This is a genomic window from Clostridium sp. D5 (genome assembly GCF_000190355.1).
Lineage (GTDB): Bacteria > Bacillota > Clostridia > Lachnospirales > Lachnospiraceae > Faecalicatena > Faecalicatena fissicatena_A.
This window is the reverse complement of record NZ_GL870815.1, coordinates 130,444-188,114: the sequence shown is the minus strand read 5'-3', so window position 1 is coordinate 188,114 and position 57,671 is coordinate 130,444. Positions and strand designations below refer to the sequence as shown.

The following is a 57,671-nucleotide window of genomic DNA, read 5'->3' as shown; positions in this document are numbered from 1 at the left end:
TGTTTTGATACCCGCATCAAAATATCCGCTTACGCATTTCCCATTACTGTCTGTGGCCTGCATCTCCATAAGCAGGTTCGTGCATGCTTTGTCCCTGTAAATACCATATACTGCACCTGCTAATGGATTCTTTGTATCTGCGTCCTTCTTCACTAAAGCAATTCGGGCCATACTGATCCAGTTAACTGTCAGGCTGACGGGAAGCGCCGACTCGGATTCAAATACCCCCACCGCCTGATCGACGTCACCCGTGGAGACAACCAGTGTCCGCCAGGTTTCTCCAATTGAGCCATATAAATCCCCTGTTGAATATTTGCCTGACTGGGAAACCGCAGCCTCGAGATAAAAGGTGTCTCCACCTTTGACCGTAAATTTTCCTGCTGTAACACTTTTATTCTCTGTTGTATTTACACCTGTTATCCCGGTTGGCAGATTCATTGTAATATGATTTCTGTAATCTCCGTTCAGAACGATGTCCGGCGTTCTCTGCTTCTCCCCGCTTTTGACAGCCGTCACACTGTTGGCCGAGAAGGACAGTTCCCCTTTGGGAGGTTCCTCCATCCCCAACAGTCTATCAATATAGCCGATGACGCCTGCCGCAACAAGATTCTCATATGGACAGCCTGCAAAACCTTCTGTTCCTGCATAAGCATAGCTTGCTGCAATGTGTGTAAAGACATATTTCTGTTCATCACTGAAATCCGGCATATAGGTTCCCGTGATATCACCGGCACCGCCATAGCCGTAATACAATACTTTTTGCAGATCTTTATTTGAATCCAGTACTTCTCCTACATAATCACCTGTCGGCGGAGTCGGTTTCTGTGATTCAATACAGTATGCCAGTTTTCCGTTCACGTAAAACCAATTCGTGGAATAGTATCCGATGTTTTCAGGATAATAGATTACATCCCCAACTTCCAGGTAGACGTCTCCTTGCAAATTGATGGAGTTCACAGTAGAAAATAATAAGGTCTCTCCTGTTTGAAGCTCTCTCTGTATTTCTTTCTGTTCTTCATCTGTAATAGATTCCCCTGCAGCCTTTATTTTCAGTTCTGGTGTTTCTGTTGATGCAGGCTGCCCATCCGCATTATCCGCCTCAGTATTGGATCTACTCTTATTTGGCCCATTCTCCTGCGTATGCGCCAATCCTTCGGTATCCGTCAATATCACATTTCTCTGAATTGTATAACTGTCACTCTGATCCTTCGGAACCACCAGATACGTAACAATATAGGTTCCTGGCATCTGTGCGTCCGTTGACTCACCATTATTGTCTTTTGCAGACAGCAATGATACTCTCTCTCTTCCCGGATTATAGGATATCCCCTCAACGGATGTCTGTATTGAGAATTCCTTATCTGAAATATCTTTCGTGATATCAACTGCAGTCACGCTCTGCGGCTTCTCTGTTTCTTGTTGATCTTCTTGCGTCTGTGACACTATATCCTCTGTTTTCTCATCTGCATAGACAGTCGCAGAACTAAGTGACGATGCAATACTCAATGTCAGTGCCAGAACTACTGCCAACAGCCTGCTCCATATTTTTCTTTTCTGTTTCATCTTTTTTCCTCCTAGTTATCCCGTCTGCCATAATAAATACAGACATAAAAAAAGCTCCGCCGTAGCAGAGACCTGATTGTGGGACGAATTCTTCAATTTTTTTGTGGCTAGCCACATTCCTATAATTTCTTTTTCGGCTGGTAACTGCTGGTAATCAGAAGGGGTGAGGTATGGAGAGGGGGAACAAGAAATTTTTTTCCGATTAATGGACTGTCCCACTTTCCCCTTGGTGTACCGCCGTACTTTTATGCTACTTTGTCCTTACCAACTTGTAACTTTATCTTTCCATATCTTTGTTTCGCTGCCTTTTTTGGTACAGCTCCAATGCAGATATTATCGTATCCTCCATTTTCTTTTTCGGCGTCCCTTTCGGAAAATATTTACTGATACGATTCTGTGGAATCTTGAACTGCTCCACTTGATTTGGTTTTTCCTCCTGCAGAATGGATGCAATCACCTCCGCTTGTAATTTTCCCTCCTTTGAAAATGACTTCATTTTGATGGCTTGTGCTAATGATGGCGTGCAGTCTTCACATCTCATGGAATCCAGAAGAGATTCCTGCTCCGGCTTAGTAAGGTAGGAAATTTCTACTGCTGGACGGAAGGCTATTTTATTGTTATCTACCATGTCTAGGATCTCTGGTAGAAGTTTAGTAAGGCGAATGTAGCGATAAACTGTATCTTTCTTCTCTCCGAACTCATCCCCAATAACATTAGCAGATATCTGCCCCTGTAACTTATTCTCCATTGGCGACGAAGTTAAATCGGTTCTTTTCCCCTGTCGCTTCATAGCATCTAATTTCATTTTATAAGCAAAAGCCTTTTCTGACGGCAATATGTGTTCCCTTTGGAGATTACTATCCACCATAATCAGAATGGCTTCATCATCTGTCAAGCTTCGGACAATGCATGGAATTTCTTTCTTTTCAGCCAAAATGCTCCCATGCTTTCGCCGATGTCCGGCAACCATCTCATAACGTCCATCCTCTTTGGGCCTGACTAAAGCTGGAACAAGCACACCATATTCCTTTATGCTGGTACTTAAATCAATCATCTCTGAATCATCCAATACTTTAAATGGATGGTTTGGGAAGTCATCAATTAAATCAACAGAAATGTTCATTACCTTTTCAAGGCTCTGCTCTTCCCGATTTTCCTGTGTTGTAAACAGTTCATCGACTGAGGGAAGGTTCAGACTGATGCCTTTGCTTTTCGCCATCTTTTAGCACCTCCTTCGTGAACGCTTCATATGCCTTTGCCACAGAGCTATCTTTGTCACATGCGTAAATACTCTTTCCTTCTGCAGATGTCTCCGCAGCTGCAATTCCTTTCGGAATTTCTGTCTTGAACACTTTAACAGCGGAGCCATATTGTTCGCGCAATGTTGTGGAAACAGATTTTGCAAGGTTTGTCCTTCCTTCTACTAATGTAATTAAGATTCCCTCCATTTTTAACTGAGGATTCAGCTGTCTTTTTACTTTTCCAATAGTCTTGATCAACTGTGTCATCCCTTTCGCCGGAAGATAATGCGCCTGAACCGGAATTATAACTGAATCCGCTGCTGATAATGCATTTATGGTAATCATACCAAGGCTCGGCATACAATCCAAAAGGATATAGTCATAATTCTGCTTTACCTGCTGCAAGTAGTTTCTAAGAACATATTCCCTGCTCATCGCCGTTACCAGAGACATTTCCATTGCAGATAATTCAATATTAGCAGGTATTAAATCTATTCCCTCCTCATGATGAAGGATTCCTTCCTGCGGTTTTATCGGAATGTCTTCTATGATCTTTTCCATAATTGTTGATAATGTTATGGGCAGGTCATCAATATCTTTAACTCCAAGCGATGTGGTTAAATCCCCTTGCGGATCGGTATCTACCACCAATACCTTCTTTCCCTGATTGGCTAGCCCAATTCCTAAATTTACTGTTGTACATGTTTTTCCTGTACCTCCTTTTTGATTCGCTATCGCAATTATTTTGCCATCGGGCATGATACTTTTACCTCCCTGTATTCAATTGGCCTGTGCGGAGACGTGTAAATGCTCCGGGAATAGCAGACTTTTTTCGGCTGGTTAACCCTAAAAACGTAGACTGTATTTAATCCATAAATTCTCCTCCCTCCATAATTTAAACCGTCCAAAAGGACGGCTATGTACAGAACGCAAAAAAGCCGCTTGTTCTATTTTTAAGAACAAACGGCTTAAATTGACTACCCTATTTTTTCTATATAACCGCGATAACGTTGTCGTTAACGAGTATTATTTTCAATAACCCATTTTTGAACTATAACTCTTATTATAATGCCGTAATCGTGGTTTTTGTTAATGTTTTATTCTTTATTTCTGTCTGGATAGCCGTATACAAATCCACATCAATTTCTGGTGCTTCTATCGATACTATTAATGAGTATCTAATGAATGAATTATATTTTTTCAAGTTCGTCCTTGATTTCCACCATCCGCTTTTAGGATAAACAATTATCAAATTGCTTTCCGATAATTGACTGGCTGTCCCTTCCCAAATATCAGAATGTATCGAACCGACATTTCGATTATTTACCCCTAATGTCCAACGTGAACTATCATTTTTCACTTCACCTTTTTCGTTTTCATCTTCACGCATTTCTTTACTAATACGTTTTATGAAATTTTCTCTGTCTTCAATTGGGTTATTAACATCAAAGGATAAACCACAAGAAGGATATCTATACTTATCTTTCCATCCAATCTCACCAGGTCCCGGCTCTATATAATATGATAAAGTGACTCGCATTTTCACATTTGCATTTTCACAATCTAAAAGCAGTTCTTTCGGCCACGGTAAAGTATGTATGTGCATTTCATTGCAAGTTACACTGCCACTTTCCTTTTTAACAAATGGCTGTAATTCATCTTCCACAATCAAATTAACACTATTTTCCGCGCTCCACATTGCTTTATCTATATTGGGAACCCCATAGCCGCAAATTCTAAGTAACCTTCTATAATCATTTTTCGAAAACTTAGCACTGCTACTGATACTTCTTTTCATTTCTTTAGTCCAATCAGCAGAATGTATCATTAAAGCACGTACAGTTTCAGGCCATAAATCTGGATATTTGCTCCAAATCTCAGCTGCCATCCAAGATGCTTGTGCTACCGCAGAACTAGTCATTGAAATAATATCAAATGGCCTTCTCATTAAATGCTGATTACTTGTCGTAAGCAGAGAAAGATCCTCTGCCTCTGTATAAAAATCATCAGTTTTACTATATGCAACATTGCCACCTTCAAAAAGTATTTCCGGCTTAATCGGCCATTTTTTATGGTTCCAGGTTAAAGACGACGAAGTATACGGGGAAATATCACCACATTCCGCTAATGGTTCGAATCCCTTATATAATGGATTATCTATCTGGTCTAATTCCGTATAAGCCCCTACGGTAATAGCATTCCAAGCTTGTCCAGGATCTTCGACAGAATGATTTTCTACAGCATCCTTATAGTTTCCCGTCTCTTTTAACTCCTCAAGAGTTGTATTTCCAGCCGAAACAAGCATCAGCTTTTTAGCCTTTTCCACCGCTTCCTCTTCCGCTTCTGAAATAATAGCATCTAATGCCCCTGACCAAGAGGAAGGTCTGCCATCCTTATCAATATTTGTATTTGCTGTTATCGCCATACATATCACACGATTTGTATCGGGGTTTTCTATTTCTGCTAAGCTAATTGCCTCTGCTGTCAATTCTCCATATAATTCTTCTGGATTATCGTCTGGTCTATCCATCATTTTAACGGATTCCAAAAAATGATAAGCCTCAAATACATTCATTGATTCCAGTTTGTCTTCTAACGTAAAAAATGCGGCTATACCAGCCATATTCGTACCATGTCCATCTTTATCTTCAGGACCTTTTGACAAATCTATTGTCTGTCTATCAGTATCTTTTAATAATTTTTCTAATAAAGGATGCCCATTGTTAACGCCTGTATCTAACAGACATACCGAGGTATCAGTCATATTTTTTGTGCTAATTCTTTTTGCTAAATCATCACTCCATGCCCTTTGATCTGCGCCCTTCATCTCAATAAAAAAGGATGTAAGTACAGACATTTTTCTATATTCCGCAATTCTTGAACTATATCCCAATAACTCGGTCAATTGTCTTCCATTTGCATTAACTCCTACTACGATTCTTTCTGGAAACAATATATGCTGTGTTTTCGTCTTTATGTCCAAACTTTTGCACAGGCTAAAAAACTCGTTCTTAACTTTTGATACATCTTCCTTTAATTCATAGCGCAGCCACACTTCACACCATATATTTTTATCCTCTTGCGGAATTGCTTCTTTATTACCAATCCAGAAAGCTTCTAACATAGCTGCTTGTATGCTCTCCACTGTACCGATAACATCTGTGCCCGACTCTTTTCCAACATATTTTTCAATTTTCTTTATAAAAAAATCGTGCTTTTTATTAGGAATAAAGATAGTTGCCGATATAACATTATCACTATCAGTTTGTATATTTGCCAACCTGATTCCTTGACTTGTATTTTCTAAACTTCTAGTCAATAAATCATAGCCAGCTTTTCCCTTAACCTGCAAGTAAACACCTTCTCTTGCAGATGCAGAAACAGCCAATTTGTCCTTGCATGACTTCTCCGCTTCTTTCCATGCAAGATCAAATTGGCTTTCGATCCATTTTCCATGCTGAATTCTATTGCTTCTTGGAGGATAATTCGTTTTTCCACTGCCTCCAGTGACAGGTCTATATTTTAAACCTTCCCCTGCCTCATTAATATAAATATTCTTTAAATTTCTACCCATTTAGTATATTATGCCTCCTTGAATCTATAAAGGCCTTTCCTATCCTGTATATATGATAAAATCATTGCCTTGCTTATATTTTCGTCATTGATTAGTGAATATTTAATTGCCTCTTCACAGGCTCTTACGATATCTGCATGGTTCAATCCTTTTGCACTTTCATAAACCTGATTATCAAAAACCTCATTTAGTGCCAAGCCATCCAAATGGTTTTCCAATATACATTGTATTTGGCCTAAATCCGGCAGCTTGTATTCAAGTACATCATCAAACCTTCTAAACAATGCCTTATCTAATAATTTGGGATTGTTGGTTGCAGCAAGAATAATACTATATGAATCATCATTTTCCAGATACTGCAAAAATGAGTTTAAAATTCTTCGCATCTCCCCAACATCATTATCCAAGGAACGGTCAGAACCTATAGCATCAAATTCATCAAAAAGGTATATCCCTTGTATTTCCTGTATGCAATCAAATACCTGCCTTAATTTAACGCTAGTTTCACCCATATATTTTGTTACCAGCTTATCTATTTGGATAACATATAGCGGCAAGCCCAATTCGTCAGCTAACACTGAGGCTGTCATGGTTTTCCCGGTTCCTGGTTCACCTACTATTAAAATCTTACTACGATTCTTCAAACCATTCTTCCTTAGAAGCTCTCTCTTGCGATATTCTGTAATGATTCGCTGCACCTTGATCTCTAATTCCTCTGACAAAACCAAATCATGAAAGCTATATTCAGCGATTCTCTGTTCTAACATGTCGTATTTTGTATTAAACTTAACAAGTTTTTTCTGAGCTTTATATTTGGGATTCTGAACGATCTCTTTAATTTCACGCGCACTTGCAGTATGGCCTATTTTCGCCTCATGAGCCGCTATCTGAAGCGCTATAGACTTAAACTTTTCATCGTTATCTTCAAAATGCATTCTCATTAATGCCTTTACTTGCTCAATGGTAGCCATACTTTCACCTTCTTTCTACTAGCTTTATATTATCATAGTTTATTCAATCCTGCACCAAATATTGTAATAATTAGCACTAACTCAATCATTATTTTTATGGCCTAACCCTTCTAAAATTATTGCTATGTATTCGTAGCACCACCTTGCGTGCACTCATTAAAAGCTAAAATACAGATACCAAAAAAGCTACGGTGTAACCGTAGCTTGCCATAACAAAACTCATCCAAATATAATTTGTCGTAAATCTGTCGTAAATTACCTTTTCCAAGCGCGGAACCCCTTATGTTTACTGGCTTCCCAGACTTTGGATTACCTTTCGACCCCGAAGAATTCATTCTATTCTATAGGTTATTATAACCCATTATATGTGGTTATGCAAGCAGTTTTTTGGTCAATATTACCAAAAATCTCACGTAAATTATTATAACTCGTTATAAGTAATCTTCGAAATGTCGTAAATTTGTCGTAAACTCTGTCGTATAAGCTGTAAAACACCCGCTGATTAATCTTAAGGCTTTTCTGGGAGATGCTGCTTTTGACTGCACTGAGATTTACAAATAACTTTTGCAGGATGCACCTTTTAAAAAAGCCTTCACCCCCTTTAATGAGCGGCTCTCTACGGAAGATTCACACTGTCCTTTCAATAAATATGGTATCCCCTGCTGTCCCAAAGATCCTTCTCTTTCTATAAAACGGGAAGGTAGCAAATCACATCTGCGCTGCGGAGATTCCACATACAAAATCAGGGGGAACGTTGAAAAAGCAATCAACCATTTCAAGGACAGCTTTTGTGTGGCAGGGCGCATAACACAGAATGAAAAGACACTCCATGCGGATTTACTGCTTGCGGGCATATCCTAACTTGTAACCGTCATGGTTGCAGATAAACTTCATAAACACCAATATATCCGCAGTTTAAAACCTCTTATAGCATAGAGTTTCCGTAAAAAGGGAATCTCAAATTCCTGTTATAAGTGTGCCCTTTTTTTCACATAGCTTTTCATACGGACTGTGCGGTAAATGCACAATCCTGTACGGAACAGCTGCTTCATTGACTACTTTGTTTTCTTCTGTTTAAGTATGAATCATAATTACAGATATTGAGCAAAAAATGTTTCCATAGCTTCAATTGCTGCGTTCTCATCTGATCCGGCGGCTTCCAGCATCACCGTATCACCGCCCGTCACGCCCATTGACATAACCGCCATTATTTTCGTTGCATCTACTTTTACTTCGCCCTTTACCAATGTAATCACACTTTCAAATTTCTTCGCTTCTTTTACCAGCATACCTGCTGGTCTCGCATGAATTCCCAATGGGTCTTTGATCTGGTAATTAAATTTTTTCATACATTAACTCCATTACCTATAATATCATCCATTACTTTTTTTGCGTTCATCGCGCCAAAATCCTGCGGTGCGATAACCATGGTCAGTTTATTCCCCGCCTTAGCTGCAACATCGTCTTTGGCAAACCGGATTTGAGGTCCCAGTAAAAATACCTCCGCTGATTCAATGTAATCATCAAGCTCAACCAATGGCACAGCATTTACACTGCCCTCAATCCCCCTTCTTTTCAGCTCATCTTCCAAACGCAGTCTCATAATTCCGGTACTCATTCCCGCATTACATATTAACAAAATATTCATTTTGTACTTCTCCTTTTATTTATATCTACATACTTTCCTCTTTCAATTTTTGCTTCTCATATACTTTAAAGAATGGTAAGTATATCAATATATCAATAACAATCAGCACAAGTATTAAGAGCAGTGCTTTGACATCCATTGTATCAATTAACGCTGCAATTGGTGCAAACATATTCCAGCTTGCATATGCAAATGTCCGCGCTACTAATCCCGAACTCATCGCCAAATATGTCAGAACTCCATTTAACGGCATTACGATTATAAACGGTATCATCATGATCGGATTGTACATCAGTGGCAGACCGAAAATCAAAGGCTCATTTATATTGAATATGGCAGGAATTACTGAAATTCTGCCTATGGTCCTGATTTGTTTTGATTTACTCGAAGCTGCCAAAAAGGCTAATCCAAGTGTCGCACCGCTTCCCCCGATTGCCATAAAATTCCACCAGAATGGTGTTGTTACAATACGCGGCAGCGCTACTGCTGCCGTTCCTGCTGCAAATGCGGCAGCATTGATACCAAGGTTATTGTAAAAGAATGGGTCGAGTGCACTTGTAATTACCGAGTCATGAATACCAAACCACCAGAAAAGCATTACGACTACGGACAAGATAATAACGCCCCAGATATTGTCTACGGCTAATACGAGGGGACTCATCAGCATTGCCATAAATGCCGGGAACGCACCGCCCGTTAATGCTATCATGATATTACTAACGATAGAAATTCCCAGCAAAACTATCATAATAGGAATTAAATTGCCGATCGAATCTGCAAGTGCAGGAGGTACTCCGCCGCCCTCCAGATTGATACGGCCAATTTTTTTCTCTGATAAAAACCGATATGTCTCAAACGTCACAATGGATACCAAAATGGCCGCAAACAAACCTGTCGCATCGAAATTTACAAAGGACAGGTTCCCTTCTTTATCCAAACCTGTCGATATAACAAATGATGCAGTTGTTATAATAACAGGTACAAATGTATTCATTTTATAATGCTTTGCCAGGAAAAATCCAATCCCCATTGCCACATATAATGCCATAAACGGCATTGTTACCGCAAATAATAGATTCAGAACGGGTCCCGTAAAGTCTGCCAGCGCTTGCCACCCCTTCATAATGGAACACAAAATTCCCGGCTCCATTGTTGTGTAATCCATTGGCGGAGATGTAATTACAAGGGAAAAACTACCAATCGTAAACAACGGCACCATTGCTAAAAAAACATTTTGAATAACTTGTAAATATTTTTGCCGTGACAATTTATTCGCTGCCGGAGCAACTTTCCTTTCGATTAAGTGATTAAGTTTATCCATTTTCCTTATTCCTCTCTTGTTCTATAAAATTTTTATACCAATAATAGCTTTTTTTAGGTATTCGTTTATTATCATTATCAAAATCCACATAAACAAGGCCGTATCGCTTATTGTAACCATTAATCCAACTGTACAGATCCATCGTTGACCATACAAAATATCCTCTTACATCACACCCCTCTTCCATAGCCTTTAAAATCCATTCTATGTAGCTTTTCAAAAAATCTATCCTGTAAGTATCCTGTACCTCACCATTTTCTAAATTATCATAATACCCTAAGCCATTTTCTGTAATAATCACTGGCGTATTGGGATAAATCTTCCTTAACTCAAGCAATAAATTATAGACAGCTTTTGGGTAAAGCTCACATCCCCAAGCGTTTTTCTCGGTATCGGGGTCTTCATCCAGGACGAACCAATTCTTAATAATTGTTTCGTTTTTCGTCACCCCATCACCTGTATTATTCGCCGTCATAGATGTTTCTCCACCCTGATAGGGCTTCACTAATGTCCGGTCATACGCATTAATACCCAGATAATCTACTTTGCCCGCCATGAAAACTTCTTCATCCTCCGCTAAGATGTAAGAAGTATCGAATCCATCTGCTTTTAACTTGTCAATTAAATCCTGCGGATAAATTCCTGTGACACTCACTTCGTTTACGGAACGGTTATAAAACAAATCTGCCCAATATTTTGCCTTTTGATATTCTTCATTGTCCACTAATGTCTCAATCGAATAGCTGTCACTAACAATTCCGATCGCCCCATTTAGCTTCATTAATTTATAGACCTTCACCGCACTTGCGCTTGCTATAAGAAGATGGTACATTGCCCGCCACCTCCGCTCAAGATTCTGTACATTCGGCGGATAATTCCCTCTGCCATAACAGCAAATCGTATCATAGCCCGGCTCATTAATCGTTGCCCACAGGTTCACTTTACCTCCAAATTCTTCAAAGCATATCTTTGCATATTCCGTATAAGCCTCAACCGTATCACGATTTTCCCATCCCCCATTCTCGTATAACGGCTGCGGTAAATCATAATGGTATAAAGTAACCACCGGCTCCACATGATACCGTTTGCAGGTATCCAGAATACGGTGATAGAAATCAATCCCCTCTTGACTCTTTTTCCCCCTTCCCTCGGGTATAATCCTGGTCCATGCAATGGAAAAGCGGTAAGCATTTTGGTTCCCTTCTGACAGCATTCTTATATCTTCTTCATAACGGTGGTAATGATCGCTCGAAATATCTGCTGTTACCGGATTTACATTGTTTTTCTCGCTATGGCAAAAAGTGTCCCAATTCGACAAGCCTTTTTGGCCCTCTTTCCATCCGCCCTCGCATTGGTAAGCGGCTGTAGCACTCCCCCATAAAAAGTTATTCATTTTCTCTTTACCTTGCCTTTCTTTAATAAATATTTCTTAAATATAGCTTTTCATAAACGGCACTTTCCTGAAATAGCGCAAATCACCTTTTCAAATCAGCTTTTTCGTTATATAACGAAATAAATTCTTTGGCAACTCTTTCATACATTAGCGTTGTCATTAGGTGGTCTTGTGCGTGAACCATAATAATACTATACTCCAGCTTCTTTCCGGTTGCTTCCGCTGTCAGAAGGGAGGTCTGTGCCCTGTGTGCATTCACCATTTGCTCATCCCCTTTTTTCATCAATTCCTCCGCTTCTTCAGCTTTTCCCTCTTTTGCTCTATCTACAGCCTGGAAAAAGTAGGAAAATGCATCCCCAGCATAACTAATGATTTCAAATGATATCGCCTGCATTTCTTCTTGATTCATAAGCTTTGTCCTCCTTTTGAAATTCAGTCTACTTTATTTCTAATTTCTTTACAAATCTACGTTTGCGGTGTACCACGCAAAACCATTCATTGTTTTTTCCGAAACCTTACCCTATAATATTTCTATAATAATCTTATGCTTCATGTAAAAACCAAACGTGCGGTTTATTGTTTTTAACTGATTGCGTATTTCATCCTATATTGTAGTAGAAGGGAGAAAGTTATGGATCGTTTTAGTGATCGAAAAAGAAGAATCATAATGGAAATTGCGAATGCGAATCCATCTATTACCGGTAAGTCATTAAGCCTGCTGCTCAATGTTTCTATACGCACTATTCAGACAGAGGTTGCTGAAATCAACCAGCAATTATTTTTGATTCATTCCTCGAATAAAGGCTATTCTATAGATACAGAGAATTACGCTCTATGCAGCCAGCATATACAGCCGACTCAAAGCTATGAACATTTGATACTGCGCAAATTAATATCCTCTAACAAGCCATGCCAAATAGATGACTTAGCAGACACTTTTTATCTCAGCACAAGCAGTCTGGAAAAAATATTAAATTCGTTCCAGCCTCTTCTCACCTCACATGATCTGCATATTTCGAGGAAAAAAATGCATATCCATATTGAGGGCAATGAACTAAGCAAACGAAGACTAATCAACCATCTTATATTTGAAGAGACAACTCCTACTTTTGCTAATTTTAACAATCTTAGCCTCTACTTTCCTAATATAAATACCGGAAGAATGAAGTCTATTATCATAAACTCGATCAGTAAATTCAACTACAGCGTGGATAATGCTTATTTATCGAATATTATAATCAATATTTCTATCGCTTTATATCGTATGAAGGATGAGTATTACGTAAACGAAATCACTTATCATGATACTGCCAGTTTAAGTGTTGAATTTCAGATTGCGCAGGAGATTTGCGAACAATATGCGGAACACTGGCATATAGCGCCGACAAATGCCGACCTGGCCCACATCGCAACACTTTTATCCGGTCAGATCAAACCACTGTCTGAAATATCGGATACTGCATTTGCTTCTGAAGTCATGACTTCAGAATTTCTCAATAAAATCAGCGATATTCTGCTGAGTAGTTTTACTTACTATATGTTAGACATTGATTATTCCGATTCCTTATATGCATTTGCACTACATGCCAATAATATGATAATACGGCTCAGAAACATGCAGACTGTAACAAACGGCATTCTTGAAAACATTAAGCGCAACTGTCCTTTCATTCATGATGTCTCTGTACATATTGCGAAACAAATAGGGGACACATATCACCTTTATATACCAGATTCGGAGATAGGATATATCAGCGTTCATATAGGTTATTTAATTGAAAGTGCCACAACAAAAAGCAGCAAAATAAAGGTTACGCTGCTATGCCACGAATATCATCATATTATGGCAAGAACAAAAGATAAGCTTATGAATCAATTTTCAGAATTGGTTGATATTTCAATCGCAAATTTTGAACAAGAACAAGCCATCACATCCATGGATGCCGATCTGTTCATTACAACTGCCCCGATGACTATTGCCGGAGCAAAAACGATATGTATCTCACCGTTTTACACAAATAAGGACTACATAGAAATTGACAGAGCCATACATGCTTGTTTAAAGAAAAAGCAGGAAAGCAGATATAATCAACTATTGTCCTCCCTGTTTCACGAAAAACTATTTTATAGACAAGAAGATTTGAACACAAAAGAAGCGGCAATCAAATTTCTTGGACAAAAAATAATTGATTTCGGATTATGTGAAGAAGGATTTATTGACTCCGTTCTCTTACGTGAAGAATTATCGTCTACTTGTTTTTTTAACACATTTTCTATTCCCCATGCAGTAGAACTAAACGCTAAAAAAACTATGTTTTGTATTTTGATTAACAAAAAAGGAATTATATGGGATAATCAAAAAATATATATCGTATTAATGATCGCTGTAAATGCCGATGACCGTAAGCGGTTTATGGAGATTTATAACGGAATTGTACAAACACTAGAAACTCCGGAAAAGGTAAAGTTATTAATATCTGCCGACACACATGTAGATTTTATCAATTATCTAAAGCGGCATTGATCATATTCATACACTGAGTGCCAGCCGAGTCCCGGACGGAGGCTATGTCCCACGGAATTAATCATTGCTGGTACCCGTTAATGTTTTTACTCAACAGAGTCTACGCCGAATCTATCTTTACATACGGAGATACTTATACGTTCTGTGGCAAGGGGGTATTCGACATTGCCCTGGAAATGCTCTCTAAGAAATCTGCGGAGGAACTAAGGACTGGGCTGCTATAAGATTTTGTGTACCTCAGATGATTCAGATAGATAAGTTAGATGGAAAAGATTTGGTGTAAAATAATAAATGCCGCCCATTAGGATTTACAGAAGTCCTTGAGGGCGGCATTTCGCAAAAGAGATTGATTAGAACTGAAATTAAAGAAAGAAATAACAGGCGGCTGTCAGGAATATATACGTCCCAGCAAGTGGAATTTAGTCTTGTCCCCTTTAAAAACACGTCTAAAGACCGCTTTCTTAACATGCCCAGAAAGCTCTTTCTGAGCAGACAGCTTTGTTATTTCTCTTCTTGATTGTATCACTTAATTCTACTTTTAGGAATACTAAAAGTTGGTAATCGCTCTTTTTGTAAGAGTAATTGCCACTTTTCTTTTTGCCGTTTTCAAAGTGGAAATAAACTTTTCACTTCACCGACAATCTGAATTGTTCCATCATCATAGCCTTACCTGATCCCCCCCCTTTGCTGTATGATCTTTACTAACTACCACCAACAACTACAGGAACTCCCGTTTCAGCTAGCATCTGCTTTATTTCAGCCATACTTTCTTTGCTTGGCTCTTCAATATTTCTAAAATGATATGTTTTTCCAGTAGAATCCCACTTAGATTCACCAATCTGATGAAAAGGCAACAGATGTATTTCTTTTGCTCCAATCTCTGCTGCGATATGTGCGACTTCCTGCATATTTTTCCTGGTATCGTTAAATCCAGGAATAACTGGAATCCGAATTATCACAGGTCGATTAAAATCGCTGACTTTTTTAAGATTTTCAAGAATTAAACGGTTCCCTTTTCCTGTAAACCTTCTATGCATTGTGTCATCACAATGCTTCACATCATATAATACCAGATCTGTATAATCAAGTACTTTCTCAAATTCATTCCACGGCGAATATCCACAAGTTTCTATTGCAGTATGGATACCTCCATGTTTTAACTTTTGTAATAATTGGGCCGCAAACTTCCAATACACCAAAACTTCACCGCCGCTAAGCGTAACTCCGCCGCCTGTGGTGTCGTAAAAAATTCTGTCACGAATAACTTTTTCATATACTTCATCAACAGTATAGTAATGGCCTGAAATTTTTCTTGCACCAGCATAACACACATCCACGCATTGTTGTTTCAGCAAACAATTTTGCTTTTCTGTCTTTATCTGATTATCAACCACACTGATTGCTTGTGTTGGACACTCCACAACACAAGCACCACAGCCAATACAAAGTTCATCGTTAAACAATAATTCTGGCAAAGGATCATGGGTTTCCGGATTATGGCACCACTGACATCGCAGGGGACAGCCTTTAAAAAACACCAGACTTCTGATTCCCGGACCATCATGCACAGAATATCTTTGGATATCTGTAATAACAGCAATATCACCTTGCGCCATCATTTTTTTTCTATCATTCAACTCTTGTTTCATCTCCATTTTCCTTTGCCATTACATTAAATATTATGCTTCGTCTTTTTAATCAATACATCCTGCATCTCTTTAGGCAATGCAATAAAGTATGCTGAAAGACCTCCCATTCTAACCCGCAAACTTCTGTATTGATCCGGATTCACCTGTGCATCAAGTAGCACTTCTTCGTTTACACCGGTAATCGTAAGCATGATTCCACCCAAATCCAAGAATGCTTTAATCAATCCGCATAACCTCTGTAAGCCATTGTTTCCTGACGTTTCATTAGAGTTAACCTGCATATCTAAAGGACACCCTGTTGAAAATCGTTTTAGATCTGCGGCTACTACGGATTTAATTGCTGCTGTCGGCCCTTCTTTATCTGCACCAAATGCCGGTGAATAGTTACTGCCTATTGCTTCCTGAGCATGACGACCGCTTGCCGAAGCGCCTACTTTATGTCCAAACTTACTGTAGTTTTCAAATGTTCCTATTCCAATCGGCATAATTACATCTGGATACTTTTTACTTAACTCTTCCGTCTTTTCCTCAACATCACGAATCATTCGTCTTGCTATACTATCTACATATTCGTCATCATTTCCGAATTTTGGAGCACGATTAAGAAGCATTTGCCTTAGCGGCTCATTACCCGCAAAATCATTTCTCAGTGCCTCTGCTAATTCCTCAATTGAAATTTTCTGCTCTTCGTATACTAATTTCTTAATGGCAGCCAAAGAGTCAACGCAATCGGACAGACCAGTGATTAATGGTGAAAAAATTGTATACTTTGCACCGCCAGCAGTAATATCCCTGCCGTTCTCTACACATCCATCAATCATTGCAGAAATCATCGGATCCGGAGCTATCTTATAAGATGCTCCATAATATTTGATTCTATTTTCAGTTACTTGAACCAACTTATGTAACAGCTGTTTGCGGAAGCCCTGGTAAAATTCCTCAAAATTTGTATATTGAGCAAGTGGGCCATAGTCCGGCCCTTCTTTCACTCCACGAACCAAACTATCTCCTCTTTGCATCTGGTATTCTAAAAGCTGTAAGGCTTCCATGTGCGCATATGAATAATGTGATTTACCAGGAATCAAAGTTTCCCAACAACCATCATTAGAATAATCTCTGGCATCCTCTACCGGAATTCCTAACCTTACATATCCGTCTATAATAGGTTTATCATTGTATATTACTGGTTCGCCACTTCCAAACCGCAGGATATCTGCACACGCTTCATACAGCTTTTTGGGGGCCTCCGGCCCAAAACGTACTGATACGACCGGTGTAACCACCTCCAAATATCCCCAAACTTTTAAAAACAGATAAGTCAGATCATTGGTTCCGTCATTTCCATCCGGTTTTACTCCACCCAGAATAACATTTAAATCCCAATGGTTTGCTGAGACCCCATAATTATATGATTCATCATTTTCCAAGTCAATAAACATCGATATATCTTCCGGATCACTTCCAAATGAATATGTGGTTGAATCAGTATGATCTTCCCAATGTTCCGGATTCATTTGCACCCGTTCATTAAACTTTACCAGAAAACTGGTTACCAGTTCTTCAGCCATCTGTTCATCGATTATCTCATTTTCAATGTCGTTTTTATAGTATGGATACAAATACTGGTCAGAACGTCCCAGTGGAATATTTTCCATATTGCTTTGCAGGCAAAGATAGATGAACCATACACTTTGCAATGCTTCTGCAAATGTTTCTGCCGGATAATCCGGAACTTTATCACATCTCGCCGCAATATCAAGAAGTTCCTGCTTCCTTACTGGATCTGGCTCCTTTTCTGCTGCTATTTTGTTCATTTCCTTATATCTTCTCGAAAATGCACTGATTGCATCAAGTGAAATTGTCATTGCCCGATATAAATTCTGCGTCTCTGCATCCTGATTCTCTTCTTTATTACGATACTCTTCAATCCTTGCCCGAAGACCACACAACCCTTCTTTTAAAATTCTTTCGTAATTAGGCGGTTGATGCCCCCAGACTGACAAGGGTGATAAGTTTACCTTTGCCGCCTCACTAAGTTCCTCTGGTAACGCATACTCCACATATGTATGACCAAACCCGATCATTGACATTCTTGCTATACCTGTAATCAGTTCATCTTTCTTTAATTCCGCTGGCATATGTTCCAATACAAACTTACTCGCCAGTGCTTTACGAACCACTAATGGTTCTTTTTTTACTTCTTCGTTATTTAAAATGGTTAAGCCTTCACCCCACCATTCCTTTTTTGTATAAAATTCAACATCAAACAGACGTTTTTTTAGTTTCTCCATACGATTCATGATCTTCCCCCCTTTTCTAATTCTTTTGCTGCAAGTAAGACTGCGCCCTGCAGTACGATGGCCTCGCCAAGTTTGCATTGTACAATATCATAACGCCCTTCATTACTGATAAACTGACGTTCTTTTGTATGTTTGCGAATCATATCAAAAAGTGGCTTTCCAATCAATGAAACACCACCGCCAATTGCAATACGTTCCGGCTGAAATAAACACAAGATTGTTGCAAGTGCCATACTCATTCCTTTTGCAACACGGTTCAACTCCCTGATTGCAAAGTCATCATTTTCAGCAACTGCTTTTCCCAATATCTCACAATTTAATTTGCTGATATCATTATAGCACAATTGGATCATAAGGCTATCCTGCGGTACATAGTTTAAGGTTTGAAGGCGATTGTTTATCGCCCATCCTGAACACAATGCCTCCAGCCTGCTGTCAGTGCCAGCTTCCTTTGCTGTCCAATCGGCAATTCGTGATTGACCGAGTTCTCCTGCTCCTACACCCTGACCATCGTATAGCTCTCCATTTATAATGAGCGAGCCACCGATACCGCTGCCAATATTTGTATAAAAGAATTGGCGAGTACCTTTACCGCTGCCGAGTACATATTCCCCCCAGCCTGCCGCACTGGAATCATTGTATATATAAGTTGGTATAGAAAAGGTGTTTTCAAACCAGTTTTTAAGGTTAAAATTATCCCAACCCGATACTTGAACGGATCTAAGCAACATGCCTGTTTTTGAATCCAGCGGACCTCCAAATCCTACACCGATCGCATCAATCTGTGTATTGTTTAATTGCTGTTCCGATATCATTACTTCTAAGTTATCTTTAAGCCAATGCAAGATCCCTGTATTACCGTCCTTAACATCCACTTTTCCACGTACTGTTTTTATGAGAGTACCATCTGCATTCCCCAAAGCAATCTGCTGCTTTGTTCCGCCGATTTCTACACCTATTACCATACAAACACCATCTTTCATTTATCATAATTTTAAAGTATGCCTCAGGCGGACTTACTATAGCCCACCGGAGGCTTTATTTTGGAAGAAAATAAATATTATTTACCAAATTTTGCTTTCGCGTCTTCTACTACCTTCGCTGCACCTTTTAATCCAAAACGGGTAGCACCTAATTCGTATGCTGCAAGCATTGGCTCTAATGTGCTCACAGCTCCAGCAGCCTTTACTTCGACCTCCGGGTCGGTATACTTACGCATCAGAATCAAATCATGATGTGTTGCACCATCTGTATAGAACTTCCCATCTTCATCTTTCTGATAACAGTATCCGGTTGAGGTCTTAACAAAACCAACCTTATACTTGCTGCAAATTTTGCATAACTTTATTTTCTGTTCATCTTTGGTAAGCATATCATTTTCAAAGATGACCTTCAAAATCGCACCATAACTTTTGCACATTGCATTGACTCTACGAATTTCTTCGTCTACATAAGCCCAATCGCCACCAATCGCCTTCCCCATATTAATTACATAATCAACTTCCGTAGCTCCGTCCTCTAAAACCTGTTCTGCCTCAGCTAGCTTAATTTCCATTGTGCTGTTACCATGCGGGAATGCAATAACCGCTGAAACAAGAATATCTGTTCCTGCCATTAATTCAGCCGCTCGTTTAACATGATAAGGTTTTACACATACTGCACCGACATTGCATTCCAGTGCTACTTGGCATTCAGCTTCAAACTCTTCATCTGTCATCGCTGGATGCAGAAGGGAATGATCAATCATCTTTGCAACTTTATAAGAGTCTAACCCTGCTATACTTACTTTTTTTACTGCTGTTTCATCAATTTCCATAAATTCTTTCATTTTGTTATATCCTTCTCCTTTTTATTCTTTAAAATCTGCTACATTGTCAAGAGTAACGACCTGGATTCCGGTATCTTCTATAGCGCCTCCGTAGCTTTTACCGCCCATTATTTCTGCCGCTGCCTTCATACCCTGATACCCCATTGCATGAGGATCCTGTGCAATAACAGCCTGAATCACTTCACTTTCTACTAATGTTAATACGGTGGATGTTGTATCAAAACCAATGCATGGGATCTTGGTCTGTGCATCTCTCGCTGCATTTCCGCATCCCACTGATGCCTGCCCGGTTACACCGAACAGTGCAACTGCACCATTATTAATCAGGTTTGTACTTAATTCTTGAGCTTTCGATGTATCTCCATCGGAATATTGCACTTCACTGGTTGTAAAATTTGATTCTTCGATCACATTGCAAAATCCATCAATACGGTTCGTACAAGATTCAACTCCGGTCTGTGCCGAAACGATACCAATCTGCCCCTCTGTGATCCCTTCTTTCTCTAATGTTTTCAGCATCTGTCTCGCTGCTTCCTGTCCTGCTGCATAATTGTCGGTTGAAAAGGTTGCTTCACTCGCAAAGGTTGCTGCTGCATCAACGTAAATAATCTTACTACCACTATCCGCAGCTGCCTGCAATGCCGAATTACAAGCGGTCGGATCATTTACTGCAATCAGAATGACATCCGACTTATTACTTGCTGCCATGCCTATTTGCTCAATCTGCTTTGCATTATCTTTCGTATCAGGGGCATACCAATTGTAGTTAATGGTATATCCTTCCCCCTCTAATTCTGCGATTGCATCTTTTGCACCTTTATCCATAGATGCCCAATATGTATCCATCTGATCCATCGTTATCAAGGTAATATTATAATTTTTATCACTCTCACTTTCTGACTTTGCAGCTTCATCACCGGATTTCTTTGCTTTACTCACCTCTGCCTGGTCGGCCGGCGCATCTTGATTTGACTCGGTTGAGCAACCTGTCAACACAAGACCCAAGACCATTGATAATGCCAACATCATTGCTAATACTTTTTTCCCTTTCATTTTGCTTCCTCCTTTTTGAATTGATGTTTTTGTTATTCCATTTATTTAAAGGTATCATTACTATGGTAAACGAAATAAGCAATGACCTCCTTTACCGAAAATAAGGTTTGTTATTTGTCTTTTTTACCACTGCTTCTAATGATATCCAGAAGCACACATATAATAACGATTGTTCCGATGATAATATTTCTTATTGCAACCGGCGCATTTACAAATGTCAATCCATTTTGCAATACTGCCCAAACACCGGCACCAGCAATAACTCCAATCAGCAAACCACTTCCACCCAGAGTTGAGATCCCTCCGATTACAGCTGCCGCAACACCATACATTTCATATGTCATGCCTGCATCCATAGCACCCATTCCCGCCGCTGCCAGAACCATCAAACCAGTCGTAAAGGCGCAAAAAGATGAAATGAGATACGCTTTTGTAACCGTTGTCAGCACATTTACACCTGATAATCTGGCCGCATCTACATTAGAACCAATTGCATAAATATGTCTTCCTGATTTCGTCTTGCTTAATATGTAATTGAAAATAATCCAAATAATAATTGTAATCCAAACACCGGTATAGAGTCCTAAAAATTTCCCATAATAGAAAATATCTCTAAAGACCTGAGCCGCCCCCTGACCGATGTCACCGGTATTATAATTACCGTTTACGATCTGGGCGATTCCCCGGCCAATCGTCATCGTTCCAAGTGTTGCAATGAACGGCGGCAATTTAAATCCTCCTACCAGTACTCCGTTTACGCCCCCGACAACCATACATATAACGAATGCTACTAGGATGGACAATATAGGGTGTACCCCATTACACATCAGCGTTGCAGAAATCATTGAACTCATACCAATGACAGAACCTATTGATAAGTCAATATTTCCGGTAATGCATACATATCCCTGACCGATACCAACCAATAAATAGGGACAAGTTTGACGTACCAAACTCATTAGGTTGTGGGATGATGCAAAGTTTGTATTCATAACCGTAAACACAATCATTAGAATAATAACACCGCCAAAAGCTGTCAGTGCCTGCCCCATTCCTTTTTGTTTCGTCCACTTTAATAAAACATTTTTTTGTTTATCCATAAACCCTCTCCTTTACATTTCTACAGTTGTATCTTCTATCTTGTCTTTAAATTTTACAGCCAAAGTCAAAACACTTTGTTCGGTCGCTTCATCTGCCGAAACCTCTCCTGTCAATCTACCTTCACACATAACTAAAATTCTATCACTGATGCCCATTACTTCCGGCATCTCTGAAGAAATAATGATCACCGCAACGCCTTGCTTCTTTAGTTGATTGATGATCTGATAGATTTCAACCTTTGCTGCAACATCGATACCTCTCGTAGGCTCATCAAAAATTACCACTCTCGCATCTTGAGCAAGCCATTTTGCTACGACAACCTTTTGCTGGTTTCCTCCTGACAGAGTACCGGCATCAACCTCGGGACCCGACATTTTAATTGTTAACAATGCCTTCCCTTTCTCAATCATCTCATTTTCAACTTTTTTATTTATCTTGCCAAGAAATCCGCCTTTACATATCGTGTCCAGATTTGGTAATGCAATATTATCTCCAATAGACAGCAAGGTGCATAGCCCATCTCTTTTCCGATCTTCCGGAACCAAGACAATTCCGGCGTTAATGGCATCTACAGGTCTTTTAATAGATACTTCCTTTCCATCTACAAAGATTTGACCGCTCTCTTTTTGATCGACTCCAAAAATCGCTCTGCTGGTTTCAGTTCTGCCAGCTCCTACCAGACCTGCAAGGCCAACCACCTCACCGGCATATGCCTCAAAACTTATATTTTGAACCATTCGGCCGGCATTTAAGTTTTTAACTTCAAAAACTTTTTTGCCTCGCGGCACAACATCACGCGGAAACTGATTGGTAATTTCACGCCCGACCATATTTGCAATTAGCTGATCCATTGAAAAGTCTTCAAACTTACCATCTGTAATAAACTTTCCATCACGCATAATGGTTACGCGATCAACAATATGTTTTAACTCTTGCAGTCTGTGACTAATGTAAACAATCGCTTTCCCCTCACTCTTCAGCCTGTTAATAATCCTAAAAAGTTCTTCCACCTCTGCGTTTGATAGAGATGAGGATGGTTCATCCATAACTAAAATATTCGCATTCAGCATCAAAGCTTTTGATATCTCCACCATCTGCTGTCTGCCCACCGGAAGTTCACTCATCGTAGTATCCGGATCAAGATTGTCAATCCCCAATTCCCCTAACTGCTGTTTTGCTCTTTTTTTCATTTCCCGATTATTAAGTCTTCCGCCAACAACAAGTTCTCTGCCTAAAAAAATATTTTCAGCTACGGTAAGATGCTGACACATATTTAATTCCTGATGAATAATTGCTACGCCAGCTTCGACAGCTTTTTTGGTATTGAAATCTTTATCTACCTCGTTTCCTAAAATGGTAAGACTTCCTTCATCCCTTTTATATACACCACTTAGGATTTTCACAAGCGTAGACTTTCCAGCACCGTTTTCACCCAAAAGAGCCATAACTTCTCCTTTGCGTAACGTTAACTGGACATCATCCAGTGCTTTAACACCTGGAAAACTTTTGCTTACATGTTGCATAGAAACAACAACTTCTTCCATATAACGCCTCCTTATCCAGCTACTTTCCAAGACACGCATGAAACTTTACTTCTTATATTTTGTCTTTTTGCTGAAATTTTCTTTCTATTCAAAACTATAACATGCTTCCCAAAAACGGTCAATATGATAGAATTCACAAAAAGCACCTCTTATTTTTGTGCAAGTTTCTTTCATATGTTTATCTCTTTTTATTGACTTTTTGTTCCACTCAGGATATCCTATCTATTATAAACAGAAAGAGGTGATTCTAATATTAACTGAAAATATTGTAAATGTGATTCCTTATATTATGTCTCAAAAGGAAAATTTAAATGAATCGCAATGTAAGATTGCTGATTACATAATATCGTCACCTGGGAAAATCATTAATCAAACTTCAAAGGAAATCGCTGATACACTTAATCTAAGTGAGGCGACAGTCGTTCGTTTTTGTCAGCGGTTAGGGTTTAAGGGATATCGGGACTTTCGTCTAAAACTGGCCAAAGATCAGGGAAATAATTCTGTTATTCATGTACCTGAAGGAATTAATAGGGATGATTCAACTATTGATGTAGTCAAAAAAGTTATGCAGATTGAATATGAAGATATAAAATTTACTTTGGATATGATAAATGAGCATATTGTTTCTGAGGCACTAGAACTAATCACTAATTGTAATAAGCTGGCTTTCTTTGGTGTTGGTAGTTCTGCTCTTGTCGCCAGTATGGCTAAAGAGCATTTTCTGCATTATGGCAAAAGTGCTTACGCTGAATTTGAAGGTCTATCACAAATAGTATTGGCGAATACTTTGGGACCAGAGGATGTGGCTTTCGCCATTTCTATATCCGGACGCTCAAAAGTTCCGCTGAATGCAATGGAAGTTGCGGTAAGATCTGGAGCCCATACCATTTGTTTAACCCAGGATCCTTCCTCACCTTTAGCTAAAATGTCTGACTGTGTACTGCAGGTATATCGAAAAGATCATTCTATTGATGATTTGGGAACTGCAACAAGAATCGTACACATCTCTATTATTGATGCTTTAGCTGTTGCATATGCATCCGGTGATTGGGACCGCATTGCCCAAATTGCTGCCTCTAACCGCAAAAATTTTAAAGACTACCTATACGGATATTAATATGTCGGAATTAAAAACCGTGAAAACTGTTATATCATAACTTTATACGTTTTTTCTAGCCATTATATTTTTATAGTATTGTTAAAATGCAACAATCCTGTCTTTGACAGTTCGTCCAAGAACAAACCGCTGTAAGCCCTTTATTTATAAGGATTACAGCGGTTTTTCTCTGTGTCATAGAGTATGGTAATTTATTCTCTACTTTTAATTTTTTTCAGAAGCGTTTTTTATTTGACTTTTCATTTTTAATTAGTAGTCCATTCGAAATCCGCAGATTTCTTCTGAAAAAAGACGGCTGATTTGGCGGATACTTTTTATCTTAGCAAGGAACATCTTTCCCGCTTATTTAAAAAGGAAACCGGGCAAAATCTTTTTTCCTAATATTATGGAATTAAAACTGACTGAAGCCAGGCATTTGCTTGACGAAACAAATTTAACTTTAAATGATATTGCTTATAAACTGGGATTCAGTAATGGGAATTATTTCAGTAAAGTGTTTAAACGTAATGTTGGGCGATCGCCTCGTGAATACCGTAATAAAAATCTTTCATAAAAAGCCCTACCTGCAGTACTATTTCACTACTGCATGAAAGACTTAGGATTTCATGCAAATTACAGAAACACAAAATCAAGTGCCCTAACCTAACTGTTTCTTTGTCATTCTTGTCTTCCTAAGTTTTGCATCAATTCTGGCAATCTCTTCATCCGTTATACCAACCGTCAAAAGCATATCCCTCAGCCGTACATTTTTCACGAAGTCTGCCAGAGGCCCTTCCATTCTTTCCGCCTCCATTCCTCTGTTATCCAATATGCCAAGATACGGTACCAACGACTCATCCAATAATTCCTGCTTTGTCTTCAGTCTGTGAATTGTGCAATCAACAGATAAGAACGGTTCCAAATCATCATTTATCTTCTTTCCAAACTCTGGTTCACCTAATTCTCCATTTCCAAAATCACCCTGAATTTCCTTGAGCCACTCAATACTATCATTCACCCAATTTGGAACACGGCTGCAAGTCCTGACATATTTAACTGCCTTCTCCCCTGTTGAAAAACCATGGGAACCAAATGCATAAACATGAGATTCGAATGTAACATTTGTTTTTGCCAGTGCCAGCTGGAACTCCAGTGTATTATCTATGGTGACAAGCATATCATCCCTCGCTGCAAATAAGAAGCAGGGACTGGTATTTTGATCTACATAATCTATAGGTGACGGAAGCTGTTTACTTTCCATCAACTTTGTCCCCCTGACTCCAACAGGAGCATAGCCTATAACTGCCGCATTGGGTCTATATTTACTCATAACAGCCGTACATGCTGCAAGATGACCCCCTGCAGAAAACCCCACTACTACAATCTTATCCGAATAAATCCCCCATTCTTCTGCATGCTCTCTTATTAACTCGACTGCCTGCTCATAGTCCTCCAGAGGATATGGCCAGATTGCATGCTCCCCTACTGAATACCGGAGTATAAATGCCTGGTATCCAGCCTTTGCATATGCTAAAGCAACTGGTTCTGCTTCGATATCAGAACACATATCATATCCGCCTCCAGGCAGCACCAGGACAGCGGGCCTGCGGTTCACCCTGATGAACTCACCACCAACACCCTGGAGAATGGCCGTTAAATTTACATTTCTTTTTTTATTTAAAACGATTCTTTTTAATTCCATATTTATAATCCTTTCCTGTGATCATCTGATCAGCAATCATTTATTTTACACATTTATCGCTCCGCATTAGATTGATTTTATCTATTATCTGCTGCAGCTTGGCATGCCCAATTCCCATATCACGAAAGCTTAAAAGTGCTCTAAGCGGGAGCTGTGCGGTCATGGCTTCCAGCATTTTGCCATTATCCTTCTCACCAGGCCGATCCCTTCCAGCGCCTGTCCGGGGCTTCTTTGCTGCCATCAGCTCTCCCAATACCTGCTGCCCCACAGGATCTTTCAGGATAATACCTATAGGTGTAGTCAGGTCAAACACCTCTGTTACTTCTTTTTCCGGGTAAACCTCCAGCTCCCCTTCCAGCAGCACCTCTTGTGCCGATTTACAGATCAGAATCCGATATTTTCCTTTTTCAACATACCAGTCATGAATGCTTTCTTCATAATATGCGAAGGCTCGTTTTGATAATGTAAATTTTACACTCCGGGACTCTCCCGGTTTTAATTCCACCTTGGAAAATTCCTTTAATTCTTTTGCAGGACGGTTAATCGTTCCAGTATCCGGCGGCGCTACAAAAAGCAGTACAACCTCTTTTCCCGGCAAACTTCCCGTATTACAGACATCTACAGTAACATCTAAAAGATCCATATCTGTAATTCTTTTTTCAGAAAGCCCGAGATTAGAATATGCAAAGTTTGTATAACTCAGCCCATGACCAAATGGAAATAGAACCGGTATGTTCTTCGTATCATAATACCGGTATCCTACATAAATGCCTTCCCTATATTCTGCCTTATCCCTTCCACGATGATAATATAAATAAGACGGATTGTCTTCCAGTTTCATTGGGAATGTTTCTGCCAGCCTGCCCGATGGATTTGTCTTTCCATATAGTAAATCACATGCTGCCCTTCCGCAGCCTTCCCCTCCCAGATACATCTCAAGAACAGCATTCACTTTATCAAGCCATGGCATTTCAATTGGGGATCCATTATGCAAAACGACTGCCACATTGGAATTTACCCTCGCCACTTCTTCTATTACACGTATCTGCTGTTCCGGCATTTTCATATGTGTCCGATCCTGTCCTTCAATTTCATAATTGTCCGGAAGCCCGGCAAAAATGACTGCCGCATCCGACTCGGAAGCGGTCTGCAAGGCCTCCTCTCTCAGCATTCCTGACTGGCCCTCATCTTCATCACAATAACCCTGGACAAACTTTACATTAGGATTCCCTCTTAATATTTCAAATGCGCTGTCTACTTTAAAAGAATTGATATGTGAACTCCCGCCGCCCTGGTAGCGGGGGGCAAATGCATACTGTCCTATAAATGCCACTGTCTGCGTATCATGTAAGGGCAGGATACCTTCATTTTTCAGTAAGACTGCACATTGGGCGGCTATTTCCCCTGCTGCCAAATGATCCTTCTCCCTGTCGAAAACAGCGTTCTTTTCTTTCCCCTCTTCAAAATCTGTAATTAACTTTAAGATGCGCCTTATGGCTTCATCTAAAATCTCTATTTCCAATTCCCCTGACTTTACCGCCTCTGTAATTCTTTTGTCATTCACACCATAGGAGGACGGCATTTCCAAATCTAACCCGGCACGCAGACCTAAGATCCTGTCACTCACACCACCCCAGTCCGTTATAACAGCACCTTCAAATCCCCACTCTTCTCTTAGAATTTCCGTCAGGAATTTTCTGCTGTCAGCCACATATTCCCCATTTATTCTGTTGTAGCTTGACATTACGGACCACGGTTTCCCTTTTTTTACTGCATTTTCGAATGCACCGAGATATATTTCACGTAATGTACGCTCATCAACTTCGGAAGAAATGGACATTCTGAATTGCTCCTGATTATTTGCCAGAAAATGTTTGATGCAGCATCCTATATGATGGGCCTGCACTCCCTGTATTTCAGCCGCAGCAAGCTCAGATGCCAAATAGGGATCCTCTGAAAAATATTCAAAATTTCTTCCGCATAACGGTGAACGTTTCATATTTACTCCCGGCCCCAGCAATATTGCAACACTTTCTGCTCTGCATTCATTCCCTAAGATGTCCCCTACATTTTGAAGCAACTCCCGGTCAAAGGATGCTCCAAGCGCGCTGCCTGTCGGAAAACAAACTGCCTCCACGCTTTCATTCACACCCAGATGGTCGCATGCCCCTTCCTGCTTCCGCAGTCCATTTGGACCGTCGGCCATCATGATTTCCCGGATTCCTAATCTCCGAATATCCTTCGTATGCCAAAAATCCTTCCCGGAACATAACGATGCTTTTTCTTCCAATGTCATCTGAGATACTATTTCTGCAATTTCTTCTGATTTCATATAAAGTACCTCCTAAAGCGCTTTACCTCTATATGGATGAATTTTCTTCTCATAATCAAGTTCCCTTCCGAACAGCCCCTTTTTATAAGCCACTGGATATATGGCATCCGGAGCCTCCCCCTTTTCTACCCATGCGGCAAGCGCAGCTAATACATCGTGCCGTTTATCCTTTGGGAAAATATCAAGCCCCAGCATCCCTATATCCTGGACTCCGGGTCCTCCGAAAACATGTGCCAGCCCCGGAACCAGAAAATATCTGAAAAAAATCCTCCATTTCCTGTACCTAGAAAATTTCCGTTCCATCCTGACAACGGCATCCACAATTCTACAAGAATATCTGATTCTTTTGTCGGCCTCAGCTTTACACGAACACAACAACGCTCCGGAACTGTCCCCAGACGTATTCCCTGTAATTCAGGAGATTTTTCTTCCAGGTACTCAATGCCTATAATTTCTCCATTTTCTATTTCAATATCACGTAATTTTTTTTCTGACTTTTCCATAAACGTTCCTCCGTGTCAGGCTCCTTTTCACCTTGAATAACTCTTTATTTTAGTAATCTTGTCAATGGCTTTGCCCAGTTCTTCTTTCGGTAAGCCTGAAAAAGCACTTTCTGACAGCTCCTGCAGGGACTGGGACAAAACCTCTTTATCCCCCTGCTCTAAAAGCCGCTTCAGCTGCATACATTCTCTGCCTGCAATCTCAACTGCCTCTTTATTCCCTTTTAACTGCTTCAGGCGGGTATTTCTATCAAACAGATATCGGTAGTCCTTTTTCGGTTTATAACGATAATCATAACAGCCGGCCGGCATTCCCTGATAGACTGCGTCACTGTCAGGCAGTACGATATCCGCAGCTGCATCAAACGGGATTTCTACATGTATGCTCACGTCACCATCGTCCCGGAATTCCCATCTTATTCTGTATCTTCCCGCTGCAGATTCATAAGAACAGTCGAGCCACTGCAGACAGCGTGTCAGCTTAGGTGCAATTTTCACTTTCTTAAACCCGGCTGATACCGGATAAATTCCCGCAGCATAACGGTATAAGAATTCTGCTATTGCCCCATATGCATAATGGTTAAGGGAGTTCATGCCGTTTCCACTGATTTTTCCATCGGGTAAAACAGAATTCCATCTTTCCCAAACCGTTGTAGCCCCCATCTTAACCTCAAATAACCATCCTGGATATTCTTCATTAAATAAGAAATCATAAGCCAGTTCTATCAAATCAGCCTCTGCCAATACATTACACATTAAAGGAGCTCCTGCAAAACCGCTTTTTATTTTATAACAATCCCTCTTTAGCCTTCTTTTTAGACTTTCTATTACACCCTCTTTTGTTCGGTAAAGCTTGAAGTGCAGCGCCAGGTAATAAGCCGTTTGTGTGTCCACAGCCAGCTTTCCCGAAGGTGTATAGTATTCATAAAAAATTGCATCCATAATCTCGTCTGCCAGTTTCTGATATTCCTTTTCATCCTCTTCATATGCCAATATCCGTGCTGTTTCCGCCACCTTTTTTACAGATCCGTAATAGTAAGCGGATGCTATGAATCCAACATCGGTCGCCCCTGTCATACTTTGTTCTGTCACTCCATCAAGTGCAAGCCAGTCTCCCAGCTGGAATCCGAAGTCCCATAAGTTCTTTCTGCCCCTTTTTTCATCCTCCAGCGTGATAAAATCTACCCAGGATTTCATGAGTGGATACTGTTCTTTTAAAAGTTCCCGGTCTCCATAATGCGTAAACAATACCGCCGGGATTATAGTTGCAGCATCTCCCCATAGAGCACAGCTTAACCCTGGCTGAAGATTCGGAAGATACATAGCAACTCTGCCTCCGTTTTTCTCCTGATCTTTCCTTAAATCCCTCAGGTATTTTTCATAAAACGCTCTTGTATCCATATGATAACTGGCAGTTCCAGAGAATACCTGCGCATCTCCCGTCCAGCCTAACCGCTCATCTCTCTGCGGACAGTCCGTTGGCATATCAACAAAATTACTTTTTAATCCCCAAACAGTGTTTTCATACAGAGCGTTTAATAGCTTGCTGGAAGACTGAAATTGTCCGGTTCTCTCCAGCTTTGAATAAAGCGCTATTCCAGTAAAATCTTCTGGATTAATCTTTCCGATTCCTTCAACCTTTACATAACGGAACCCAAAATATGTAAAATGAGGCCTCGCCAGCCGTGTTTTTCCTGCCGAACGGTATTGAAACTGTGCTTTTGCCGCCCGATAATTATCCCGGTAAAAATTGCCGTCCTGAAGTATTTCTCCAAACTCCAACTTTAATGTTTCATCCCGCTTCATACTGCCTTGATAGACCACAAACCCTGCAAAATTCTGTCCGAAATCCAGCACAGTCTCCCCTAAAGGCGTATACAATACATGCTTTGCTAAGATATTTTCCTGACCTGTTAATGGTAATGACTCCCGGTCTATCAAATGATACCCCGCTGCTGCTACGGCATTTTTCCATGGATTATCTCTCTCTTCCCAATAAAGTTCATCCACAGACTCCCCGTTATAAATATCACTCCACATAATGTCTGATCCATGATACTCCCATGTATCATCCGTCCCTATAATAATTTCTTTTCCATCCTCATATTCCACATGAATCTCTGCAATTAAATAAAATTGGCTGCCAAACACTTCTTTCAATCCGGTATAGCCAAGATGCCCCTTGAACCAACCATCTCCCAACAGCACAGAAAATGTGTTCTGTGCGGATACCAATTTGGTTATGTCATAAGTACAATATTGCACCCCGTCTCTATAATCACCGGTAAACGGGGCTAAATAATCTTCACCGATTTTTTCATGATTCAGATATGCTTCAAATACACCCAGACCACTAATATAAAGAGCAGCCTTTTTCCAGCCTTCCATCAGCTGGAATTCCTTTTTAAACTCCGGATGATAGATGTCCTCTGCCTGCATGGTAATCCACTTCCCATACCATTCTTCCTGCATTTTACCTGTTTCAAAAAATGCTGTCTCACTTGTCCCCGACTCCCCTGTATCTGTTTTAACTATTACCTTCCAGTAATATCTGGTACGGGGCATCAATTCTATATCTAATGGCTCTGCCATGCTTAACAGATTCTTTCCGTACTTCTCATAACAGATCGTGGAAAAATCTGACTTCATACTCACAATTACGTGTACATCTGCCTGATTTTTTCCAATGGCGCCTTTTACTTTCCAGGAGCATACTAATCTCGAAAAGTTTATCCCCATAGGATTTTTTCTACCATTTATCAAAATATTATAAACTTTCATACGTTACCTCCATCTCTTTTAAGATAAAATATTTACACATTTATTTCTTGCAAAATTAAAGCCATTTTTTTATAATTAAGTCATCTTTCTATTTTAATCTCAGAGGTTTTAAATACAAAGGAGGACTTATGAGAACTGTACAGGATATCCAGGAATTTTGTAATATTATCAGCAAATGCCATACCTATCCGCTTCATTATTTTCATGATCAGGAATTATTTTGGGAACACCCTCTGCCGCCTGTTGATCTGATCGGAAGGCATTTACATACGTTTTTTGATAAAACGCCCTTGTTAACATATTTTCAAACGCAGGAAAACCTTATTTACGGTCTCATACACACCCCGGAGTTCGAGCATCTGATTGTAGTCGGCCCTGTTGCCTTAACCCCAATAAACTTTAGCATCGTCCATCAGATTATGGAGCAATATCAGCTTCCGCTCGACACCAAGGACCAATTGGTGAATTATCTGGGAAGAACATCTGGCTATTCACTGCCGCATCTTCAAAATGTCCTGTCATTGATTAACTTTTATTTGAATCATGAAACGGAAGAAAATTCCCAGGCACTCATGCTTGAAAATGATCTCCTGCATAAAGAAATTCAAAAGCGTCAATTAGAATCCAACATGGAATACAATAACTTTTCATCTTATTTAGCTGCAAGTAATTATGAAAAAGAGACACTTGCCCACGTAAAGAACGGGAACGTAAAGGGTATACGGGAAAGATGCTCCACCTCCATGGATATGCATATCGGAACCCTGGCTCATTCCAGTCTGCGCCAGCTAAAAAATATTTTTATATGTACAACAACACTGGCAACCCGTGCTGCTATAGAAGGGGGACTGGATCTGAAAACTGCATATCAGTTAAGTGATCTTTATCTCCAGAAGGCTGAAAACACAAATTCCATTGACGCCATGAACGATATGTCCCATGCAATGTTTCTTGACTTTACCGAAAGAGTCCATAATGCAAAACAGAACCAGGATATTCCCTTCGATATTTTCGAATGTCTGCAATATATCCGGCAAAATACACACATGCCGCTGCGCATTGACATGCTTGCTTCCCATATGCATTTAAGTAAAAGCCAGCTGGACCGTAAGTTCCAGAAAGCGCTCGGGTTTCCTCCAAGTCGTTTTATCCTGCGCTGTAAGCTGGAAGAGGCAAAAGCGCTGCTTAGCAATACAAACCGTTCAATCGCTGAAATCAGCCTGCTTCTCTGCTTTTCCAGTCAGTCGCATTTCTGCAACGCCTTTCGGAAAGAATATCAGGTATCGCCCCGTGAATACAGAAATCAACGCCATATTTAACTGCTCTTCGTCATGATAAATAATCCGGATGAAAGTCATTCTTTCATCCGGATCTGCTGCCCTGGTAATCTAATTTTCGCTCTTTTCCGTCTTTTCCGGCTTCTCTGTCAGCCCCATTCGTTCTTTTAGTTCTGCTGCAACTTTGTCATACTTTTTATCTAAATCATAAAAACTCATTGCTGCAATTGATAATATCACCGCAATTCCAGGTATCCATATATATAAAGCTTTAATTGCGCTAATCGCCCCGGCCGGCTGTACAGCAAGGGAACCGTCAAATCCGCCCGCTTCCAGAAGGAAACCTAAAAGAATCGTACCAATACTTGCCCCCAGCTTATTGCAGAACGAATACGCTGCATTTCCCATGCCGAGCACATCCTTCCCCGACTTCCATTGTCCATATGTAATACTGTCCTGCAGCATCCCTGGAAGTACGCAGGCACAGACACCTGTTCCAATTCCCTTAAATATAGAGGACGCATACAGCCATGTCATATTTACGGAAACTGCAGGCATGAAAGCACCAACCGCTACAAAAACCAGACCGCTTATGCAGATTGTTCTTTTTTTCATCTTTACCATAAGGAACAGTGTAATAAATGCAGCCAACAGAGCACCAATACTATTGAAATTACCTAATGGTGTATAATAAAACACATCCCCCAGAACGTACTGTGCATAGTATACATTACTCATACCAAGGCTTGTCTGCATGTATAATACAAAAATCATTGTTATGACAAAAATCACCCAGTATTTATCATGAATCAAAATCTTCAGTGCTTCCAGTATCTTGACATCACTTTCACTTTTCCTCTTTCCATCGCCTTCATTTACTTCCGCCTTCGCTTTTTCTCTTTGTGACTCCGTAACACGCTCTGTGGTAAAGAAGAATCCAAATGATGCCAATACCGCGTAAACTGCAATATATATTAATATCATGGCGGTCCATCCCCTTTGGGTATAAGGATTACCGCCGCCTACTGCTGATGTAATCTGCAGAACAGTAGAATTCAGGATTATTCCTCCAATAATTCCCAAAACCATCAGGATACCGCCGTTCAGCCCCCTTGATTTCTGATCCATGCTCATGGAACCGTTCAGTGCAGCATGAGATACTCCTATCATAGTCATACATATTGTATTAACAAGGTTGTATGTTACAAAAATATAGGCAATTTTCAGACCACTCGAGATTCCTGAGGGTACCCAGAACATAAGGAACGTACAAATAATGGTCGGCAATATCATCCGAATCTGCCATGGCCTGCATTTTCCCCACTTACTGTGGGTATGGTCTACAATATATCCTGCCGCCAGATCTGAAAGACCGTCAAAAATTTTTGTCACACCCATTACTGTGGCCACTGCAGCAGCGCTCACACCGACCACATTGGTGTAATAAACCAGCAGGAAGCTGGAAACTAACATAATTATAAAATTACTGCCCATCCCTCCAAGGGCAAAGCCGGTAATTTCACTCGCTGGTACTTTTGCATCCGGACGCATATCTTTTACTTTCCTCATTTTTATATCCTCTCTTTCCGTGACTTCTGCTCATTAAGTCTCCACATTCTTCCGACTCTTTTTACTAACGGCTATTTATCATAAAAAGGCCGTAAAATCATCCTTAAGTTCCACTTCTTTTGTCAGGCATTCTTCTGAATTCCCACCAATAAATATCTCGTATTTTCCTGACTCAATCACAAACTTCATTCTCCAGTCATAGTACCCCATGGATTGATATGGTATCTCAAAAACTACGTTCTTCTCCCCGCCTGCTTTTATAGACACTTTTTTAAACGCCGCCAGCTGCTTTACCGGACGCACACGTTTTGCTGTCAAATCCCTAAAATAGCACTGTACGATTTCGTCCCCATCGCGGCTGCCGTTGTTTTTCACCATAACCGACGCACAAATCCCCTGCGGTTTCTGCTCCACCATTAACTTAGTATAGGTGTAAGATGTATAGCTAAGCCCATAGCCAAACGGATAGACCGGCTCCACGGGTGTATCAAGATATTTAGATGTGAATTTTGCTTTTCCGCCCGGCCGGCCTGTATTAATATGCGAATAGTAAACGGGACACTGCCCCGATGTATAAGGAAATGTCGTTGTCAGTTTACCCGAAGGATTCACACACCCATACAGAATATCCAGGACTGCATTGCCTGCCTCTACTCCGGGATGCCATGCTTCCAGAATACCTGACAGATTTTCTTTCAGCCACGGAATTGCCAGAGGGCGCCCATTAAACAGGACCGCCACTACCGGCTTTCCAGTACCTTTCAGAACATGCAGGAGCTTCATATGTGTATCAGACAAACTGATATCTGCACGGCTTGCCGCCTCCCCGCTCTGGTTCTTATATTCTCCGACCACGGCTAAAATTACATCGCACTCATCTGCAATCCTCAGGACTTCCGTTTCATCCACACAATCGCAGAAGACCTCCGCTGTGCCTGATTCCTTCCAATCAGGGGGATCTTTCTTAATTCCTGTACTGTAAATAAAAGTTTTATTCTGCGCCCTGCATGCATCTACAATACTAATACAGTCATTGCCATCTCCCCTGATCGCCCATGCTCCCATCATCTCACTGCGATTATCTGCAAGCGCACCCACAATTCCAAGTTTTACATCTGGCTTAAGGGGCAGTATACCATCATTTTTAAGCAATACCATGGATTTTGCAGCGCATTCTCTTGCCAATGCACGGGATTGAGGATTTAGCATTTCCTGCGCTTCCCTCTCGTCTGTAGTCTGACAGGGTTGTTCAAATAATCCCAATTCAAATTTTATCCTTAATATATTTGCAACTGCCTCATCCAGAATGGCAGAGTCAAGTTTGCCACTCTCAATCAGGTCCTCCAGACATTGACTGTAGCAGTCTGAGGCCATATCCATATCTACCCCTGCACAAATTGCCTGCCATGCCGCATCCATTCGATCCGAAGCGATTCCATGCTCCACACATTCAGCGATCGCATTGGCATCGCTGATGGTCATCCCGTCAAATCCCCACTGCTTCCGGAGCAGTTCCTTCATGAGCCATTGGCTGGCCGTACATGGAACCCCATTGATATCATTAAATGCCGGCATGACCACACGCGCACCGGCTTCAATACATGCACGAAAAGGAGGAAGATATTCCTCAAAAAGCCGCTGCGTGGACATATCCACTCTGTTATAATCTCTCCCCGCTTCAGCCGCACCATATGCCGCAAAATGTTTAATACATGCAGCCATTGAATCTTCATCAGACAGGGATTCCCCCTGAAATCCTTTTACCTTCGCCTGCCCGAATGCTGAGGTCAGGTATGCATCCTCTCCTGCTCCCTCACTGATACGTCCCCATCGGGCATCCTTTGCCACATCCACAACGGGTGCAAAGGTGATATGATTCCCACCTGCCGTTGCTTCTTTTGCAGCTGCGCGGGCCGTCTTTTCCCAAAGCGCCGGCTCCCAAGCACAACTCTCTGCCAACGGAATCGGAAATATTGTCCGATATCCATGGACGACATCATATCCAAACAACAATGGAATACCCAGTCTTGTTTCTTCCACTGCAATTTTCTGCAAATAGTTTGCTGTCTTAGCATCATTAATTCCATTGTATGAACCAATCTTTCCTGCGCGCAGATCCTCCTCATGAAAATCAATATTAGCCGAACCAGTCATCTCCTGAAACTTTTCCTTGCTGATGCGCCCGTCAAACACCATATTGACGAGTTCTTCAAAATCCATGGCAAATGCCCCTGCAATAGAGGGGCCGCACTGCCGCAGCTGCCCTGTTTTTTCTGACAGCGTCATCTGTTCCAGCAATGCCTGAATTTCATCTTCATATTTTTTAATCACAACTTTGACCTCCATATCTGCCAGCCGCCAAGTATACCCCTTTTATCAAATTAAAGTAATCCAACCACTATTCTGTTTTAAGAAATCTACTTTCCCCCCGGAGCTGCCTGCTTTCCTTCTGCAGGATTCGATGCAATCTAATCAAATCGGTTTGCAAAATCATATTTCCCACTGCCAAGTTTCCTGCACGTTCCATCCGGGAGTATCACCACCGCTCTTGTATTTACAGGAATCTCACAGTGGTAATTCCACCCATGTGCTGACCGCTCCCATTCTGAACGGATAACGCCATATATGCTTTCATATTCAGCCTGAACGCCGGTAAGGGTTCCGCCCATAGTCGGCTTCAAGATAAATTCCTGATACCCCGGATGTTCCAAACTTGCACGGATTCCCGCTACCCATCCGAACAGGAATTCACAGACCGCACCATAACTGTAATGGTTAAAGGATCCCTTATGTGTATCCATACCATCCCATGTTTCAAGAATCGTCGTACTTCCCAGCGTTACCGGATGCAGCCAGCCCGGATTATCCGTCTGTTCCAAAAGCCGGAACGCTAATTCTTTATGTCCACATTCCACAAGTACCGGGAGCAAAAACGGTGTAGACAAAAAACCAGTATTTAGTTTAAAACCATTCTTTTTTATCTCTCTGACCAGCTGCTCAACTACCTTCTGCTTTTTATCCTCCGGGCATAAGCCCATCGCAAGCGCTCTGACATATGCAGCCTGATGCCCCTGTTCAATGATACCATCCTCACCGATCAGATATTTTCCATAAGTAGTCCGGATCAGTCCCGCAATACGTGTATAATACCTAAATTCATCTTCCTTTCCAAGCACCTTTGCCATACAGGCAACATTATCTGCAGAACGGCACATGTATGCCGTGGCAACCTTTGGTTTCCCTTCTTTCATCATACGCGCAAATGCCTCTGCCAGATTTTCTCCAGTTTCTTTTTTGGGAATCGGTTCCATCCATTCTCCGTAATGCATCCTTGTGTCATAGATATAATCTGCATCCAGTACTCCATCCGTACTGTGATGGTACTGTGGCTGTCTTTCATATAATGGGTTATTTTCTTTCGCACAGCACAGCATGTAGTCTATCCATTTCCTGGCCGTCTCATATTGATTTTTAAGAATCTGGCTGTCTCCATAGCACAGATACATAATATATGGAATCCAGGCAGCGGAATCCCCCCACCCTGCACAGTCCTCACCGATGTTCCCATTTCCTTCAGGTCCGGCAAGCGCCGCCATCGGATTCTGTCTCTTCATATATACAAGTTCCAGAGGATTATGGACACTGCTGGTCGATGGGAACGTGATCCCTACTTTCCCACTGGCATACTGCTCAATTGCCTGATCCTGCATCCACTTTTCGAAGAATGGATAGACATTCATAAAATAGGAAGATGTCTGCGCATAAATCTGTGCATCTCCCGTCCATGCATTTCGTTCTCGGGTCGGACAGTCCACAGCCACTTCCATAAAGTTGCCTTTCTGACTCCACCGGCTGTTCTTCACTAACTTGTTAATCAGTATATTGGAACAAGTAAAATCCCCAGTTTCCTCCAAATCTGAATACACTGCAATGGCAGTAAAGTCTCCCGGCAGGATATTGCCATGGTAACCAGCCAACAGTACATAGCGAAAACCGAAAATTGCAAATTTAGGACAATATGATTCTTCTGTTTCTCCATTACAAATGTATTTGACTTCCTGAAACTTTTCAATCGGAATAGAGCAGTGATTGATGTTGTCCAGGGAAAAACAGCCATCCTTCATCTCTTCTCCATGTACCAGCCTTACGGTCTGCCCTGCTTTGCAGCCACGCAGTTTCATTTTTACATATCCCGCGATATTCTGTCCAAAATCCAACACCAGGTTCCCTGCCATATCAGTCAGTACCTCTGCCTCAAAAGTTTCCTTTTCTCTGACAGGCACGCTTCGGGATGCAATCAGCTCTGCATCTGTATGCTCTTCTGTCAAATGAACCTGATGCCACGCAGAATCATCAAAATCGATCCTGTTCCACCCATTCGGTTCCAGTACCGCATCATAAACATCTCCCATCAGCATGTCTGAAGCTCTCAGGCCTCCCAGACTGGTGCAAAACGATTCGTCTGTTCCAATAATTTCAACAGTACCATCTGAATAAGTAAGCTCTATTTGTCCAAAGTAATGCAGTTTATAACCAAAATTATTTTTGACAGAACCACCTGTCACACCCCGCCACCAGCCATCTCCCAGCATAGCAGACCAACAGTTCATCCCTTCCTGAAGCAAATTCAAAATATCGTAAGTCTGATACTGAATCCGATGATAATAACTGGTCAATCCCGGTTTAAAAAGGTCTTTCGTTCCCTGCACCCCATTAATCCAGAATTCATATAAACCATGCGCAGTCTGATAAATCCGGGCGGAAACCAGACCTTTTCCTGCATAAAATTCTTTTCGTAGATACGGGGAAGGTTTTCTTGTATCACGGTCAACCTCATTTTCAGGCTCTATCCATTTGGCTTTCCAGTCGGATCTTCTCAGAAGCCCCATCTCAAAATGTGCTGTTTCACTTTTCGTTTGTTCTTCGTATCCCTGGCCATCCGTAACTGTAACAGACACCTTCCAGCTAATCTTCTGCCTGCTTTCCAGTGTATTTCCTTCATAATAAACCCTCTGGCTTGCATTGCTGTTAACTTCTCCGCTGTCCCATATAACATCATTCCCAGAGCTCGCCAGAATCCTGTAACTTTTCTGCATGACATTTTTTATATCGCTTTTTATTTTCCATGAAAAACGGGGGCTGGCCGCATCAATTCCCATTGGTTCATGAAGATACTCGGTTTTTAAATCATAAATTAGAAGCATTTATGTTTCCTCTCTAATTATCCAGCAGCTCAAGACCGATACGCTCCACATTACCAAACACAGCGCTATGCAGCCAGTCCAGAACACTCTTTTGTTCCCCTTCGCTTTCTCTTATAGTGTTTTCCAGAAGCAGTGTATGCTGTGTCAGCTCCAATGACGGATCCAGTCTGGGATAAGGATGGCTGTAAATGTAAATTCCTATATCAGGAATAACCTGCTGCAGGTTTTTGCACATTTCTTCCAGATTCTTTCTGAATTTTTCACCACCTTCTTTTGTGTATGTCATTGTATCCCCATCCAAAAACTGTTGGTATTTGGCCAGCTCACCATCTCTGATAGAATTCATATACAGATACTTCATATTTTCTCCGTATTTTTGGTATAATGCTGACAGCCAGTCCAGTGTTACATTGTCGCTCTGAATACGGCAGCTGATTTCCTTCGGTGCATTCCATGTTTCAGAAATAATCTGTTTCCAGTCATATCGGAAAAGTGCGCTGTCAATGCAGCATGTAATATCTTTGCACTCTGGAAATGCCTGTATAACATCATCAGCAAGTGCAGATGCCCCGAAACCGCCTGCGCTCATACCCGCAATGAGAAGTTTGTCTGGATTCCCTACATATTTTTTTGCTGTCTCCAGTACGATACGATAATTCTGGAAGCCGTTATGGTAAAGGATTCTGTCTTCCCCATCCAGTGACTTGTAATGAAATTCTGCATTTCCAATATGGAAATCTCCAGAACTGTAATTTACCACGATGACACTCCAGTCTCTAAATGGATTCCATTCTTCCTGACTGTTAATTCCGCCCCGTGCGATCATATCTGACAGCGGTTCCACATCATCAAAGTAAAATGCCTCGTCACCAGTATTGTGAATGCTGATGGGCCTTGCTGCTGTATAGTGATTCCAAGAGGCGCCTCCCCCACAGAATACAATCAGTACATGATTCTCCGTTCCAATCCGTATACTGCCATGGTATGGTTCTCCATTTCCACAGACATATCCCGGAACCGAAACCCTGTACCATAACCCAGGTTCCGTTTTTTCAGTAAGTTCCGGCATACGGAACTGTTCTGCTGTTTTAACCAGTTTATGTATAAATGCTTCCCGCTCTATTTCAGATATGTCTTTTTCAACTGTCTCTTTCATGTACTCTCCTTATATCCTCGAATCTGTTTGATTGCTTCTCTATTCATTTTAGTAAATGTATTATTATATTTCTTACATTTATCACGCGTTTTTTGTATATTTGATTCATGTATTTATTTTTTCTCATAAAGTTTACACTCTCCAGCCTTCAGGATTGCATTATACCATTTTTTTCTTTTTCCCCAGCCAGCCAATTTTATTACTGATAAACTATAACAAAGTGGGCCAGCCCACCTCAACTCCCCATCCTCTCACTTATGAGGGGCTTGCACACCTTGGAGGCGCCGCGAAGCCGCCCTGCGGCGGTCGCATCACGACATCTACCTCTTACGCCGCAGTGTGCATCACGCCGGGAGGGCTTTTTAATTTATAGGACACATTTTCCTATGAAAAAAACGTCTGATACTAAACTGTACCAGACGCCTTATCGTCACATAAGAAAATTATATCGCTCTATTTCTTTAAATGAGGTAATTGCTCCAAAGCCCTCCTATTTTTTCACATCACTCCATGTTTTGAATACTGTATATGCATTCTCCGGCTTAGCCCCCGGTCCGAACTCACACTGTGCGATACAGCCGCCGTCCGCCCACAGTCTGTCGTATACCATCTTCACCGCATTTGCTATATCCTCTGTGCTTCCGTCCGGCAGAAGATGCTGTCTGTCGATCTCTCCCCAGAAAGTAATCTTCCCTTTGTATTTTTCCAGTTCATCAATCCCAATGCAGAAAATCTGCGAGTTAAATGCGTCCAGCCCTAATTCTATCATTTTAGGATAGATATCCCGGGTATTTCCATCCGAGTGCATAAAAGTTTTCTTTCCGTATTTTTTAGCTATTGAGATATAGTCTCTGTACATTGGACGGAAGATTTCATCCCACAGCTTTGGATTGATCAGCAGGCTGTTCTGGCTGCCCCAGTCATCCATAAAGAAAAGTGCATCTATATCTGTCTTTGCCCACTTTTCAACAAGTTCGCAATAAAAACTGTGCATTTTCTGCATAAAGCTCTTCATGTTTGCCGGTGGATCCATAAGATCCATGTAGAGTTCCTCTGTTGTACGAATGAACTGCAGCTGCTCAAAAGGTCTGGGGCAGCATCCTGAAAGTACAAATTTGTCCGTATTGCGGCAGAATTCATTGACTGCGTCCACATCAAAATCCAGCCACTCTACCGGAATGTGTACATTATCTGCATCCTCCCAGTCCTCATCCTGAATCAGCGGCTCTTTGACTTCCCCGATGATTCCTTCATGGATATTATTAAACCGGCATCCCCATTCATCCGTATACTCACCGATTTTATACGGATCGCCTTTGGCAATCGTCTTTGTATGTAAAATACAGGGGGCCGTAACAATATCATCTTCGAATTCCTTATGAATCTTGTCAACCATCGGTCCATAATTCGTTTCTGCCCAGGGCAGCAGCCACATCTGCCTCGGAACCCTTCCGTCTGTGTTTCTAAATTCCAGTGTTTTGTATACAAGCTCTCTTGATGTCATCTTTCATTCTCCTCATTATTTTTTATATACTATATTCCGCAGCTAAGGGCGTGTGTTTCGGAGTGCCCTTTTGTTTATACACACATTATATCGGCCGTAGTTCTCTCCTTCATTAAAAATAATCCACAGTACGATTTTATACATTATACTGCAGCTTTCTGCAGATCCGCCCGCAGGGCATGAGTTACGGGGTGCCCTTGGGTATACATAAACTAAACATATGATAAAAGCCGCCATCCCCGATATTTTCCGGAACTGGCGGCTTCTGCCTGATCACAATATTAAAATCCAATCAATAAATATTAGAGAAACGATGATTCCGAAAATAAGTCGGTGTGCATCCCGTGTACTTTCTGAACACAGAGGAGAAATGATTACTTGAAGAAAAGTTCAGCTGATACGCTACATCTGTGATCGTATTCCCGGGATCTTTCAAAAAGATCTTTGCAGTATCTACTTTCAGAGAAGTGATATATGCATGAGGCGTAATTCCCAGCTCCTCCTTGAACTTTGCCTTGAACCGCGATGCTGAAAGTCCGCAGTGCCCGGCTATAATTTCTATATTCAGATCCTCCATAAGATGTGTATGGATATAGTAAATAGCCTCCTGTATATCGGTGCTGTATACCTCCCTGGTCAGTTCTATATCCGTTGTGCAAATATTGTTAGTAACAAACTGAAGAAAATAACTGTAACCCTGAATCTGCTGTGAGATTTCTTCTGAACCCAGCAGCTGAAAAGCCCGCTGAAGCACCGGCAGGTCTTTCATATTTGCCTTTTTCGTCCGGTGCCGGTAATTCAGCAGCTGACGAAAAAGATATTCACTGTACGGCGGCACCAGCCCAAGAAAGTTCTGAGACGAGGACATATCAAACTGAAACCATATAAACTCACATACATCCTGTGAGCCTCCACCGCTCCCATGATTTTCATACGGATATGTCATGAAAATATCATTGCCATACAGCGTATACAGTTTTCCATCAACGATATACTGCTGCTTTCCCTTCAAAACTACAACAAATTCCATATTGCAGTGAAAATGTGTGTCCAGTTTTGCGCCGGCCGCCTGAAAATGAGCATGCCCAATCATATGCAGCGCAGGGATATTCAATTGTTCTCTTGTAAGTATTCTAAAATCATCTGTCCATACAGGGGTATCGTCAGGGATATGCAGCATTCGGGCCACCTCCGGTATTTTTATATACTTTATTCTGCAGCTTTGCTGCAGATCCGCCCGCAAGGGCATGAATTACGGTGTGCCCTTGGGTATACTTTATTCTGCAGCTTGCCGCAGACCCGCCCGCAGGGCATACATTACAGGGTGCTCTTTGGGTATAGCTTCTTCCTACTTTCTATCATACTTGTTTTATTATAATAATTCAAGATATGCGTTTTCTTCCTCTATCTAAAAAACGTTCCCGATCTACCATTAAAAGACTAACTATTCTTCCTGTTTAGAGTACTTCATATACCGCCGTTCCAAATGCCGGAAGCACCTGCTGCCCCGCCTGATATTCTCCGGTATACAAAAGCTTCATTTTCTGTTTTAAATCAACCACCGTTTCTCCAGCCCGAAAGTTCAGAACAAACAGGTACTTTCGGCCGCCTTTCCTGCGCATGATGATTTCCACATCCGCTTCTGCATTTACCAGATCAGCAAATGGTTCCGTAGTATTCGTATACTCCAGGAGCATCTTTACTATCTCTCCGGAAAATGCACTCCCCAAATGCAGTACCTTTCCTTTTCCCACATGGTTCTCTATTAAAGCTGCTTTACCTGCATAATAGCTGTTTTTATACGTGGCGAGTACCTTGCCGCCCACATTCTCCATAATATCATTAAATACCGTCATTTCCATTTCACGGTTATTCCACACCGCCAATACAGGTTCTTCAGCAGGGCTCGTAAAAGTAAACTCTTTTACATCTGAACCGGTCAGTGCCCTCAAAAGCCCCGGCTGAGGCTGCATTACACATCTTCCGTTCATATCCTTATATCCCGCTCTGCAGCCGATAATCAGAGTCCCCCCCTGTTCCACATAAGACTTCAGCAGTTCGATGCGATTCTTATTTATAATCACAGGATGAGGATAGAATAAAACCGGATATTTTTTCAGCTCATCCAGTTCACTGTCCTTTTGCAGATAAACCACATCATAGGGGGTATGTGATTTTTCTGCTGCAGTAAATATCTCATTTTCACTATATGTACTAATCCTTTCATGCCATGCATCCACTTCTGTGTCCCATACATTATCATAGTCTTTCAAAACGGCAAACACCGCTTCAAAATCCGCACCGCTTACCGGTTCCAGTGTCTGGAATTTCCGATAAAACTCTTTTACCTCCGCCAGTTTCCTGTTGTCTCTGTTATCGTAATCTAATATACCATGCCAATACATCTCGGTACCAATTATGCAGGTGCGCCACCGGAAAAAGGAAATAAAATCAGCCCCATGCGCCACGCTCTGCATCGCCCAGAGGGTCAACTGTCCCGGACGCGGAGCCGGACCCTCCATCCGTGTTGTCCATCCATTCGCCCCGGCCTGTTGCTCCATGATTCCAAAATGCGGGCAGATCGAACGTACCTCCGTCAGATGCTTCGACCAGCGTCTGTCATTCAGATCCTGCGCCTTTTGCGGCGCTCTGTCCAGCCCATAGGCAAAGCTGGGATAGGAATCATACATGTAAACATCCAGATATTCCTTCTGCATGCGATGGTTATCCACATTCCAGAACATTCCATTGGTCATCACATAATCCCGGGGCTTCTTATATTTGCGTATGATTTCTGCCTGCATACTGCAATATGAAAGTGTACTGTGGGAAATAAACCGGTAGTAGTCCAGATGCATATGCGGATTCACCGCTTTGTTCAATGTTGGCCGCGGTACGTAGATCTGGTCCCAATGTGTATAAGTCTGGTTCCAGAATACGGTTCCCCATGCATCATTTAGCGCATCCAACGTTTCGTATTTTTCCTTCAGATATACACGGAATGCTGTCGAATCCGCCTCGGAGTAGAATTCGGAAACCTCACAGTTCAGTTCATTGTCAATCTGCCATCCCACAATTGCCGGATGTTTCCCATAATGCTCCGCAATTTTCGTCACGATTTTTGCCGACAGATCCCTGTACACCGGCGAATTGTAATTGTAATGTCTTCTGCCACCATGGCAGTATAAAATCCCCTCAATGCTGCAGTTCAGCACTTCCGGATACTTTTCCGTCAGCCATGCCGGAGGGGTTGCTGTCGGTGTTCCAAAAATAACTTTCATACCTTTTTGCAGACATAAATGTAAAAACTCATCGAAAAATTCAAACGTAAATCTTCCCTCCTCCGGTTCAAATTTACTCCATGCAAACTCAGCGACGCGGATCACTGTAATCCCGGCTTCCAGCATCCGTGTTAAATCTGTCTCCCACAGCGTTTTGTCCCAATGCTCCGGGTAATAACACACACCCATTGTCATACTCTGCCATTGAAAATTCTGTTTGTTGTTCATCTTTTCGCTTCACCATTTCCTTTGCAATGTTTACCATTTTATATAAGTTTATTTTATATAAACATGAAAGGCGCTTAAAGAGAGAAATCCGAACATTTCAAAAGAAATAAGCAGGCTGACCATCCGTTGATCAGCCTGCTTGCCGCACTGCTTTATATATTATTGTTTCTTATACATGCCCATAGTAATCTCTGTGATTTACAACAGAATATGCATAATCCAGAAGCGTTCCCCAACTGTATACCGGCAGATCCAACTCTCTCTGAATCGCTCTCGCAAAGGGCTGCATGCCCGTACACTCCAGCATAATCGCGCCCATTTCCGGGTGCTTATTTTTCAGATCACGGCACATTTCCACCATCTGCTTTTCTGCTCTTGAGTAATATGCCTCAGGCACTTCCGGGCGTACCTGGGCGTTCCATAGATTATCAAACTCCGTGCAGCCGTACTCATCCTGGGCGCCGGCTATAAAATAATTGCTGTCCGGATCTACTCCCACATTTTTCAAATGAACCGGCGTCAGAAACTTACCCATAGCAGCCACAATACCAACGCTCTTCTTTACCCCAATCGTCTGCTGTATGATCGGTACCTGCAGCAGGCTCGACATGAACACAGGAACATCTACATATCCGGCCACATCCTGTTGGAAATACGCAAAATATCCGCATTCCGCCGCAATTGCGCGGCATCCCATCTTTTCCAGCCGTTTTGCAGCATCCAGGATCGGCTGTCTGCATTGTGTTTTATCTTCCTCCCAAACCAGTTTATAAATATCTATATCTTTTACGATGTCATACTGAATGGGATAGGGAAACGCACTCGCATTCCTGACATCTCCCGGGAATCCCGGATAAACCTCATCCAATATCATGATCCCCAGCCCCATACCATAGCAGCTGTGATTTTTTCTTGCCCTGATTAATTCAATATTTGCGTCATGCGGTAAATAATACATTCTCTCTCCTCCTATACATGCAGATATTTTTCAAGCAATTTTGCCCTGTCAGCCGACAGATCCGGCTCTGTGTAGTCCCTGATGCGCTTTTCAATCAATTCGCTGGCATAGCTCATCAGATCCGGGCTCCCCTGGGACTCCCATGTTGCATAATACCCCCGCAGAGATACGTCAGGCATAAACAGTTCTTCTTTCATACACTCAAATGTCTGCTCGCATTCCAGGAATGTTCCGCCGTGCCCAACTTCCCGAATATCGTCAATTCCCCAATATTCCTCATCGTCCAGAGGGATATCCTTTTGCATGTGCAAAACTGACTGAATCATCTGCTCATCCAGTATGAACTTTTCATAGCCCAGAATATTAAAGGAATCCAGAATTCCGCATGCGTGAATCACATAGTCCACTCCGGCGGCAAGTGTCGCACACATAACGAGAGTAGATTCGCTTCCCGCCTGATAATCCGTCATTTTTGCATCACTCAGTGCTCCGCCTCCGCGGCAGGGGATCTTGTAATATTCGCAGAGCGCCTTCGACATAGCTGCAATCCTGCCTGCTTCCGGCGTTCCGATTGCTGGAGTGACAAAACGCATATCTGTAGACGCGGCCACGTTTCCATAAACAACAGGCAGCCCCGGGCATACAAGCTGTGCCAGTACAATCCCTGACAGCAGTTCTGCTGTCGCCGTTACCATGGTGCTGCCCAGAGTGATGCCAGAAGTTGCCCCGGGTAATGCACCGCATCCCAGAATCACAGGCTGTCCTTCCTCTGCAGAAGCAATAATGCAACCGGCCATATTATCATCAAACGAAAGTGGTGACAGCGCACTCGCCAGACTAATCGTCACATATTCTCCCTGATCCGCCCCATATACTTCCTTAATGAGCTGAATCCCTTTCTTTGAAACTGCATAGCCGCCGCTCGGACACATCGTCGGCTTACTTCCGTATTTGAGGCATGCCGCAAGCTGGTACATCAACACCTGATTTCCGGGAACATCAAAAGGCGTTATTACATATGGATTCATCATATGGATGGTATCACTTGTCTGCAGAAGCTTCATGCACTTTACAACATCCTCTTTTACTGCGCCTCTTCTTATATTATTCTCCTGTACATATACAGGCCCATATGCCGGGCAGAATACCGGGGAATCCCCGCCCACTTCAACATCGTACTGCCGGTCGCGTCCCCGGATTACGAACTTTTCAGGCGCCTGTTCCAAGGCTTTACGCACATCTGCTTCTTTAAAATATACAATCTTATCTTCAACCCGGTAACCGTTCTTCTCAAATATTTCCAAAGCCATCGGGCTTTCAAAGAGTATTCCCTGCTGCTCCATCGTTTCTATCGCCAGGCGGTCAATTTTACGTACCAGCTCGTCTGAGATATCTTTCTTAAAAAATCCCATTTTCGTTTCCTCCATCACTCGTTTCAGCACATTATTCTTCCTGATCTGCTACGATATCCTTGTATTTCGGGTCATCAAAGGTTCCTACTACATCCCATTTTTTACAGTGCTTCATACATTTTACGTAGGAAACGGCCATGATCACCTGCAGGATGACAATCGGCAGGCCAAATATTACCACCGAGGACTGTAATGCCTGGAACGCCTGTTCACCACCCGCGTATAATAGAATAATTGTAATTGCGCCCATCAGTACTCCCCAGAATATAACCATCATCTTTGGCGGCTCTTTTTCATTGCCGGATTCATCAAATCCAACAGTAGTCATAGCCGCAAGCGTAACGCTTACCGCCTCCGCCTGTGTATTGAAGGACAATGCAACTAATATCAGTACTATAATAGATGTAAATATTTTAAACGGAAGATTTTCAAGCAGCGCAAACATAGCGATTGAGGTACCGCTCTCAGCAATTGCTTCTCCGATTGCTGTTCCCTTAAACATATCCAAAAAGATGGATGCGCTTCCAAATGTCCCGAACCAGATAAAGATAAAGCTTGCCGGTGCGACCAGGTTTACCATAACGAACTGACGGATTGTTCTGCCTTTTGCCAGCTTAATCATGAATAAGCCGGTAAGAGGGGCAAATGCCAGCCACCATGCCCAATAGAATGTCGTCCAGCTTTCATGGAATCCCGTCTGCTTAATAGGATCCAGATTCGTCGCCAGAGGAATGAAGTTCTGAATATAGTCGCCAATCGCTGTAATTATATTTTCCATAATTCCTCTTGTAGGCCCAAAAGCAAATACAAAAATAAGAATAAAGAAATAGAGGCACATATTAAAATTGCCGACCCATTTTACACCTTTCAGGACGCCGGAGCATGCAACCGCTGTATAAATCACTGTCATAACGATAATAATGGCCGTCAGCGTGACAATACCGCCTTTTACGCCAAACACATATTCCAGACCGCCTACAATCTGCATCGTACCAAGTCCCAAAGATGTCCCCATACCTGCAACCATCGCAAAAATGGCAATTGCATCCACCAGGCTGCCTACACTGCCGTTTGCCTTTTCTCCAATCAGCGGATATAGCGATGTGCTGACACGGAAAGGTTTCTTTGCATTATAGAACAGAAAGGCTACCGCAATACCTGCGCTGGTGTAGATTGCAAATGGAATCAGCCCCCAGTGCAGATATGTATATCTCAGCGCCACCTGCGCTGCATCTGCCGTTTTTGCCTGAATTTCCAGAAAGGCCGGCGGCTCCATAAAATATGTCATTGGTTCTGCCACACACCAGTAACTGACACCAATAGCCAGCGACGATGTGAAAGATACTGCGAACCAGGAAAATTTACTCATCTGAGGCTTTGCATCCGGGCCCCCGAGTTTAATCCTTCCATATTTACTGAATCCTGCCCAAAAGCAGAATATCAGCAAGATGATTGAGGACAGAGTAAACATCCATCCTAAGTTCTCTGTAATGAGACCTAACAGCGTTGAAGCCGTACTGCCGAACTGTTCCGGAAAAACTGCGCCTAAAGCTACGCCCAGAGTCAGCAGTATTCCTGTTGGAAAAAATACCTTTTTGTTAATTAGTTGGAAAAATCCTTCTTTTTTCACTTCTCAACCTCCATTCCTATTATTTCACGGCCATGAATTTGTTTTCTTCATACTATATCACATATATGAAATAGTCAACAGTTTTAATTTCATATTTATGAATTTTGTGACAACCAAACAATTTTCCCTTTTCATTTTTGTGAAACATTTTTAGAGGTATCCTTAATTTTTGAAATGCCATTTTGTGAAAGTTTAAATGGATTTTACCCAATAGCTCACGCATCTGGTATCAGAATTATTTCCCAGACTGTGGTTTGCCTTTGCTTTTATATAGAACGCATCTCCCTCTTCCAGTTCAATCTGTTCCCCGTCAATAGATACATACATCTTCCCTTCCAGAATCAGCCCGATCTCGTCATAGTTGTGAACCCAGTTATTTGAATCGTACTGGCTGTGCGGCTCCAGTTCAATTACCAGACCGTCCAGAAGGCCGGAACCAAATTTAATCGACTCATAGCGCACTTTTCCCGGCTTTTCAAAGACAACTTTCCGTTCTTCTTTTCGTATCACTCTGCGCCCCTGGTTCATGCCATCCAGCAGCTCTATCAGAGATATTTCAAGGACACCGCATATTTTCTGCAGATTATCCAGCGTCGGACTGCAGGCATCTCTTTCGAGATTGCTCAAATACCCAATTGACAACCCGGTCTCTTTTCCAAGCTGCTTCAGTGTAATATCCTTTTCTTTTCGCAGCGCTCTTATTTTCCCGCCCACGTCATCATTCTGTTCTTCCCCAATCCTTTCATTAAATAATTCAGCCATACTTTTCCACCTCTTTTTTATTTCATTATACAAAAATCATCTCGTATACACAACCCTTTCGCAAATTAATTCTTTTATATATATTTCACAAATATGATTTTATCATTTTGTTATTATTTCATATTTATGAAATTGTCATTGACATAGAATCCTATGTTTCTTATAATATAACTAACAAATATATCGTTTATTACTATTTCAGGAGGAATAAGATATGAAACGCCAAAACCCAAGCATCTTCAACGATATCGTAGGACCGGTCATGGTGGGGCCATCCAGTTCACACACCTGTGCACCATCGAGAATCGGATATTTATGCCGTCAGCTTCTAAAGGGAAATCTGCAGAAGGCAACCGTGGAATTCGCTCGTAAAGGAGCCTATACCCTTATGTACAAAGGCCAGCGCTCGGATATGGGTTATGTCAACGGTCTGCTGGGATACCGGCCGGAGGACCCGCGCCTGAGAGATGCATTCAATATCGCCCGTGAACGTGGGATTGATATTCAATTTCTCATCAGTGACTTTGAGCCAACCGTCCCCAATCTTTCAAGACTGACTTTACACAGCGATTCCGGAGAAAAAGTAGTGGTCTACTCTGATTCTACCGGCGGGGGGACTGTAAAGCTGCTTAAGATTGATGGATTTGATGTTGAGATTGTAGGCGATTGTTATGAATTAGTATTAAAAGCAAAGACAGACAGGACAGGAGCAGAGGAATTAGTAAAAGATCTTCTGAAAGACTATGGCGCAACCGAAGGATATTACATATCTGGTGAAATAGACGGAGTATATCTTATAAACATAAAATCACGCCAAAAGCATACTGATGAATTTTTGAAAAATCTTGAAAAGAAAGCTGGAGTTTTTTATTGTATTGAAATGACCCCGGTGCTGGTGGTGCCTTCCAACAGAAACACCTCTCTTCCATTCAGAAGCGCCGAAGAACTTTTAGATCTCTGCACACAGACCCGGAAGCCGCTCTGGGAACTGGGCATAGAATACGAAACCACACGAAGCGGATGGACGCGGGAAGAAGTACTCGATTTTATGTCTTACGTCATAGAGACGATGGAACACAGCGCTAAGGAAGCCCTGAAAGGGGATATAAACATGAACGGAATTATAGAGCCCACTGCCGGGAAAGTCGAAACATATCTGAACGCATCTCCGGCCGCCTTAGATATGGGCTTATTAAACACCGCCGTTCCCTGGTCAATGGCGACAATGGAATACAGCAGTGCCATGGGCGTTGTCCTCTGTGCACCGACCGGCGGTTCTGCCGGAGTCTTCCCCGGAGCTGTCCTTGGAACCGCAAATGCGTTGAACCTTCCAAAGGATAAAAAACTGGAGCTGATGCTGACTACATCTGTCATTGGTATTGTCATGTCCAAAGACTGCAATTATTCCGCCGAGCTGTACGGATGTCAGGTCGAACCCGGCGCCGCCTCCGCAATGGCAGCCGGAGCACTCGTCTATCTTATGGGCGGATCTCCAAAACAGTCCCTGGATGCCGCTTCCTGCGCACTGCAGAATATCCTGGGAACAATCTGTGACCCGGTGGCCGGACTGGTACAGGTCCCATGTATCAGCCGGAATGCACTTTCAGCTGCCAATGCCATGGTCAGCGCCAATCTGATCATGGGCGGTTATGATCCCCTGATCCCCCTTGATCAGGCTGCCGAAACAATGTTCCGGGTCGGCAGACAGTTGCCAAGTGAGCTGCGCTGCACCTGCAACGGCGGGCTGTGTGTCACCCCCTGCGGACAGCAGCTTGCAAAAGAACAGGAAATAAGGGATGCCCAGAGATAGATACCTATTACAATTTTTGTTTTATTGCTATTTATATTTAATGTTGTATATTATAGATAAGATGCAGTATTATATTAAAAAGGGTGTCCCACTGCCCATCAAAGGTGGAGCAATAAAATTTCAGCCAAATGCAAGATATACATCCCCAATCCCATTCGCAGCTCCGGTCTGGGATCCAATGTCATTAAGATGATAATGAAAACCGGAAATTTGAAGCAGATATGTTAATTGCATATCTGCTTATTTTTTTAACCACACAAATATTTGAAGTATAACAGAATGAATGGCTGTGCCGTAAAACTGGTATTTTCAAACTCATTTCTCACCACAATCTGATTAACACCAAGCTTCGCTTCAATAGTTTAATACATAAAGGGGCTGTAACTGATTTTTTTAATTATATTTTAAATGCAGGATTATTAAATTTTATGCATCTAATTCACTCTTCCCGTTGTCTAATAGATGTAAAGAAAATAAGAAATACGATTTAAATACTTAAGTATACTGCTACAACGGTGGGCCACTGTTTATTTATGAATGTAAGGAGGAATATGGACAGATTATTAGTAAGTCAGGCGAAGAAAGGTAATTCGGAAGCGTTCTGCAGGCTGATTGATCAACATATGCAAAATATGTATAAAATTGCCCGGGTATATATGCATAATGAGGAGGATGCGGCAGATGTAATACAGGATACCATATTAACCTGTTATGAGAAATTACCGACTCTGGAACAGGACAAGTATTTTAAGACATGGCTTGTCAGAATTTTAGTTAACAAGTGTAAGAATATGCTTCGTTTGAACAAACGCATGCTTTACACCGATGCCTTACCGGAAAGTGTATTCTATGAGAGAGGATATGATTCTATGGAGTGGTATCAAATTTTAAAGCCTCTGGACGAAAAATACCGTACCATTTTATTGCTGTATTATCTGGAGGGTTTTAATACAAGAGAAATCGGTACAATTCTTGAGATGAAAGAAAGTACGGTCAAGTCCCGATTAAAAAGAGGCAGGGAAAAGATAGCTGTTGAATATCAATTTTTAATAAAGGAGGATACTAAATGCCAGCAACATTCAAATGGAATGAACACATTATAAAGAAGCAGATTCGAAGTGAGGTAGAAATACCAGAAAAGGTTACTGGAAAAGCGAGAGAGGCATACCGGATGATAGAAACGGGGCAAATAAAACAGGTGAACGCCGCAAAGGTCAAATCAAAACCTCTTCGTTGGACATTAAGGTTTGCAGGAGGCCTGGCTATGGTACTCGCAGCGAGCTTTATCATATGTGCCGCGAATCCTGTTTTCGCGAAAAACCTGCCTGTTATAGGGGACATATTTGCACAGCTGCAGGATAAGGTTAGCTTCTTTGGCAATTTTACAGATAGAGCAACCGTATTGGAAGAACCCGAAGCGGACACTGTCGATTCCCCAAATGGCGTATACACGAAAACTGATGATGGACTTACAATTACATTCTCCGAAGTATATGCGAATGAACAGACTATTTATCTGACAATGCAGGTGAAGAGTGAAGAGCCTTTCCCAGATTCTATGATGCGTGAGCTAAATGATAGACAAGACCCTGGATTCTCTTTAGATTTATCCAAACAACTCTGATTATCTCAAAAAAGCCCAGAAATACGGGCAAATTACGGGATAGGGACACTGAATTTACTACCGATTTACTACATTCGGATAGAGCTTTGACACGCTGCTCTTTCCCGTGAAGTCCTCCCACACAGATATGACACATCGAAAATCGAATACGACACCGCAGACGGCGTTCTCTTTTCCCTTTGGGGAGATCAGGACGCCGTTTTTTGCACCCAAAACCAGAAAGGAGGCAACCGCCTATGTATTTTACTTCCGGCAGTGACCGGGCCTTTGAACAGCTCATGCAGACGAGGCCGGGCGCAGACCACTTTGACAACGGCGAGGCCGGAGCGCCGGAGGATTGCGGCACTTGCCGATTTTACCGCCCGCACTGGAAGTATCAGTTTTGCGTCTACGCAGAATGTCCTTACCAGCCGGGCAAGCTCACCGCCCTTGACGGCGCGGTGAAATTTCAAGTGAAAGGAGTGGACGATGAGATGGCAGTTTTTCGAGTGGAGAAAAACCGGGGCTACACGGTGATGTCCAATCACCATCTGCGAAATAAGGACTTATCCCTGAAAGCCAAGGGCCTGCTGTCACAAATGCTGTCCTTGCCGGAGGATTGGGATTTTACCCTAAAGGGCCTCTCCCTTATCAACCGGGAACAGATCGACGCGATCCGGGCAGCAGTTAAGGAGCTGGAACAGGCCGGGTATATCGTCCGTTCCCGTGAGAGAGACGGCCAGGGGCGGCTTCGCGGGGCGGATTACATCATTTACGAGCAGCCCCAGCCAGCGCCGGATTCACCTACGTTGGAAAATCCAACATTGGAAAAACCAACACAGGAAAAGCCTACGCAGGGAAATCCAACGCAATTAAATAAAGATAGACAAATAAAAGACCCATTCACTACGGATGGATTAAATACCGATTCCATTCCTATCCTTTCCCCTCCCTCTCCTTTGGGGGAAACAGCGGCTGCGCCGCCGGAACGGAAAGGAACGGGAGCGAAGTCGCAGAGCGACGTAGCGGTTTATCGGGAAATCATCAAGGATAACATCGAGTATGGACACCTTTGCCAGCACACCAAGGGGATTGACCGGGAACTGCTGGACGAAATCGTGGATTTGCTGGTGGAAACCGTATGCAGCGCCCGAACGACCATCCGCATTGCCGGAGATGATTATCCGGCGGATCTGGTGAAGTCCAAACTGATGAAGCTAAACAGCTCTCACATGGAGTTTGTCTTTGACTGTATCAGCAAAAACACCACGGAAATCCGAAATATCAAGAAATATCTGCTGGCGGTTCTGTTCAACGCCCCCAGCACCATCAACGGCTATTACACGGCACTGGTGGCCCACGATATGAACACCGGCAAAATCTGAAAAAGGAGGACAGCCCTATGAAACAGGGGACTTTGATTTTTGACGAGCAGGCAGACCACTATGACATCCGTTTTGACCTGGCGGACTACTACGGCGGCCTGCACTGCGGAGAAACCTTTGATGTACTGGTAGGCGGCAGATGGAGGCCCACCCGCATGGAAATGGCTGAGAACTGGTATCTGGTAGGTATTCGCACCAACGACCTTTCCGGCCTGCGGGTGCGTATCTAAGCCGTGCCGCCTGCCTGCTTTGACTTCCAAGGAGGGATAGCAGTTGCAGGAAGAAATCGAACAGAACACCATCGCATTAGCGGTTAAGACCGGCAAGCTCACGGGCCAAGTGCTGCAAGCGGCCATGAAGAAATTTCTGGCTGCCCGACAAACGGCCAAAATAAAGCCCCACCAAGGCAGACAGAGCTTGCGGCATCTCAAAAAGGACGGCTCCGCCCTGTCCAACATTGAAATCACCGATGCCAACATTGGCCTGTTTCGGCCCTGCGCCAAGAAATACGGCATTGATTTTACCCTGCGGAAAGACCGCACCACTCATCCGCCCCGGTATATCGTGATTTTCAAATCCAAGCAGGCGGACAATCTGGAACAGGCATTCAAGGAATTTACGGCCAAGAAGCTCAAACAGCAGGAACGCCCCTCCATCCGAAAGGCCCTCTCGGCTATGAAGCAAAAGACGGCGGCCAGAAACCGCCAGCAGGCCAAGGAGAAAATCAAGGAAAGGGGGCTGTCTCTATGAGGCTGGAAGTGAAAAAGCGGATAATCGCCAACCTGCCCTATCTACTGTTCGTTTACCTGTTCGGCAAGCTGGGGCAGACCTACCGGCTGGCGGCTGGGGCGGACTTGTCGGAAAAGTTCTTGCACCTTGCGGACGGCTTTTCCTTTGCCTTTGAAAGCGTCTCCCCCAGCTTCCGCCTGTTCGATCTGGCGGTGGGTGTGGCCGGTGCGGTGGCATTGCGTCTGATGGTGTACGTGAAAAGCAAGAACGCCAAGAAATACCGCAAAGGGGTGGAATACGGCAGCGCCCGATGGGGCGGCCCCAGAGATATCGCCCCATATATCGACCCCGTGTTTGATAACAACATCCTCCTGACCCAGACGGAACGTCTCACCATGAACAACCGGCCCAAAGACCCCAAGACAGCCCGGAACAAAAACGTGCTGGTCATCGGCGGCTCCGGCAGCGGCAAGACGAGATGTTTTGTGAAGCCCAACCTTATGCAGTGCGTGTCCAAGGACTACCCGACCTCATTCGTGATTACTGATCCCAAGGGCAGCCTGATCGGTGAGGTGGGCCAGCTTCTTGTGCGGTGCGGATATCGGGTAAAGGTGCTGAATACCATCAACTTTTCCAAGAGCATGCGCTATAACCCGTTTTGCTACATCCACAGCGAAAAGGACATCTTAAAGCTGGTAAACACGCTGATCAGCAACACCAAGGGAGAGGGCGAAAAAAGCGCCGAGGATTTTTGGGTGAGTGCGACTCGTTCGCAGACGGTAAAAAGTCTGCGCACGAGCAACGGTTTTCCGTTGTTCGGAGAACTGGTAGTTTGATAGGTGGAATGACGGGGTAACGCCCTGAAACGCCTACCCTTGATGGGCGTGCATTAGCTGTAATGGCTGGTGTACGAAGCCCCATGACAAAGGCTGAGAGTAACCGTAACCACTGCCTAAAGTGGTCGAAAGCGGTCTGGAGGCAGACTGTGTTACCTATAAGCCGAGAGTCTATAAGATACCTATGGTTAGAATGTTCGCTTTGG

42 protein-coding genes and 2 pseudogenes (1 of these 44 running past the window's edge) are annotated in these 57,671 nt (G+C 42.2%); 11 read left to right on the top strand and 33 right to left on the bottom strand.

Translation table 11 applies throughout. The features are described 5' to 3' along the window. The 5 genes from HMPREF0240_RS16145 to HMPREF0240_RS16125 all read right to left on the bottom strand — a co-directional run. Positions 1–1,563, bottom strand: partial view of a SpaA isopeptide-forming pilin-related protein gene (locus HMPREF0240_RS16145; protein WP_009004482.1) — the 5' end (the start) only. Its footprint begins 2,817 nt before the window's first position; only the first 1,563 of its 4,380 coding nucleotides appear in the window; the start codon lies at positions 1,561–1,563; its stop codon lies beyond the left edge, outside the window. A gap of 277 nt (positions 1,564–1,840) precedes the next feature. Further along, complete coding sequence (locus HMPREF0240_RS16140; RefSeq protein ID WP_035313789.1) at positions 1,841–2,782, bottom strand: ParB/RepB/Spo0J family partition protein; 942 nt, start codon at positions 2,780–2,782, stop codon at positions 1,841–1,843. Next, positions 2,736–3,563 (bottom strand): AAA family ATPase, encoded by an 828-nt coding sequence (locus HMPREF0240_RS16135; RefSeq protein ID WP_009004480.1) that lies wholly within the window; start codon positions 3,561–3,563, stop codon positions 2,736–2,738. Before HMPREF0240_RS16135 ends, HMPREF0240_RS16140 begins: the two co-directional genes overlap by 47 nt. 304 nt (positions 3,564–3,867) lie before the next feature. After that, positions 3,868–6,378, bottom strand: a complete 2,511-nt coding sequence (locus HMPREF0240_RS16130; RefSeq protein WP_009004479.1) for a S8 family peptidase — start codon at positions 6,376–6,378, stop codon at positions 3,868–3,870. Positions 6,379–6,386: 8 nt separating this feature from the next. Continuing rightward, a complete protein-coding gene (locus HMPREF0240_RS16125; protein ID WP_009004478.1) occupies positions 6,387–7,349 on the bottom strand; it encodes an ATP-binding protein in 963 nt (320 codons plus the stop codon). Between the two features lie 489 nt (positions 7,350–7,838). Here HMPREF0240_RS16125 and HMPREF0240_RS25060 point away from each other — a divergent pair. Next, positions 7,839–8,210 (top strand): annotated as a pseudogene (locus HMPREF0240_RS25060) (ISNCY family transposase); the annotation flags it as partial. Between the two features lie 230 nt (positions 8,211–8,440). Here the strand turns inward: HMPREF0240_RS25060 and HMPREF0240_RS16115 are convergent. The 5 genes from HMPREF0240_RS16115 to HMPREF0240_RS16095 form a co-directional block, all read right to left on the bottom strand. Further along, entirely contained in the window at positions 8,441–8,698 is a 258-nt protein-coding gene (locus HMPREF0240_RS16115) for an HPr family phosphocarrier protein (RefSeq protein ID WP_009004476.1), read from the bottom strand. Further along, positions 8,695–8,997 carry a PTS sugar transporter subunit IIB gene (locus HMPREF0240_RS16110; RefSeq protein WP_009004475.1) on the bottom strand — a complete coding sequence of 101 codons (303 nt, stop codon included), beginning with the start codon at positions 8,995–8,997 and terminating at the stop codon, positions 8,695–8,697. Before HMPREF0240_RS16110 ends, HMPREF0240_RS16115 begins: the two co-directional genes overlap by 4 nt. Before the next feature lie 25 nt (positions 8,998–9,022). Further along, positions 9,023–10,318, bottom strand: coding sequence for a PTS transporter subunit EIIC (locus tag HMPREF0240_RS16105; protein ID WP_009004474.1), 1,296 nt, complete (start codon positions 10,316–10,318; stop codon positions 9,023–9,025). After that, positions 10,311–11,711, bottom strand: a complete 1,401-nt coding sequence (locus tag HMPREF0240_RS16100) for a glycoside hydrolase family 1 protein (RefSeq protein ID WP_009004473.1) — start codon at positions 11,709–11,711, stop codon at positions 10,311–10,313. The genes HMPREF0240_RS16105 and HMPREF0240_RS16100 overlap by 8 nt, the downstream gene beginning before the upstream one ends. A gap of 82 nt (positions 11,712–11,793) precedes the next feature. Further along, on the bottom strand, positions 11,794–12,120 hold the full coding sequence (locus tag HMPREF0240_RS16095; RefSeq protein ID WP_009004472.1) for a PTS lactose/cellobiose transporter subunit IIA: 327 nt from the start codon (positions 12,118–12,120) through the stop codon (positions 11,794–11,796). Positions 12,121–12,342: 222 nt separating this feature from the next. On the opposite strand from HMPREF0240_RS16095, the gene HMPREF0240_RS16090 reads away from it, so the two are divergent. Beyond that, positions 12,343–14,235 (top strand): PTS sugar transporter subunit IIA, encoded by a 1,893-nt coding sequence (locus HMPREF0240_RS16090; protein WP_009004471.1) that lies wholly within the window; start codon positions 12,343–12,345, stop codon positions 14,233–14,235. A gap of 701 nt (positions 14,236–14,936) precedes the next feature. Here HMPREF0240_RS16090 and HMPREF0240_RS16085 read toward each other — a convergent pair. From HMPREF0240_RS16085 to HMPREF0240_RS16055, 7 genes are all read right to left on the bottom strand, one after another. Beyond that, positions 14,937–15,884 carry a glycyl-radical enzyme activating protein gene (locus HMPREF0240_RS16085; protein WP_050794559.1) on the bottom strand — a complete coding sequence of 316 codons (948 nt, stop codon included), beginning with the start codon at positions 15,882–15,884 and terminating at the stop codon, positions 14,937–14,939. Between the two features lie 23 nt (positions 15,885–15,907). Next, a complete protein-coding gene (locus HMPREF0240_RS16080; RefSeq protein ID WP_035313786.1) occupies positions 15,908–18,184 on the bottom strand; it encodes a pyruvate formate lyase family protein in 2,277 nt (758 codons plus the stop codon). Then, positions 18,181–19,149 carry an ROK family protein gene (locus HMPREF0240_RS16075; protein ID WP_009004468.1) on the bottom strand — a complete coding sequence of 323 codons (969 nt, stop codon included), beginning with the start codon at positions 19,147–19,149 and terminating at the stop codon, positions 18,181–18,183. Before HMPREF0240_RS16075 ends, HMPREF0240_RS16080 begins: the two co-directional genes overlap by 4 nt. A gap of 95 nt (positions 19,150–19,244) precedes the next feature. Continuing rightward, on the bottom strand, positions 19,245–20,012 hold the full coding sequence (gene deoC / locus HMPREF0240_RS16070) for a deoxyribose-phosphate aldolase (RefSeq protein WP_009004467.1): 768 nt from the start codon (positions 20,010–20,012) through the stop codon (positions 19,245–19,247). 21 nt (positions 20,013–20,033) lie between these two features. Beyond that, positions 20,034–21,065, bottom strand: a complete 1,032-nt coding sequence (locus HMPREF0240_RS16065) for an ABC transporter substrate-binding protein (protein ID WP_009004466.1) — start codon at positions 21,063–21,065, stop codon at positions 20,034–20,036. Between the two features lie 110 nt (positions 21,066–21,175). Next, positions 21,176–22,165: an ABC transporter permease gene (locus HMPREF0240_RS16060; protein WP_009004465.1), complete on the bottom strand. Its 990-nt coding sequence runs from the start codon at positions 22,163–22,165 to the stop codon at positions 21,176–21,178. Between the two features lie 12 nt (positions 22,166–22,177). Then, on the bottom strand, positions 22,178–23,710 hold the full coding sequence (locus tag HMPREF0240_RS16055) for a sugar ABC transporter ATP-binding protein (RefSeq protein ID WP_009004464.1): 1,533 nt from the start codon (positions 23,708–23,710) through the stop codon (positions 22,178–22,180). 241 nt (positions 23,711–23,951) lie between these two features. Between HMPREF0240_RS16055 and HMPREF0240_RS16050 the strand changes: the two genes are divergently transcribed. Beyond that, positions 23,952–24,827 (top strand): MurR/RpiR family transcriptional regulator, encoded by an 876-nt coding sequence (locus HMPREF0240_RS16050; protein WP_009004463.1) that lies wholly within the window; start codon positions 23,952–23,954, stop codon positions 24,825–24,827. Between the two features lie 637 nt (positions 24,828–25,464). Here the strand turns inward: HMPREF0240_RS16050 and HMPREF0240_RS23545 are convergent. Genes HMPREF0240_RS23545 through HMPREF0240_RS16025 form a run of 5 tightly spaced genes read right to left on the bottom strand, consistent with a single transcriptional unit; the run spans position 25,465 to position 32,121 of the window. Beyond that, positions 25,465–26,508, bottom strand: coding sequence for an alpha/beta hydrolase (locus HMPREF0240_RS23545; RefSeq protein ID WP_009004461.1), 1,044 nt, complete (start codon positions 26,506–26,508; stop codon positions 25,465–25,467). Positions 26,509–26,548: 40 nt separating this feature from the next. Next, positions 26,549–28,840, bottom strand: a complete 2,292-nt coding sequence (locus HMPREF0240_RS16040) for a glycoside hydrolase family 3 C-terminal domain-containing protein (RefSeq protein ID WP_009004460.1) — start codon at positions 28,838–28,840, stop codon at positions 26,549–26,551. 12 nt (positions 28,841–28,852) lie between these two features. Next, entirely contained in the window at positions 28,853–29,143 is a 291-nt protein-coding gene (locus HMPREF0240_RS24040; RefSeq protein WP_083806274.1) for a tannase/feruloyl esterase family alpha/beta hydrolase, read from the bottom strand. Continuing rightward, positions 29,038–29,343 carry a tannase gene (locus HMPREF0240_RS24710; protein ID WP_009004458.1) on the bottom strand — a complete coding sequence of 102 codons (306 nt, stop codon included), beginning with the start codon at positions 29,341–29,343 and terminating at the stop codon, positions 29,038–29,040. Before HMPREF0240_RS24710 ends, HMPREF0240_RS24040 begins: the two co-directional genes overlap by 106 nt. A 27-nt stretch (positions 29,344–29,370) precedes the next feature. Beyond that, the gene (locus HMPREF0240_RS16025) at positions 29,371–32,121 is read right to left on the bottom strand and encodes an alpha-L-rhamnosidase (RefSeq protein WP_009004457.1); all 2,751 of its coding nucleotides are present in this window, start codon (positions 32,119–32,121) and stop codon (positions 29,371–29,373) included. Positions 32,122–32,249: 128 nt separating this feature from the next. On the opposite strand from HMPREF0240_RS16025, the gene HMPREF0240_RS16020 reads away from it, so the two are divergent. After that, complete coding sequence (locus HMPREF0240_RS16020) at positions 32,250–33,440, top strand: helix-turn-helix domain-containing protein (RefSeq protein ID WP_009004456.1); 1,191 nt, start codon at positions 32,250–32,252, stop codon at positions 33,438–33,440. Positions 33,441–33,509: 69 nt separating this feature from the next. Here the strand turns inward: HMPREF0240_RS16020 and HMPREF0240_RS16015 are convergent, their stop codons facing one another. The 11 genes from HMPREF0240_RS16015 to HMPREF0240_RS15965 form a co-directional block, all read right to left on the bottom strand. Next, positions 33,510–34,967, bottom strand: a complete 1,458-nt coding sequence (locus tag HMPREF0240_RS16015; RefSeq protein ID WP_035313778.1) for an MFS transporter — start codon at positions 34,965–34,967, stop codon at positions 33,510–33,512. Positions 34,968–35,045: 78 nt separating this feature from the next. Continuing rightward, a complete protein-coding gene (gene bglX / locus HMPREF0240_RS16010; protein ID WP_148486361.1) occupies positions 35,046–37,298 on the bottom strand; it encodes a beta-glucosidase BglX in 2,253 nt (750 codons plus the stop codon). A gap of 137 nt (positions 37,299–37,435) precedes the next feature. Next, a complete protein-coding gene (locus tag HMPREF0240_RS16005) occupies positions 37,436–40,171 on the bottom strand; it encodes an alpha-L-rhamnosidase (RefSeq protein ID WP_009004453.1) in 2,736 nt (911 codons plus the stop codon). A 13-nt stretch (positions 40,172–40,184) separates the two neighbouring features. After that, positions 40,185–41,327, bottom strand: a complete 1,143-nt coding sequence (locus tag HMPREF0240_RS16000) for a pectin acetylesterase-family hydrolase (protein WP_009004452.1) — start codon at positions 41,325–41,327, stop codon at positions 40,185–40,187. Between the two features lie 490 nt (positions 41,328–41,817). Then, positions 41,818–42,831, bottom strand: a complete 1,014-nt coding sequence (locus HMPREF0240_RS15995; RefSeq protein WP_009004451.1) for a uroporphyrinogen decarboxylase family protein — start codon at positions 42,829–42,831, stop codon at positions 41,818–41,820. A 292-nt stretch (positions 42,832–43,123) separates the two neighbouring features. After that, entirely contained in the window at positions 43,124–44,011 is an 888-nt protein-coding gene (locus HMPREF0240_RS23540; protein ID WP_050794558.1) for an AraC family transcriptional regulator, read from the bottom strand. A 277-nt stretch (positions 44,012–44,288) separates the two neighbouring features. After that, positions 44,289–46,340 (bottom strand): beta-galactosidase, encoded by a 2,052-nt coding sequence (locus HMPREF0240_RS15985; RefSeq protein ID WP_047772466.1) that lies wholly within the window; start codon positions 46,338–46,340, stop codon positions 44,289–44,291. Positions 46,341–46,509: 169 nt separating this feature from the next. Next, positions 46,510–47,298 (bottom strand): aspartate/glutamate racemase family protein, encoded by a 789-nt coding sequence (locus HMPREF0240_RS15980; RefSeq protein ID WP_009004448.1) that lies wholly within the window; start codon positions 47,296–47,298, stop codon positions 46,510–46,512. Positions 47,299–47,309: 11 nt separating this feature from the next. After that, complete coding sequence (locus HMPREF0240_RS15975) at positions 47,310–48,710, bottom strand: trimethylamine methyltransferase family protein (RefSeq protein ID WP_157134255.1); 1,401 nt, start codon at positions 48,708–48,710, stop codon at positions 47,310–47,312. Positions 48,711–48,741: 31 nt separating this feature from the next. Continuing rightward, entirely contained in the window at positions 48,742–50,340 is a 1,599-nt protein-coding gene (locus tag HMPREF0240_RS15970) for a BCCT family transporter (RefSeq protein WP_009004446.1), read from the bottom strand. 192 nt (positions 50,341–50,532) lie between these two features. Then, the gene (locus tag HMPREF0240_RS15965) at positions 50,533–51,102 is read right to left on the bottom strand and encodes an XRE family transcriptional regulator (RefSeq protein ID WP_009004445.1); all 570 of its coding nucleotides are present in this window, start codon (positions 51,100–51,102) and stop codon (positions 50,533–50,535) included. 214 nt (positions 51,103–51,316) lie between these two features. Between HMPREF0240_RS15965 and HMPREF0240_RS15960 the strand changes: the two genes are divergently transcribed. The 7 genes and pseudogenes from HMPREF0240_RS15960 to HMPREF0240_RS15925 all read left to right on the top strand — a co-directional run. Continuing rightward, a complete protein-coding gene (locus HMPREF0240_RS15960; protein ID WP_009004444.1) occupies positions 51,317–52,912 on the top strand; it encodes an L-serine ammonia-lyase, iron-sulfur-dependent, subunit alpha in 1,596 nt (531 codons plus the stop codon). Positions 52,913–53,463: 551 nt separating this feature from the next. Beyond that, positions 53,464–54,015 (top strand): RNA polymerase sigma factor, encoded by a 552-nt coding sequence (locus tag HMPREF0240_RS15950; protein ID WP_009004443.1) that lies wholly within the window; start codon positions 53,464–53,466, stop codon positions 54,013–54,015. Continuing rightward, complete coding sequence (locus HMPREF0240_RS15945; RefSeq protein WP_009004442.1) at positions 53,979–54,536, top strand: DUF4179 domain-containing protein; 558 nt, start codon at positions 53,979–53,981, stop codon at positions 54,534–54,536. Before HMPREF0240_RS15950 ends, HMPREF0240_RS15945 begins: the two co-directional genes overlap by 37 nt. A gap of 236 nt (positions 54,537–54,772) precedes the next feature. After that, entirely contained in the window at positions 54,773–55,900 is a 1,128-nt protein-coding gene (locus tag HMPREF0240_RS15940; protein WP_009004441.1) for a DUF6017 domain-containing protein, read from the top strand. 17 nt (positions 55,901–55,917) lie between these two features. Beyond that, a complete protein-coding gene (locus HMPREF0240_RS15935) occupies positions 55,918–56,130 on the top strand; it encodes a DUF5348 domain-containing protein (RefSeq protein WP_009004440.1) in 213 nt (70 codons plus the stop codon). Between the two features lie 43 nt (positions 56,131–56,173). Beyond that, positions 56,174–56,650: a PcfB family protein gene (locus HMPREF0240_RS15930; RefSeq protein WP_009004439.1), complete on the top strand. Its 477-nt coding sequence runs from the start codon at positions 56,174–56,176 to the stop codon at positions 56,648–56,650. Continuing rightward, positions 56,647–57,387: pseudogene (locus HMPREF0240_RS15925) on the top strand (type IV secretory system conjugative DNA transfer family protein); the annotation flags it as partial. The gene HMPREF0240_RS15930 and the pseudogene HMPREF0240_RS15925, both read left to right, overlap by 4 nt. Between the last annotated feature and the right edge of the window lie 284 nt (positions 57,388–57,671).

Excerpts from the sequence above, each read along its gene's own strand:
- HMPREF0240_RS16135 (WP_009004480.1), bottom strand. The coding sequence starts at position 3,563 with ATGCCCGATGGCAAAATAATTGCGATAGCGAATCAAAAAGGAGGTACA.
- HMPREF0240_RS24710 (WP_009004458.1), bottom strand. The coding sequence starts at position 29,343 with ATGGAAAAGTCAGAAAAAAAATTACGTGATATTGAAATAGAAAATGGA.
- HMPREF0240_RS16080 (WP_035313786.1), bottom strand. The coding sequence starts at position 18,184 with ATGAATCGTATGGAGAAACTAAAAAAACGTCTGTTTGATGTTGAATTT.
- HMPREF0240_RS16085 (WP_050794559.1), bottom strand. The coding sequence starts at position 15,884 with ATGAAACAAGAGTTGAATGATAGAAAAAAAATGATGGCGCAAGGTGAT.
- HMPREF0240_RS16095 (WP_009004472.1), bottom strand. The coding sequence starts at position 12,120 with ATGAATCAAGAAGAAATGCAGGCGATATCATTTGAAATCATTAGTTAT.
- HMPREF0240_RS16140 (WP_035313789.1), bottom strand. The coding sequence starts at position 2,782 with ATGGCGAAAAGCAAAGGCATCAGTCTGAACCTTCCCTCAGTCGATGAA.
- HMPREF0240_RS23540 (WP_050794558.1), bottom strand. The coding sequence starts at position 44,011 with ATGCTGCATATCCCTGACGATACCCCTGTATGGACAGATGATTTTAGA.
- HMPREF0240_RS16060 (WP_009004465.1), bottom strand. The coding sequence starts at position 22,165 with ATGGATAAACAAAAAAATGTTTTATTAAAGTGGACGAAACAAAAAGGA.
- HMPREF0240_RS16025 (WP_009004457.1), bottom strand. The coding sequence starts at position 32,121 with ATGAAAGTTTATAATATTTTGATAAATGGTAGAAAAAATCCTATGGGG.
- HMPREF0240_RS16090 (WP_009004471.1), top strand. The coding sequence starts at position 12,343 with ATGGATCGTTTTAGTGATCGAAAAAGAAGAATCATAATGGAAATTGCG.
- HMPREF0240_RS24040 (WP_083806274.1), bottom strand. The coding sequence starts at position 29,143 with ATGGAACGGAAATTTTCTAGGTACAGGAAATGGAGGATTTTTTTCAGA.
- HMPREF0240_RS15935 (WP_009004440.1), top strand. The coding sequence starts at position 55,918 with ATGAAACAGGGGACTTTGATTTTTGACGAGCAGGCAGACCACTATGAC.
- HMPREF0240_RS15965 (WP_009004445.1), bottom strand. The coding sequence starts at position 51,102 with ATGGCTGAATTATTTAATGAAAGGATTGGGGAAGAACAGAATGATGAC.
- HMPREF0240_RS15950 (WP_009004443.1), top strand. The coding sequence starts at position 53,464 with ATGGACAGATTATTAGTAAGTCAGGCGAAGAAAGGTAATTCGGAAGCG.
- HMPREF0240_RS15985 (WP_047772466.1), bottom strand. The coding sequence starts at position 46,340 with ATGAACAACAAACAGAATTTTCAATGGCAGAGTATGACAATGGGTGTG.
- HMPREF0240_RS16055 (WP_009004464.1), bottom strand. The coding sequence starts at position 23,710 with ATGGAAGAAGTTGTTGTTTCTATGCAACATGTAAGCAAAAGTTTTCCA.
- HMPREF0240_RS16130 (WP_009004479.1), bottom strand. The coding sequence starts at position 6,378 with ATGGGTAGAAATTTAAAGAATATTTATATTAATGAGGCAGGGGAAGGT.
- deoC (WP_009004467.1), bottom strand. The coding sequence starts at position 20,012 with ATGAAAGAATTTATGGAAATTGATGAAACAGCAGTAAAAAAAGTAAGT.
- HMPREF0240_RS23545 (WP_009004461.1), bottom strand. The coding sequence starts at position 26,508 with ATGGAATTAAAAAGAATCGTTTTAAATAAAAAAAGAAATGTAAATTTA.
- HMPREF0240_RS15940 (WP_009004441.1), top strand. The coding sequence starts at position 54,773 with ATGTATTTTACTTCCGGCAGTGACCGGGCCTTTGAACAGCTCATGCAG.
- HMPREF0240_RS16015 (WP_035313778.1), bottom strand. The coding sequence starts at position 34,967 with ATGAGGAAAGTAAAAGATATGCGTCCGGATGCAAAAGTACCAGCGAGT.
- HMPREF0240_RS16040 (WP_009004460.1), bottom strand. The coding sequence starts at position 28,840 with ATGAAATCAGAAGAAATTGCAGAAATAGTATCTCAGATGACATTGGAA.
- HMPREF0240_RS16005 (WP_009004453.1), bottom strand. The coding sequence starts at position 40,171 with ATGCTTCTAATTTATGATTTAAAAACCGAGTATCTTCATGAACCAATG.
- HMPREF0240_RS15980 (WP_009004448.1), bottom strand. The coding sequence starts at position 47,298 with ATGTATTATTTACCGCATGACGCAAATATTGAATTAATCAGGGCAAGA.
- HMPREF0240_RS15960 (WP_009004444.1), top strand. The coding sequence starts at position 51,317 with ATGAAACGCCAAAACCCAAGCATCTTCAACGATATCGTAGGACCGGTC.
- HMPREF0240_RS16125 (WP_009004478.1), bottom strand. The coding sequence starts at position 7,349 with ATGGCTACCATTGAGCAAGTAAAGGCATTAATGAGAATGCATTTTGAA.
- HMPREF0240_RS16100 (WP_009004473.1), bottom strand. The coding sequence starts at position 11,711 with ATGAATAACTTTTTATGGGGGAGTGCTACAGCCGCTTACCAATGCGAG.
- HMPREF0240_RS16000 (WP_009004452.1), bottom strand. The coding sequence starts at position 41,327 with ATGAAAGAGACAGTTGAAAAAGACATATCTGAAATAGAGCGGGAAGCA.
- HMPREF0240_RS15995 (WP_009004451.1), bottom strand. The coding sequence starts at position 42,831 with ATGACATCAAGAGAGCTTGTATACAAAACACTGGAATTTAGAAACACA.
- HMPREF0240_RS16075 (WP_009004468.1), bottom strand. The coding sequence starts at position 19,149 with ATGGTAATAGGTGTAGAAATCGGCGGAACAAAGCAGCAGATTGCTTTG.
- HMPREF0240_RS16110 (WP_009004475.1), bottom strand. The coding sequence starts at position 8,997 with ATGAATATTTTGTTAATATGTAATGCGGGAATGAGTACCGGAATTATG.
- HMPREF0240_RS16115 (WP_009004476.1), bottom strand. The coding sequence starts at position 8,698 with ATGAAAAAATTTAATTACCAGATCAAAGACCCATTGGGAATTCATGCG.
- HMPREF0240_RS15945 (WP_009004442.1), top strand. The coding sequence starts at position 53,979 with ATGCCAGCAACATTCAAATGGAATGAACACATTATAAAGAAGCAGATT.
- HMPREF0240_RS16065 (WP_009004466.1), bottom strand. The coding sequence starts at position 21,065 with ATGAAAGGGAAAAAAGTATTAGCAATGATGTTGGCATTATCAATGGTC.
- HMPREF0240_RS15975 (WP_157134255.1), bottom strand. The coding sequence starts at position 48,710 with ATGGGATTTTTTAAGAAAGATATCTCAGACGAGCTGGTACGTAAAATT.
- HMPREF0240_RS16020 (WP_009004456.1), top strand. The coding sequence starts at position 32,250 with ATGAGAACTGTACAGGATATCCAGGAATTTTGTAATATTATCAGCAAA.
- HMPREF0240_RS16105 (WP_009004474.1), bottom strand. The coding sequence starts at position 10,318 with ATGGATAAACTTAATCACTTAATCGAAAGGAAAGTTGCTCCGGCAGCG.